We start from the raw sequence: 42358 nt of genomic DNA, 5'->3' as shown, positions 1-42358 counted from the left end.
CCCCACGCCACGAGCCGGGGAAGACCGTGAAACGAATCGAAACCCTCACCGAACACGTCCGCCTAAAACAGCAGCGAGGTTAATGATCAAGCTTAGACGGCGTGGGAGTACCGGGCGGGAAAGGTCAATGAACGCGATCAGGCCAGAGCCACGGGCAGCGACCTGGAGCGAGGCTGAAGCGTTGTGCCGCCTAGGGACAGGTGACCGGCTCGATCCGGGCTTCGGTGGGACGGTCGGGATGACCGAAGGGTCCTCGCCCGGCGGGGTCTCGCGCGCACGCGCTCACACGCGAGCGCCGATGAGGCAGACAGTCTTTCTGAGTCGCCGTCAGCCGCGGTGACGCTGAAGGGCGGAACATGCCGTCGGCCGGCCAGTATGTGCACCGAATCAGCATCGTGATCAGGGCGATATCTCGTCGGGCTGGCACTACGGGCCCGCTGGTGTGACGGTAACTGGCACGCCCTATCGATATCGAGGTCCATCATGCACGGCCTGGTCTTTGCCGCCCCCTGGCTGGTTCTTGCCTCCACGCTCTGGGCGATGCTGCCGCTCGTCTTCCTCAGGCGGCGACGGGCGGGCGTCATCATCGCCCTCTCGCATCTCATCGTGACAGCGGCCATCACGCGGCCCTGGACGGAGGACTGGTACGGGCGCGACGGAGCGTGGCTGCTGCTTGTCTTCGGTCAGGGCACCCTCGTTGCGCTGGGACGGCTGACTTTCGAACTGAGCCCGCTGGCCGCCCGTCGCCGCCGCGCGACGCCCCGCAGCTCCTCGGCCGCCCGCCTCCAATCACCCGTGTGAGCATCACGGAACCGGTCCTCGGTTCGGCGGGGCCTCGCCTCGCGCGGCACCCGCCTCGACACCGCCAGGGCGGCGGCCTGACAGCAACCCCACGGCCACTCGGCGTTCCCCCGGTCACTGGCCTCCAGGCAGCCATACACAACGAACCTGATCCCAGCACCTCCATGACGATGCGGCGTGCAGGACAACGGTGCCGCGCCGGGTTCGTGGGGGAACTGGTGGGGGGAAGGGGGAACCCGGCGGCACGTTTCCGCCGACGCCCGGGGGCTCGGTGCAGGGTGCCGGTTGGGGTGTCCCCCCCGCGGTGGCTACTGGGGCAACGCGGCCGCGCCTGTGGGAAGTGGCTGTCCGGGTTCCTGGGAAGGCCCGCGACCCGGCCGAGGAGAAGGCCGCGCGGAAGTCCGCTTCCCGCCGCCCTCGAACGTCACGATGGCATGGAGCCCGAAGACGACGAGCCCGGCGCCGACGCCGAGGGCGAGCAGCCACAGCAGGAAGGCCGCCCCCGCCAGGACCGGGCCGCCGACGGCCAGCACCACGCCCACGACCACACTCACGACGATGATCAGCGCGTAGGCCACGGTGACCCAGACCCACAAGCCGCTCGCAAACCCGACCGGCACCAGGATCACCGAGAACGCCACACACCAGTACAGCCCATTACGGAGGCTGTCCTGGACCTCTTCCATCACTCCAACCCCCGGTCACCACTGTCGTCCCCCCGCCGCGGGGCGGCGCCAGTCCGGCCCACGCCTTGTCCGCCCCCAGGGGTACCAGTCTCGCGCCGTACTGCACTCCGTCCGAGACGATCGACTGCCGTCTGCTGCTCAACGGCCAGGACGTGGGCGAGGCGAGCGTGGCCGACCAGCGCAGAAGCCTGATCGTCGACTCGCTGCTGCCCATCGGGGGCGGCGTGCTCATCGCCGGCGGTGCGCTGGTCGTCGGGGTTGCGCGTGTGCGTGAGCATTTCCGGCACGTGAGGTACCTGTTTTGGCGTCGGTGAGCGGTGTCGGGGACCGGGCTCCGACGGTCGGATGGGGCGCAGCGGGTGACTGGGTTCGGACGGTCGTTGAGCGAGTCGTCGCTTGTCTCCTGCGTCGGTTCTGATCGCGGTCGTGTGCATGGCTGGGGGACAGGCTGGGGCGACCCTTGACTGGGCGCTCGCCCATTCCTGACAGGGCGCACCCCGCGAGCTCGCTGACGCGCCATGTACGGCCGGCTCCTATGTCGGGTCTGCTTCTGTTTCGGTGGCAGGCGGGTCGCAGCAGCCACTGTCGCAGTCCGCCGTCCATGCTTCATCTGCTCCGCATCACCCCGCGTGACGTGCATGATGTACAGCTCCTGCAGGGCACCGGCCCTGGGCCCCGCGGGCAGATTCGAAGCCGGATGTGCGGAGTGCACCCGGTTCGAGCTGGTGACAACCCCCCACATGCCACGGCGGACCCGGCCGGCTCCGGACCCGGCCTAAAGCAGTTGATCCCCGTGCTGGTCCTCGCGTGATCCTGTTGCGTAAGCGGAGTTGGTTCATGAGGTGCGCCCGCAGCATTCGCTCCCGAGTGTCCCGCCAACGACATGTGGCGACGGTCGCGGTGAGACGGGACGTCGCAGCGTGTCCTGTTTGCCCTGCAGAGTCGCTGATGGATGGTTGACGCATCCTGCCGCATGCGTAATATTGAGTGGACGCTCAAAAAATAGGAGTTCCCCATGAGTCACCCCCTGCAGGGCAAAATCGCGCTTGTCACGGGCGGATCACGCGGCATCGGCGCTGCCATCGCCCGCCACCTCGCGCAGGCCGGCGCGGCCGTCGCATTCACCTACAACTCCTCCCCAGACCGGGCCGAAGCCCTCGTACGGCAGATCGCGGGCGACGGTGGAACCGCTGTCGCCATCCAGGCGGACGCCTCAGACCGCGCTGCCGCGCGAAGTGCGGTCACCGAGACCGTCCAACAGTTCGGTGGCCTGGACATCGTCGTGAACAGTGCAGGCGCCGGCGGGGTAGGGCCCATCGAAGAGATCACGGACGAGACCTACGACCACGCCGTGGCTGTCAACGTAGGCAGCGTCTTCCACACCACCCGGGAAGCACTGCAGCACATGACGTCCGGCAGCCGCGTCATCACCGTAGGCAGCATCAACGCCGACCGGATCCACTTCGCCGGAGGTACCGTCTACGCACTTACCAAGGCCGCCGTCGCCGGTTTCAGCCGCGCCCTCGCCCGCGAGGTCAGCAGCCGCGGCATCACGGTCAACACCGTTCAGCCCGGTCCGGTGGACACCGACATGAACCCCGCCGACAGCGACTTCGCGAAGATCACTCGACCGCTCATCGCAGCGGGCCGCTACGGCACCGCTGACGAAATTGCGAGTGTGGTCACCTTCCTCGCCGGACCTGACGCCTCATTCATCACGGGCGCCACCATCAACGTCGACGGCGGCTTCGCCGCCTGACCCTTCAGCTGAATGACCAGTTGGTCGGGACACTTGGCAACGCAGCGTGATGTGCCCGGCCTGCACCGACGCCCCGGCCCGCCACGCGTCGCACTCCACGTCGCCCGCCCCCACCCCGGCAGCAGAGACAGGTCGGCGGGGAGGTGGCGACCACCGGTTCCAGCGCGTTGACGCCACAGCCCTCACGTCTCCCGCCCCGGTGAGCAGGGGGCAAGGATCTCGCCGAGGACGCCGTGTGCTCGGCGGTGATGTCGGCGACCCTGCCGACGTCCTCGGCGTCCAGACCATAGGCCCTCGGAGCGTCCGCGACGGCCTGCCGGAGACCGCCTGCAACTGTGGCCGCGCGACGACCCCCGCCATGCCTGTGGGGGAAGCCGCCCGCGTCGTCGACCTCGTTTGCGGACCAGTTCTACCAACCGGCCCCCGCCGACCGCTCAGGGTTGCTTCTCGAGGTCGTTCACCGAGGTCGGTCCCAGCTGCTTGGCGGTGGCGTACTCGGGCATTGTCATGGGTTTGTCGAACAGGAAGAACGACTGGTTGGTGCCGACCGTGAACTCCATGTACGCGCCCGTTGTGGCGTCGAAGCCGTAGTAGGCGTTGCAGGTGGAACCCGAGGTGTAGGTGCCGTCCATGCCGGGCTGTGCGAGGACCGCGACGCCGTTGGACGTGGACTCCACCCTCTCCGTCGGAGTCAGCATCTTGCAGCGCGGCACCGGCAGGCCCTTCATGATGAAGTACCCGTACTCGCCGTCGGCGTTCTGGATGTAGACGTACGAGAGTTTGCCCCGCTTCCCCCACGTCTTGACCCACTGGTTGATCGCTTCGCGGGTCGGGGAGTACTCCATCCGGCCCGCCGGTTGCTGGGCCACGAGGTGGTCGTAGTTGTCCTGCTTGGCCTTGTTCTCCTTGTCCTGGCTGGAGTCGGTGCAGGACGTCAGGGCAAGGCCCACAACGATGGCGACGACGGTGGCCGGGACCATGCGTGCGTACTTCTTCATAGTGTGCTGCCCTCTTCCCTGGGTGAGATGGGGATCAGTTGGTGCACGTCGTGCGCTCGGCGGTGGCATCCAGCCGGTAGGGCAGATCCTTGTCACGCAAGGGCGCGCGGTGCTCCTGGGCGGCCTTCGAGTTGTAGGCGTTGACCGACTCGATCCGCGTGGCCTTCAGCGCGGTGATCGACTGGTCGATCTGCGTCGCGCGAGTCCGCGAAGCGGTCTTCCGCTCCTCCTCAAGCGCCTGGATCGTCCCTTCGGCGTTCTGCACGGCCTCGCACAGATCGAAGAACTCCTCGTACGTGGTCTGGCGGAACTCGCCCGAGCCGACGGTGTTCTCGCGCTTGTCCGCCTCACCGCGGAACGGGGCGGTGATCCACCCCGCGCCGCCGAAGGCGAGCACCCCGACCAAGTACAACACCGCGAGGCCGATGACCCCGACGACGGCCCAAGCCCCTAACCGTGCCCCCTCGCGTACCTGCCCCATGGCCATCTCCCTTCACCGGTGGTTCCGCCGCGTGGAATCACCTTCCGCGATGGAGGACACGACGCCTGGTGAAACGGTTCCGACGGCACGAGCGTCAGGAGGGAGTTACCGGCGCGGTTGAGCCACTGCCGCCATACAGTCGCCTAAGCCCACCTGAAGTGGGCGCTCATACCATGATGACCTGCCCGGCAGCTCCTTCCGGTGGTCGTTACGCCGGGTCGATACGGAAGACGCTGCCGCCGATGGCGAGCACGTACAGTTCGCCATTGCCGCCCTGTGCGAAGGAGATGACCTCGCCGCCGTTGGCTCCTAGGTCGTTCACGCCGGTCACCTTGCCGTTCTGCATCTGCAGGGAGCGGATGGTGCCGTCGCAGTAGTCGCTGTACACGTACTGGCCCTTGAGGGACGGGATCGCCTTGCCCCGGTAGACGTAGCCGCCGGTCACCGAGCAGGCGAAGTTGGTGCGGTCGTACTCGAAGACCGGCGGTACGTGGTTCGCGGGTTCCGTGCCGCCGCGGAAGGGATGCGTGCCCTCCATCTGGCCCCAGCCGTAGTTCTGCCCGCCCTTGCTGCTCGCCGGGGCCCAGTCGATCTCCTCCCAGTCGTTCTGGCCGACGTCACCGAGGAACAGGTCGCCCGTGCCCGAGTCGAAGGAGAACCGCCACGGGTTGCGTAGGCCGTAGGCCCAGATCTCGTCCCGCGCGGCGGGGTCGTTCACGAAGGGGTTGTCCCGCGGGATCGCGTACGGCTTGGCGCCCCTCGGGTCGATGCGCAGAAGCTTGCCGAGCAGCGTGTCGAGGTTCTGTCCGTTGCCGTGCGGGTCGCCGCCCGAACCCCCGTCACCGAGCGCGATGTACAGGTAGCCATCGGGGCCGATCTTGATGTCACCGCCGTTGTGGTTCGGATAGGGCTGCGTCTGGGTGAGGACCGTACGCCGTGTGCGCGGCTGGATCTTGCCGTGCAGAACGGCGAACTCGTCCACGGTGCTGGTGCCTTCGAGGTTCGTGAACGAGATGTAGAAGTGCGCGAACTTCTTGTCGAACGCGATGCCCAGCAGGCCGCGTTCGCCGTCGGTGGTGGTCTCGGCGGATATGTCGAGGACGGGCTTGCCGAGCCCCTTGTCGTGCAGGACCCTCACAGTGCCCGCGCGTTCGGCGATCCAGAGCCTCCCACCAGGACCGGCGGTGCCGGCCGTCGGATTCTGGGCCGTGGCCACGTTCTTGAGGGCGACCTTCGCCGCCTGTCGTGGGGTGGAGGGCTCGTCGGCGGACGCCGCCGTCAGGGCGAGGGAAGCGACGAGACAGACGGTGCCGATGATCGCCGAGCTTCTGGTGCGAACTCTCACCGTGTTCCTCCTAGAGGCGGTGAATCGGCAGGTCGCGCGCTGCTGGGGCGCGTCTTGGAGTGCCGCCGGCGCCAGCACGCAACCTGGTGGGGGGTGTGGGGAGAGAGAACGGTGTGCTATTGGCTGGCTACGGATGAGGATACTGGGACAGTACTGCTTGGTATAGACCAGCTACGTCGGAAACCGCGAATCAACCAAGACGGAGCCCCGTCCCCGAAGTGCAGGGCCCCTTGGGCGGCGTTCCGCCGAGCGCTCGGCCAGCCCGACGATCATGCCCTCGGGGCCGCGGACGCGCCAGGGTCGACAGGTGTCCCCGAACTGCGCGACCTCGCCGATGGATTTGTCGTCCTGGGTCAGCAACGGGTCCCGCTTCCGCCCTTCAGCAAGCTGCCGCTCTGGAGAAGCGACGACCACCGTGACGCCTCTTTCCCGCCCCGGAGCAGCCGCTCCCGACTGCAGGAGAGTCTTTCCAACCGGCAGTTACGCGCTCCGACAGAGCCGGTGCACAGTCTGCTCCCCGCCCCCGCGGGCCCGGTGAACGTCGCTCCTCCTGCGACAGATACGACGTTGGCGTAGGAGGAGCCTTGGGTGGCCGCATGACGCTCTCCGGTCCGCGCCGCAGGCCGACGTCGGTCACACCCGTCTGCACTTGGAGCTCCCGCAAGCCGGACAGAGGGAAACGCACGCCATCAGGGTCATCGAACGGCAAGTCGGCGAAGCGCACGGATGCCTCGAGCTGCGCCCCTCAGTGTCGCGAATTTTGACAGAGCCTTGACAAATTGGCCGGTCGCCGCCAGTGTGCAAATATCTCGCAGAGCCGCACAATCTTTCGTACGAACCGCGCAATATCTCTGCAGTACAGCACCGCTGATCCATGCGGCAAGCGCGGCCGGCGCGCGCCTGCCTGACTTCCCCCACCGTCAGGAAGGAAAGCTCTGTCATGTCTCAGCGCCCTCGCGCAGGGCTACGATGGCTCACCGCACTGGCCCTGATCTTGGCCGGAGTCGCGGTCACCGCGCCCCAACAGGCGGCAGCCGCCCCCGCAGACCTCCCGACCGCCGACTACCAGCAGGTACAACTCGCCACGGGAGCTGCCGAGCTGGGTGAACCCATGTCTCTGGCCGTACTGCCCGACCGCTCCGTGCTGCACACGGCGCGCGACGGCACGATCCGCCTCACCGACACCGCGGGCAACACCAAGCAGGCCGGGAAGCTGGACGTCTACACACACGACGAGGAAGGTCTGCAGGGCGTAGCCGTCGACCCCGCCTTCGCCACGAACCGCTATGTCTACCTCTACTACTCCCCGAAGCTGAACACTCCGGCGGGCGACGCCCCGACCACGGGCAGCGCCGCCGACTTCGAGGCCTGGAAGGGCCACCTCAACCTGTCGCGGTTCACGCTGCGCAGCGACGGCACCCTGGACATGGCCGGTGAGAAGGTCATCCTCGAAGTGCCCAACGACCGCGGCCAGTGCTGCCACGTCGGCGGCGACATCGACTTCGATGCGGCCGGGAACCTCTACCTGAGCACCGGCGACGACACCAACCCGTTCGACTCCTCCGGATACGCGCCGATCGACGAACGCGCCAACCGCAACCCGCAGTTCGATGCCCAGCGCAGCTCCGGCAACACCAACGACCTGCGCGGCAAGGTGCTGCGGATCAAGCCGACCGCCGACGGCGGCTACACCATTCCCCCGGGCAACCTCTTCGCCCCCGGTACCGCGAACACCCGGCCCGAGGTCTACGCGATGGGCTTCAGGAACCCCTTCCGGATGTCCGTCGACAGGGCCACGGGCACGGTCTACCTCGGCGACTACGGTCCTGACGCCGGCGCCACCGACCCCAACCGCGGACCAGGCGGCCAGGTCGAGTTCAACCGCATCACCTCGCCCGGCAACTACGGCTGGCCGTATTGCACCGGCACCAACACCTCCAGCGAGGTCTACAACGAATACACGTTCCCGAGCGGTCCGTCCGGCGCGAAGTACAACTGCGCGGGCGGCCCCACGAACAACTCGTTCCGCAACACCGGTCAGGCCCAGCTGCCGGCCGTCAGGTCCAGCTGGATCAAGTACGGACTGGACGGCTCACCGCCCGAGTTCGGGGGCGGCTCCGAGTCCCCGATGGGCGGCGAGGTCTACCGCTACGACCCCAACTCGACCTCCAACGTGAAGTTCCCGCAGTCCCTTGACGGCCGCTTCTTCGCCGCCGAGTACGGCCGCCAGTGGATCAAGGCGATCGAGGTCGAAAGCGACGGTACGTACGGCACCATCGAGGACGTTCCCTGGAACGGCACGCAGGTGATGGACACCGACTTCGGGCCCGACGGCGCGCTGTACGTCCTGGACTACGGCACCGGCAGCAACAACGCGGGCCTGTACCGCATCGAGTACATCGGTGGCAGCAACCGCAACCCGATCGCGCAGGCCTCCGCGGACCGCACCTCCGGTGCCCTGCCGCTGACCGTGCGGTTCTCCTCGCAGGGCAGCTCCGACCCCGAGGGCGGGGCGCTGAGCTACTCCTGGAACTTCGGCGACGGCACGACGTCCACGCAGGCCAGCCCCAGCCACACCTACACCACCGCGGGCACCTATCGCCCTACCCTCACGGTCCGTGATCCACAGGGCCTGACCGGAACCGCCAGCCTGGTGGTCACCGCGGGCAACACCGCGCCGACGGTGACCCTGCAACAGCCACCGGACGGGCAGTTGTTCTCCTTCGGAGACACAGTGCCCTTCAGAGTGCAGGTCAGCGACCCCGAGGACGTCACGATCGACTGCTCCAAGGTGAAGGTCACCTATCTCATCGGCCATGACAGCCACACCCACGCCATCACCTCCACCAACGGCTGCCAGGGCAACCTCACCGTCCCGGCCGACGGCGAACACGACAGTGCCGCGAACCTCTACGGCGTCTTCGACGCCGAGTACACCGACGAGGATGGCCTGACCACGCACTCGGTGCGCACCCTGCAGCCCCGCCATCGCCAGGGCGAGCACTTCGGTGCCCAGTCCGGCGTCCAGACGGCCGACCACGCCAACGCCGAGGGCGGCAGGACCGTCGGCTTCACCGACGACGGCGACTGGATCTCCTTCAAGCCCTATGTCCTCGCGGGCGCCACGAAGTTCACCGCCCGAGTGGCCTCCGCCGGAGCGGGCGGCAGGATCGAGGTGCGCGCGGGTTCCGCCACCGGAAGCCTGCTGGGCACCGCGACCGTGCCGGTGACCGGCAGCTGGGAAACCTTCACCGACGTCTCCGCCAACCTCGCCGGCGCGCCCTCCGGCACCACCGAGCTGTTCCTGGTGTTCCGTGGCCCGACCGGTCAGGGCAATCTGTTCGACGTCGACGCCTTCACCCTCGGCACCGGCTCCACCACGACCACGCCGTGGGAGGCGGAGTCGTACAGCTCCGCCTCGGGCGTCCAGTCCGCCGCGCACGGCGCGGCCAGCGGAGGGCTGACCCTGGGCTACATCGACAACGGCGACTGGGCCGGCTACGCCTCCGTCTCCACCGCGGGAGCCACCTCCGCCTCCGCGAGGGTCTCCTCCGCGGGCGCCGGCGGCACCCTCCAGTTCCGTTCCGGGTCACCGACCGGGCCGCTGCTCGGCTCGGTGACGGTGCCGGTGACCGGCAGCTGGGACACGTTCACCACCGTCAACGCCACGCTCAACGGCACCGGAACGGGCCCGCTGTTCCTCACCTTCACCGGAGGTTCCGGCAGCCTCTTCGACGTCGACACCTTCACGCTTGCCTCCTCGACGAAACGGAAGGGGTGATGACATGACCACCCTCCTACGGCGCCTGCGCCGTGGCGGCGCAGCCCTGATCCTGGCCCTGCTGGGTAGCCTGATCGTCCCTGCGGGCACGGCGCACGCGGCCTCGTTCGAGATCCTGGTGTTCGCCAAGACCGCGGGATTCCGCCACGACGCGATTCCGGCCGGCATCGACGCCCTGCGCACCCTCGGCCAGCAGAACGACTTCACGGTCACGGCCACCGAGGACGCCGGAGCCTTCACAGCCGGCAATCTCGCGAACTACGAGGCGGTGGTGTTCCTCAACACCACCGGTGACGTCCTCAACTCCACCCAGCAGACGGCTCTGCAGTCCTACGTCGACTCCGGCGGCGGCTACCTCGGCGTGCACGCGGCGGCCGACACCGAGTACGACTGGCCGTACTACGGACAGCTCGTCGGCGCCTGGTTCCAGAGCCACCCCGCCATCCAGCGGGCCACGATCAGAAACGAGGACCGAACCCACCCCGCCACCTCGCACCTGGGCGCGACCTGGACCCGTACCGACGAGTGGTACAACTACCGCGCCAACCCGCGTCCCGACGTGCACGTCCTGCAGACCCTGGACGAAAGCAGCTACAGCGGCGGCTCGATGGGCGCCGACCACCCCATCACCTGGTGCCACAGGCAGGGCCAGGGCCGTTCCTTCTACACCGGGCTCGGCCACACCATCGAGTCCTACGCCGACCCGGCCTTCCGTTCCCTGCTGCTGGGCGCGGTGCGGTACGCGGCCGGACAACTCGCTGCGAACTGCTCGGTTCCGGCCGGCACCGTACAGGTCGAGGCCGAGTCGTACACGACCGGCTCCGGCGTCCAGACGGCCGCGCACGCCCCCGCCAGCGGCGGTCAGACCCTCGGCTACATCGACAACGGAGACTGGGCGGGCTACTCCTCCGTCTCCACGGCCGGGGCGAAGACCTTCACGGCGAAGGTGTCGTCCGCGGGCGCGGGCGGCACCATCGAGATCCGCTCCGGATCGGCCACCGGAACCCTGCTCGGCTCGGTGGCCGTGCCGGTGACCGGCGGCTGGGAGACCTTCACCACCGTCACGACGACCCTGACGGGATCCGCCACCGGACCGCTGTTCCTGAGATTCACGGGCGGTGGCGGTGCCCTGTTCGACATCGACACCTTCAGCCTCGGCGCCGAGTCCGTCTCCGCCCCTCTGGCCGACGGCGTACATCTCTTCTACTACCCGTGGTACGGCAGCCCGGCGGTCAACGGCGGCTGGCGGCACTGGCAACAGGGCGGCCGCACCCCGCCCGACGACGTCGGCGCCGACTTCTACCCAGCGCTCGGCCCGTACGACTCGGGTGACTACGAAGGCACCGTGGCTCAGCACATGGAATGGGTCGCCCGCTCGGGCGCCGGCGTGATCGTCTACAGCTGGTGGGGCCGGGGCAGCTACGAGGACCGGCTCGTGCAGGGTGTGCTCGACGCCGCGCACCAGCAGGGCATCCAGGTGGCCTGGCACCTGGAGCCGTACGCGGGCCGCACCGCTACCTCGACGGTCGCCGACATCGAGCACATCAACCGCACCTATGGCAGCCACCCGGCCTTCCACCGCTCGTCGGAGCACGGCGGCAAGAGCGCCTTCTACGTGTTCCAGAGCCTGGACATCACCGACTGGACGGCGCTGGACCAGGTCACGGACACCAGCATCGTCCTCGCCCAGACCACCGACACCAGCAAGATCGCGCACTTCTCCGGCATGTACACCTACGACGGCATCGCGGGGGCGACCGCACCCGGCTGGAAGCACGCGGGCGACTACGCCCGCGCGAACGGACTGATCTGGGCCCCGTCCGTCGCGCCCGGCTACGTCGACGACCGGGCGGTGCCCGGCAACTCCACGCCCACCGTGGAGCGGGCGAACGGCGCGGCCTACGACCGGCAGTGGACCAACGCCCTCGACCCGGCGATCGGCGGTTCACCGTCGTGGGTGTCGGTGACCTCTTTCAACGAGTGGCATGAGGGGAGTTCCATCGAGCCCGCCGACTCGACACCGCCGGGCGGTCATGGCTACCTGACGTACGACGGGGCCTACGGACTGAACGGCCAGGCAGCGGAGACGGCCTACCTGGACCGAACCGCGTACTGGGCGAGCCGCTTCCGGGCGGCAGCTCGGGGCTGATGCGGCAGAGCCCGTGTACCTATGAGGGCGTCCGGCCGGTGTAGGCGGGCCGGACGCCCTTGACACGGAGTGGAAGAAGCGCCCCGCCATCGGGCCGTCGTCCAGGCCTGGTACGAGCTCGGGCCATAGCCGGGTGGGCAGGCACATGATCATGTTCGCCGAGCCATTGATCGCCGTGGGCCGCCTGCAGGCCCTCGTCGAGCCCGAGGCCCTGGCCGCCGGCGAGGTACACCGCAGTCGCCTTCGTGCCAGACCGAATCCGGGCCCCACGCGGCCCGCATCGCCGTGCAGGATTTCTCCGTGTGCGCGCCTTTGCGGCTGCTCGACACGTTCGCCGTTCCGAACTCGTTGTGCTGCCGGCTTTGTCCCAGGCCGGCGATGACCGCGGCGGGACAGCCACGCCGCTAAGACGTTGCCCAGTTCCTCCATGTGCCTGGGAGAGCGATCGCAGCTCGCGTTCGGCGTGATCCCGTGGACGCCGCACCACCAGACTCGCGACCTCGAACGACATCTCCTCGATGCCGTCCTGCGGCGGTGGGTGATAACGCCCCGCACACACGGAGATGTTGACGATGAGATAGGCGCGCCACTGGCTGCCCACCCCTCGCCCGTCGGCGAACGCCCGGGTCCCGTCGACCCACCAGACCACGGAGCGGGCGCCGAAGTCGACACGCAGATCCAGGCACGCCCCGGGCGAGATCGCTTCGCTCCTGTAGGAGTGGCCGGTGTCACGGACGTGGTTGCTGAGTTCCAGCAGATCGGGGTTGTCGGGGTGGTACTCGAAGATGTCGATCTCCTGGTTACCGTCCCGCCAGGTCCAGATGGCCGGCCAGGCCCCGATCTCCCGTGGAAGGCGTACGCGCGCCTCTAGCACGTCGCCCGCTTGGACGAGGAACCCTTCCTGACCTCCCTCGGTGGTGATCAGTCCCGTGTTCCATCTGCCGTCTGACCGGCGTGTGGCCAGGAACCTTCCCTGCCGGCAGTACGAAGGATCGGGCACGAGGTAGTCGAGCTTGTCGTCGGCGGGGTTGATGGGGCCGCCGCCTGGATAGGCCCACGAGCGGCCGGCCACCCACTGCCGGGAACGGTACGACGTCTTGGCCGCCTCAGCCGCCGCTGTGGCGGTGATGGCCGGGAGTTCGACGGTTGCCCGGCTCACTTCTTCTTCACGCCCCCGTTCCAGATCAGTTTGGCGATGTTCGGCTTCACGGCCGTCGCGATGACGCCCATGGCCGTCCGGACGTACCGCCGCTCCTCCAGCTCGCGGCGACCCGGCCACCCTCCCCGGCCGCCTGATCGACGCGGTGACGGGCCTGTGGGAGGACGCCGACTTCCTCCAGTTGACCGCTCAGGGGGACGAGGCCGCCAAGGTGATACGCGAATACCTTGAACGTGAGCTGCTGGACCGGCTCGGTGAATTTCTCGGCGGCCGGGACGCGACTGCCCGCGCCATGGCCGTGGTGACCATCCTCGGCCTCATCTACACCCGCTGTCTCAATCCCCTCCCCACCCCCGCCGCCCTCACCCCGTTCGAGACTCGCCACATCCTCACCCCAGCGCTGCGCGCGGCACTGACCCCGCGTTCGCGCACCGCCGTGACCACCCAGGCAGGCCGTCGGGGCTCGCCGACGTCCGGTGTCGGGGCCGTCCGGTCGTGACCACCTCGACACCGCCGGTGCGGCAAGCGCCGTAGGAGGCGGTGCACGGAGGTCCTCGTGAGGCGGCGGTCATGGCGCTGAACTCCTCCGTCGTGGCAGCCGTCCAGCCTCGCCTCGAGTCGCCCGAAGATGAGCCGTGACCACGGTGTATGGCCTGACGGTTCGGTGCCGTGGAAGAGGCCCTCGACCTCCGCGTCTTCCGGCCTGGGGCTCAGCCGTCGCTCACAGGGCCGCTGCATGAAGGCTGAGCAAGAGCCCGAGTTCCGACTGCGTTCGATCCTGCTGCTCCCGGATTGTGGCGGCCGCCGACGTGGGGCAGGCTGGTTTTTGGGGACCGGCGTGTCACGGATGGGGGCTTTGGCTGATCGTCCACTCCAGGCAGGCTTGCGGAGGTGTGTTCCATGTCAGACGAGAACCCGGCCGACGTCCCCCCTGCCGAGGGGCACGAGGTCTCGCTGCCGCCGGAGGTCCAGTTGCTGCAGGAAGTCACCCCGCCCTTCCTCCCTGAAGGCGGATCGGCCATGACGATCCTCGTCGAGTGGCCTCCTGGTCATCCCGGGCTCCCTCCGCATCGCCACTCGGGGCCGGCCTTCGGCTACGTGATGGAAGGCGCGCTCCGCTTCGAGCTCGAAGGTGAGCCGGAGCGCGTGATCAATGCCGGTGAGACGTTCTGGGAGCCGGGCGGTGACGTGATCCACTACCAGGACGGCAACCCTCAGTCGGACGCACCGAACAGGTTCATCGTGACCATGCTGTGCGCGCCGGGTCAGCCCATGCTCACGTTGGTCGACGACGAGGAGCTGAAGGAACGGGCGCACCTGCGCGCCCCTCGTCCCACCGAAGGCTGAGGATGCGGGCGGGTCGTCCGCCGTTCTCGCGGCCGGCGGCCGAAGGCTGGACCACGACGACGTCGGCGTGCTCGCAGGCGTCGAGTCGACCGGTGACCCGCACGGTCGCGGTGCCGTCGAGTGCTTGACGCATATCGCGGAGCTGGGCGGCGTGATGGAGGCCGGGGGCCTTCGGCGCGCCGCAGCGGCAGCCGCGACAGACCGTGGCAGTGGGCCGTGCCGTCCCGAGGCGGCGGCACGAGGAACGCCGCTTTTGCTCACGCGGGGTCCTTGGCGAGACGAGGCCAGGCAGCCTCGCGCAGCAGACGCAGCCCGTTGAGGCCGACGATGACGGTGGAGCCTTCGTGTCCGGCGACCCCCAGAGGCAGCGGGAGCGTGCCGATCAGGTCCCAGGCGACGAGGAGGGTGATGAAGGTCCCAGCGATGGCGAGGTTCTGGACCACGAGGCGACGGGCGGTACGGGAGAGGGCGACGACGGCAGGGATTGTGGCGAGTTCGTCGCGGACGACGACAGCGTCCGCGGTTTCCAGGGCGAGGTCGGAGCCGGCCTTGCCCATCGCGATCCCGGAGTGAGCGGCGGCCAACGCGGGAGCGTCGTTGACGCCGTCACCGACGACCAGCACCCGGCGTCCCCGCGCTTCCCACTCCCTGACGGCGTCCACCTTCTCCTGGGGCAGCAACCCGGCACGGACCTCGGTGATGCCCACCTCAGCCGCCAGACGCTGGGCGGCGCGCGCGTTGTCGCCCGTCAGCAGCACCGGGGCACGGCCGGTCAGGGCGGTAAGGGCGGCGACGGTAGCGGCCGCGTCCGGACGAAGCCGGTCCGCGATGCCCAGCGCCCCCACGGGTACCCCGTCGCGGAAAACGGCGACAGCGGTGCGTCCAGCTTCCTCCAACTCGGCCACGGACTCGCGGTATGGCTGGTGGGCAGCGGCAGGCAGGAGGCGGGAGGGAGATCCGATCTGGATGTGGTGGCCGTCGATGGTGGCGGTGACGCCCTGGCCGGGGACGGAGGCGAAGTCGACGGCGGCGGCGAGGGGCAGCTCCCGTTCGTGGGCGGCGTCGACGACGGCACGGGCCAGGGGGTGCTCGCTCCGGTGCTCGGCGGAGGCGGCCAGGACCAGGAGGGCGGTCTCGTCCAGCCCACTGCCCGGCAGGGGGCGGATGTCGGTGACGCGGGGGGTGCCTTCGGTAAGGGTGCCGGTCTTGTCGAGGGCGACGGCGTTGATCTGGCCGAGGCGTTCCATGACGACGGCGGACTTGGCCAGCACGCCATGGCGGCCGGCGTTGGCGATCGCGGACAGCAGCGGCGGCATCGTGGACAGGACCACGGCGCATGGGGACGCGACGATCATGAAGGTCATCGCCCGCAACAGGGCTGACTGGAGCTCGCCGCCGAAGGCGAGCGGGACGGCGAAGACGGCAAGGGTCGCCATCACCATGCCGATCGAATACCGCTGCTCGACCTTCTCGATGAAGAGCTGAGTAGGAGCCTTGGTCTCGGACGCTTCCTCGACCATCTTGACGATCCGCGCGATCACCGAGTCTGCCGGGTCACGCTCGACGCGCACCCGCAGGGCGCCGGTGCCGTTGACGGTGCCGGCGAACACCTCGTCCCCGGCCTCCTTGGCCACCGGCAGCGGCTCGCCGGTGATGGTCGCCTGATCGACGTCACTGGCCCCGTCGACGACCTGCCCGTCGGCGCCGACTCTCTCGCCCGGCCGGACCAGGATGGTGTCTCCGACGGCGAGCATCTCCGCGTCGACGGTTTCCTCGGTGCCGTCGGGCAGCAGCCGGGTGGCGGTGGTGGGAGCAAGGTCGAGCAGGCCGCGCACCGAGTCGGCGGTACGAGCGGTGGCGACGGCCTCCAGGGCACCCGAGGTGGCGAAGATGACGATCAGCAGGGCGCCGTCGAGGACCTGCCCGATCGCGGCGGCGCCGAGCGCCGCGACGACCATCAGCAGATCCACATCCAAGGTCTTGTCCTTGAGTGCCTTCAGCCCTTCCCATCCCGGCTCCCACCCGCCCGTGACGTAGGTGGCGGCGAACAGGGTCCCCCACAGCCACGCCGGGGTGCCCAGCAGGTAGAGGGGCAGGGCGAGCAGGAACAGCAGCAGGGCAGTGAGCGCCCACCGGGCTTCCGGCAGCGCCAGAACGCGCGTCCGGCGCCGTGACGCCGATGGCCGCACGCCGACAGCAGGCGGCGCGGGCCGCTGATCCAGGACAGAAGGCATGACAAATCAACCCTTCACGGGTGGGCGGGGCGTACGCACGCACCATACATGAATAGCTGAATAGGTCTTCATGTATGGTCGCTATGATGGACGCATGGGCCACAGCAGCGACGCCACCAGCAGAGCCACCACCCGCGAGCGCCTCGATGCCGTGGGCACCGCGGATGTCGCCGCCACCCTTCAGGCGCTGGCCACACCCTCGCGGCTGCACATCCTGGCTCGACTCCAGGAGGGGCCCTGTTCCGTCAGCGACCTCGCGGAGGCCGTCGGAATGGAGGCGTCGGCCTGCTCCCACCAGCTGCGCCTGCTGCGCAACCTCGGCCTGGTCGCCGGTGAGCGTCATGGCCGGTCGATCATCTACGCCCTCTACGACAACCACGTCGCGGAGCTCCTGGAGCAGGCCCTGTACCACGTCGAACACCTGCGGCTGGGCGTCCGCGACGTCCCGACCGAACACGCTGAGCCGGTCGCTGCGGACTGAGGCGAGATTGCGGCTCCAGGGGTCGTTCCCCTGACAACACGCCCGCTGCTGCGTGCTGTCGCGTGGGGCCCACCATCAGCCCCCCGAGTCGGCGTCCGACCTGGGGGCAACGGCCTGATCCGCGCTTACTGCTCCGCGTTCAACGGCCTCCCGATCCAAGGAAGAAGGCAGCCTGGCCGTCATGCCTAATCCCACCAGAACGACCAGGACGTCCGCCCCACGAGGTCCGTCGCGTACTGGGGGAATGGTGTGGGCGGGTCGTCGACGATGTTGTTCGCGGTCGACAGTACGTGTTCCAGCGCGAGCAGGTTCACGTGCTCGGCTGCGACGGGAGGTCTCGCCACCGAGACGTGCAGCTCGCTCCCGAACACCCCCACGCCACGGTTCGACTCCCTCAGGTGCCGGGGACGGCGTCGGGTCCTGCCACAGAGGCAGCCGCCTGCGGCGGTACTCGACGAAATCTGCGGCCAGCACCTCCTCCAAGCGGACGGCGTCCACCCGGTCCAGAGTGAGCGCTCTGCCCATGGCGCCGGGCCAGCACAGCAGCGGAACCACACCGTGGGCTCGTTGTTCGCGCAGCAGATGAGGCCACAACCGTTGCACGTCATCAGGCAGTTCGTCAGAGACCCATACCCTTACGGAGCCACAAGACAGAAACCGGCCGGGAGGCAGACCATCGGGCAAGGCTGCGCAGTTGACCCGGCCTCGCAGTGCGCGGCCCCTGTCAGGCCGTTACTCCTTTGTAGGCGACCTGGGTTATGGAGATGCCGCCGACGCTCCCGTCGGCTGTTCTGCCCAGACGGTTTTTCGATGGGGCTGGTAGCGGGTGCCCCATTGGTCGGCGAGGGTGGCGACGATGTGCAGGCCTCGGCCTGTCTCGTCGATGGTGCGGGCGTGTTTGACCTGCGGGGCGCTGGCCGCGGTGTCGGTGACTTCGCAGGTCAGCTTCTGCTGGTGGAGCAGGCGGAGTCGTAGGGGCGGGGTGCCGTACCGGACAGCGTTGCTGACGAACTCGCTGACGATGAGTTCGGTGATGAACGCGGTTTCCTCGTCCACCTTCCAGGCGTCCAGTTGGCGGCGGGTGGCGGCGCGGGCGATCGGTGCGGCCTCGGGCCCTGCGGGGAGGTCGCAGGTCAGTACCTGGTTGGCAGGCAGTGCTCTGGGGCGGGCGAGGAGGAGGAGTGTCTCGCCGGTGGGGTGGTGGTGGGTGAGCGCGTCGGCGAGGGTGTCGCGTATGTGCGGCAGGGGCGTCGCGGAGGTGCGGTGCAGGAGCGGCCGCAGGGAGCCGCTGGGTGCCAGGAGCTGGTCGGTGAGGGTGGCTGTGCCGATGGCCAGCGTGGTTCCTTCGGGGATGCTGACAGTGGTGGCGGGGAAGGGGGCGTTGTCCGCTTCGGCGAGCGGGGGGCCCGGCGGGACGGACAGGTCGGCGGGAGTGCCGTCGGGGAAGATCACGACCGGTTCGGGGAGACCGGAGCGGGCGATGGTGCAGGTGAGTTCGACCGGGTCGTGGAGGGCGATGATGCAGCCGGCGACGAGCGGTTCGCCGTGGAGGGGGTCGGAAGGGGGCAGTGCGGCGCGTGCGGCGACGAGACGGGCCGTGGTGTCGCTCAGGCGGGCAAGCAGTTCGTCCGGCTCCAGATCCAGGGCGGCGAGTGTATGGAGCGCTGTGCGCAGCAGTCCCATGGTGACGGCGGCGGCGATGCCCTGCCCTGCCACGTTGCCGACGATCAGCGCGGTCCGCGCGCTCGGCAGGGCGATCGTGTCGAACCACGTGCTGCCGCCCTTCGGGTCGGCGTGGTGCACTGAGGCGATCTCCACCGTGGCCTGCGCGGTGGGCTGCTGGGGCAGGAGCCTGCGCTGGACGGTCGACGCGATCATCCATTCGCGCATGAAGAGGCGGGCGTTGTTGATGCAGAGCGCCGCGTGCGCGCACACCGCGTAGGCCACCGTGATGTCGTCCTGCTCGAAGGGGTCCTGCTGGCGGCCACGGTAGAGGCTGACGACGCCCAGGGTCTGCCCGTGCATCGCCAGTGGCGCGACGATCAGGGAGTGGGCGCCGGACCGCTCGATGATGTCGGCTCGTTCGGGGTCGGCGGCCTGCCATGAGCTGTTCTTCTCGAGAGGGACGAGGCGGGGCCGGAGGTCGGACAGGACGTGCGAGAAGGGGGTGCCGGCCGGCAGGGGGCGCACGACTGCGGTCGGGTGACTCCCGATGTCGCCGCGGAAGGCGGCTCGGCGCAGGGGGAGGTCCGGCTGGACGGGGGCGGGGGGAGGGTCTTCCCCGCGGATGACGTCTTCGATCACCTCGACATCGGCGACGTCGGCGAAGGCGGGCACCACGGCCTCCACCAGTTCCTGGCAGACGTGCATCACGTTCAGCCGGTGCCCCACGCGTGTCCGGACCGCTTCCAGGAGGGCGAGACGGCGCTGTGCGTTCTCCCGTTCGGTGATGTCGACCGTGTACGCCACCACTCCGATGGCATCGCCTCGGGAGTCCGCCAGGCGGAAGTAGGAGACGGATGCGGTGCGGCTTCGAGGCTCGCCCGGTGCTCTCAGGACTCGGACGGTCCGGTTCACTTCCGGCTTGCCGCTGTTCAGGACCCGTCGCGCCACGACGGCTTCTTGCTCGGCGTCCTCAAATGCACACGCCTCGGTGAAGTGCCTGCCCGGCAGGTGCCCCGCATGCCCCGCAGAGGTGTCGCGCAGCCAGCCGACGGCGCTGCTGGTGCGGACCACGCGTAGTTGGTCGTCGAGGACGAGCAGTCCCACCGGGGAATGGGCGAACACGGCTTCCAGGATCGCAAGGTCCTGCCCCGGCACCTCCCTTCCCGACGCTTCGTGCTCGGGTGTGTTCTGTCCCGGTGCGGTGTCCCGCGCCACGCGCACCTGCCAGAGCACGGAGGTGCCGTGCAGCACCGGCTTGACCTGGATCGCGCTGGTGTCCGGGAGTCCTTCCCGTCGCTGTTCGCCGTCGGTGGTGGGCTCACGCAGGAGCGCGGTCACGGACCGGCCGACGGCCTGGTCGACGGACCACCCGAACAGCTCCTCGGCGGGGCGTCTCCACTCGACCACCCGGCCGTCTTCGTCGACGAGCGCGAGCACCTCATCGTTGGGCATTTCGAAGGCACCTCCGCTTCCATCCCTGCCCGCCCCGTGCCGGCGAGGGGAACGCTCGTCCGGCAGCCGAACCGACCGGTTCAGCCCGCCTCCCGCCAGGTCCGTCACGTACTTCAACTGTAGGTCCTGATCTTGAACGTGCCCGGTGTGGCGCGTCGGATGCCCGGACGCCGGGGAGGAGGTCGCCGGTGCTGACGGTCTCCGCCCTGAGCGCTGGGCTGTCGGCCTCCCGCACGGCGGGCGAGCACGATCGGGCCCGGTGCCAGACGGGGTCGACGGTGGCGGCGCGGCTGGCGGAGGCGTCGGTGATGACCGGCTGAGCCCGCTCAGTCCGCGGGTGGTGAGCGAGGGCAGGAGGGCGAGTCGGCCGACCCGATGAGGGAGGCGACCGAGACGAGACCGACGTCGGAGACGGCGGCCGGACGCAGCCCGCGCCGATGACCCGGAGGGCCGGAGGCAGCCGCACCGGCAGCTGCTGCCGGCGCGCGGTGTGACCGAGGGGGCGGCCGTGGCGAGAAAGTCCGCGGCGCAGTCGCGGGCGTGACGGTCGCCGTCCAGGCCGGAATCTGCCGCTCGTTCGCGGTGAAACAGTCCCAGAGGTGGTTCTTGGCTGCCGCGTCCCTCTGTGCGCACTCATGGCGGGGCGGGCACGTCGCCTGGAGGAAACTGCCGGCCACCGGGGTGGGGGATCGCTCCTCGCCCGGGGACGGCCGGGTCGCCCGGCCGCCCGGGGACGGCCGGGTCGCCCGGCGAAGGCCAGGACCGTCCCGCATGCCGGCCGGAGCATTTCTCAGCCGCGGTAGGTCTCCAGCAGCCGCAGCCAGATTTCGCCGAGGGTGGGGAAGGCGGGGACGGCGTGCCAGAGCCGGTCCAGGGGCACCTCGCCGGCGACCGCGATGGTGGCCGAGTGGACGAGTTCCCCGACTCCGGGGCCGGCGAAGGTGACGCCCACAACGGTGTTGAGATCGGTGTCGATCAGCATGCGGGACCGGCCGCGGTAGTCCTCGCCGTACTGGTGGGCGCCGGCGACGCGGGCGAGGTCGTAGTCGACGACCTCGATGCTGCGCCCGCTCTGCTTGGCCTCGCGGCTGGTCATGCCGACGGAGGCGACCTCGGGGGTGGTGAAGACGACCTGGGGGACGGCAGCGTGGTCGGCGGTGGCCACGTGCGCGCCCCAGGGGGCGTCGTCAACGGGCTCTCCCTTGGCACGGGCGGCGATGACGGTGCCGGCGATCCGGGCCTGGTACTTGCCCTGATGCGTCATCAGGGCACGGCGGTTGACGTCGCCGACGGCGTAGAGCCAGCCGCCCTCGACGCCGGTGACCTGGAAGGTGTCGTCGACGGTCAGCCAGTCGCCAGGGGTGAGACCGACGGTCTCCAGGCCGACGTCGCGGGTCTGCGGAGCGCGTCCGGTCGCCAGCAGGATCTCGTCCGCTGCCAGCTGCCCGCCATCGGACAGCGTGATCCGCACCTCGCCCTCCTCGCGGGCCATGGAGGTGACGGTGGTGTCGAAGCGGATGTCGACGCCTGCTTCGCGCAGTCCGTCCGCGACCAGTTCGCCGGCGAACGGCTCCATCCGCTCGAGGAGCCCGTTCTCGAGGACCAGCATGGTCACCTGGGAGCCGAGCGCCTGCCAGGCGGTGGCCATCTCGACGGCCACCACGCCACCGCCGACGACGGCGAGGCGGCCGGGCACCTTGTCGGCGGTGGTGGCCTCGCGGCTGGTCCAGGGACGTACGGTGTCGGATCCGGGGATGGGGGGCAGGGCGGCGCGGGTGCCGGTGGAAACGGCGACGGCGTGCCGGGCGGTCAAGGCGATGCTGTCGCCCTCAGGGGTCTCCACGGCCACCTGCTTGGGGCCGGTGAGGCGGCCGTGGCCGCGTATGAGGTCGACGGAGACCGAGTTCAGCCAGTCGACCTGGTCCTCGTCCTTCCAGTAGGAGGACATCCTGTCTCGGTGTGCGAGGACCGCCTCGACGTCCAGTGGGCCGGCCACCGCCGGGTCGAGTCCTGGTACGCGGCTCGCGTCGGCACGTGCCACCACCGGCCGCAGCAGCGCCTTGCTGGGGTCGCAGGCCCAGAACGAGCACTCACCGCCGAGGAGTTCCCGCTCGACGATCACGGTACTGAGCCCTGCGGCTCGGGCGCGTTCGGCCACGTTCTCGCCGACCGGCCCTGCGCCGATGACGATCACGTCATAGGTGCGGGTTGTCTCGTTCATCACTGCTGCGTTCCTCACTTTTCGGTCCTCACCGTTTCGTTCCTCATTGCTTTTGTGACTTGGTCGACATGCCGATGGCGGCGGCCCATTGCCGGCCGTGTGTCGGCGCTTCCCGCCGCCGGACGGTGCCGGGGCGGCCACACCGCACCGGCTGGAGGGGGTGGCCACCGGTTGGGAAGGCCCTGGCGGCAAAGCCGTCTCTCGCGCCCGCGGCGCCTGCGGCGCCCGGCGCGGCCCCGTGGCGGCGGGACCCGTCGGCGGAGAGCACCGTTGCCCACGCCCGGCGGTCCGGTGCCGACCTTCGGCCCGGACCGCGAGAACCGTTGGGCCGGACCGGCTGCCGTCCGGCCCGTACGCGGCCCTTTGCGGCCCTTGGAAGGTGGCTTGTCGGGGTTGTCAGCGGCCGGGGTGGCGCTGCGTGATCTCCTGGAGCACCCAGCCGTTGCCGTCCGGGTCGCTGAAGGTGAGGAAGGAGGCGTAGGAGGCGCGCTCGGGGTGCGGGCCGGCCCGCCGCTCCTGGCCAGGGCTGCGGTGGGTGACGTCCCCGCTCGCGTGGCCGTGGAAGAGGCCGCCCGCGTCGTGGAAGATCTCGCTGACCTCGATGCCCCGGCCGGTGAGCTCCGCGCGGGCCTCCTCGATGTCGGAGACGACGAGGTACAGGCCCTGGAACGAGCCGGGCGCGATGGGGGTCATCCCCTCACCGAAGATGATCGAGCACTCGGAGCCGGGCGGCGTGAAGTGCACCACCCGGACGTCCTCGCTGGCCGTGTAGTCGACGTCCAGGCGGAATCCGACCTTCTCGTAGAAGGCCTTGGCCCGGTCGATGTCGGAGACGGGCAGCACGATCATTTCGAGCTTCAGATTCATGGGGATGTCCTTGTTTTCTTGACGTCGGTGAAATCCGCATCCAATGCGTCACCGGTTCAACAGGTAGTGGTCGCAGCAGGGGCGCCTGCTTGTCCGCGGCCGCTGCGGCGGACGGCGATGACGGCCGGGGAGGGGTGGCTCGTTCGCCACGGTCCGACTGAACCATTGGCCCCACTTGAACCATTAGTCCCTTTTCCCGGATCACTGATCCGAATATATGGACCACTGATCCGGAAGTCAAGAAGGGGCAAGATGCGAACCGACGCGGGGAAGACCCGCGAGCCACCGCTCGCAATAGCGGGCCCCGCCATCACGGCAGAGCGACGATGCGGCTCAGCGACATGGCGCGCAAAGCCGAGGGCGGACTCGCGACGCCGCTCGCCGGTACGCGAGGTGCTGCTCGATGCCCTGCTCCAGGCGAGCTCCGACGAACTGACGGTAAAGGCGGGTGAGGTCGAGACGCCGAGAGCGCCTGATGTGGCTGTCGCTTCGTCGCTACGCGGCTGCGTCGTGTGGACAACCGAGTACCGGGGCGTGATCTCGCTGATGGCGGCCGGCATCGAGGAGACCGCATCCGCACTCCAGGCTTCGTGCGTCACTCGCGCGGGCAGCAGGTGCGCGGCGCCGTAGTTCAGTTCCGCTTAGATCATCTGGGCCTTGCTCACGGGCCCTAACCTTGCCAGCGTGTTCGGCCCGGTCACCGGCACCGCGAAGACTCACCCGCTCCAGTCCGAACGCCGGTGAGCTGCATCGCACGGGCCATCGCCGTGCCTGTCGACTTCGCCGGCGGCATCCGCAGCCGCTCAACTCAGGACCCGCCCGCCCTCCAGCAGTGCCGATGCCGGCGTCCGTGGAGCGCCGCTCGGCCCCCGTGCGGTCCTCCGACAACTGCCGGGCAAGCACCAAACACCTGCGGAACACCTGATGCCGGCGCGGCCATGTCACCGAGTGGTACGCGGAGCGGCGGATGACGCCGTCCAACCATGTGCGATTGATGTCCTATCGATGCTCGCGCTGCGGGACGCCCTGGGCCTCGAACTGTCCGTACGCGCTGCCTTCGTCAGCCGGTCGGGGCGGCCGCGGCCCTCTCCCGCAGGCACGCGGCTCGGTGCCGGTGACCCTCGGCGCCCTGACGAACTCGGCGTCGATCCCGCCCTTGCCGGGCGCGCGGCCGAGTTCGCCGGTCCGCGTGCGCGACGATCTCAGTTACGGGCGCGAGGGCGGTCTTCTTCGTGGGTGTCGCTGCTCGCTGTGCTGGTCAGGATCGCGCTTGTGACAACGTCGAAGAGGCGATCGGCGCGTGGCGCGAGCGAGCGCTGATCGCCGAGCCAGGCGAGCGCCTCCACCAGCGCGAACAAATCGGCGCCATCGATGTCCGTCCGCGCCATGCCCGCAGCCTGGGCGCGGGTGAGGAGCCGCGCACCGGCCGCGCGCACAGTGACGCACGAAGCGTGGAGTGCGGACTCGGGGTCCTCGATGGCGGCTGCCATCAATACGACCGCGCCCCGGTATTCAGTTGTCCACCCGACGCAGTCGCGCAGCCATGAAACGAGAGCATCGCCCGGCGAGCTGGACGTTTCGAGGGCGCCTGCCTTGGCGGTCAGCGCGTCGAAGCTCGTGTGGAGCAGGGCGTCGAGCAGCGCCTCGCGAGTCGGAAAGTGCCGCAGCAGCGTCGCGAGCCCGACATTGGCCCGGCGCGCGATGTCGCGCAGTGATACGTCGACGCCCTGCTCGCCGATGGCGGCGCCCGCCACTGCGAGCAGGTGGTCGCGGTTCTTCCTGGCGTCGGCTCGCATCTGTCCCTCTTGACTTCCGGATCAGTGGTCCATATATTCGGATCAATGGTCCGGAAAAACGGACCATTGGTTCACTTAGTTTACCCCGCGAGACACGCAGGAGAGCGCGCTGTGCCGAAACAGACTATGAAGGCGATCCGGTTGCGCGAGTTCGGCGGTCCTGAAGTGCTGCGTCACGAGGACGTGCCGGTTCCGGAGCCAGGGCCGGGTGAGGTGCTCGTGCGCGTGCACGCGGTCGGCGTCAACCCACCTGACCGGTACGCGCGTGAGGGGATGCCCGACATACCCCCCGAGCTCAGGCCTCAGTTCCATCTGCCCCTCATTCCGGGGACCGACGTCTCAGGCGTCGTGGAAGCCGTCGCCGCCGACGTCAACGGCTTCGCGGTCGGAGACGAGGTGGTCGGCCTTCTGCGCTTCCCCACCGTTCTCCAGAGCGGCGCGTACGCCGAGTTCGTCACCGCGCCGTCGTCCGACCTCGCCCGCAAGCTGGCCGGCATCGACCACGTGCACGCCGCCGCCCTGGCCATGTCGGGGCTGACGGCGTGGCAGTTCTTGATCGAGCTCGGGCACGATCACCCCTCGCCGTTCCAAGAAGCCCAGCACCGCCCGATGGCACTCGACAGCGGGAGCACGGTGCTCATCAACGGCGCTGCCGGTGGCGTGGGGCACCTCGCGCTCCAGCTGGCCAAGTGGAAGGGGGCCCGCGTCATCGCCGTGGCCTCCGGCACCCACGAGACGTTCTTGCGCGAGCTCGGCGCCGACGAGTTCATCGACTACACCAAGGAGCGGCCTGAGGAGGTCGTCCGGGACGTCGACCTGGTCCTGGACGCCGTCGGGGGTCCCGACAGCAGGCGCTTCCTGCGCACCCTCAAGCGCGGCGGGTCCCTCTACCCGGTGTACTTCGGCCAGTTCGACGACGAGGAGAACGCGAAGCTGGGTGTCACGGTCACGGCCGTGACGGTCCGCTCGAGCGGCGCGCAGCTCGCCGAACTGGAGAGCTTGGTCGACGCGGGGAAGATTCGCGTCGCGATCGACAGCACGTTCCCGCTCGCGGAGGCCCGGGCGGCACACGAGCGCATCGCCCGGGGACACATCCAGGGCAAGATCGTGCTCACTGTCGCTCAGGACTCCTGACAAAAGTGGTGGGCATGACCTGGTCAGAGGTCGGTCGTGCACGAGGCCGCTGAGTAGGGGGACGCGGTCAGCGGCGTGATCACACGCGAAAACCCGGCGACGTCGGCGATCGTCCCCGGGATACTGGTCGCCCATGGATGAGGTCGAAGTCGTCGCGGCCCACTCCGAGCGTGCGACTCTGCGCGTCGGCGACGTCTTCCTGAAGGTGGACGCCGATCAGGCGCGCATCGACGTCGAGGTCGAGGCGATGTCCCTCGCGCCGGTCCCGACCCCGGAGGTCCTGTGGCGCAAGCCGCCCGTGCTCGCGACCGTCGCACTCCCGGGGACGACGCTTGGGAGCCTCGGCGGGCCGTCGACCGGGTCGCCGGCGGCGTGGGCCGCGGCGGGCACCGCCATCCGGAAGCTGCACGACGCGCCGCTGCCGTCCCGGCCGGGACGGGCCGGCCGGAGCATCGTCGCGCTGGCGGCGGAACTCGACGACGAGTGCGAGTTGCTCGTGACGAACGGCGTCCTGCCCGCTGACCTGGTCACGCGCAACCGCCAGGTCGCCGAGGCCGCGCTCCGGCCGTGGACTCCGGCGTTCACGCACGGCGACCTGCAGATCGCGCACGTCTTCGGCGACGGCGACGAGGTCACGGGCATCATCGACTGGTCCGAGGCCGGCCAGGGTGATGCCCTGTACGACCTCGCCACCTTCACGCTCGGACACGAGGAGCACCTCGACGACGTCATCGCCGGCTATGGCATCGACATCGACCTCGACGTGGTCCACGCGTGGTGGTCGTTGCGAAGCCTGCTGGGGGTTCGCTGGCTGATCGAGCACGGCTTCGACCCCTCCGCGCCGGGCTGTGAGGTCGACGTGCTCACATCCCGGATGTGAGGCCGCGCGGGCCTGAAGGCCACGCATGCGGTCTGACGTATCGAGCAGGCCATCCCCTGGGGGGCATCGCCTGCCCCTACTCTCAGCAAAGTGCGGTGCGCAGTCGTCGCCAGCAGATGACGGCGAAACCGAGGGTGACGAACGCTTGGTGGAGGTCGTCGCGGATCTCACAACGGATGCGCAGGCGGCGGGACCAGTGCGGCAGCGCGCTCGTTCCTTCCACGACGCAGCGGTACATGCCCAGGCCGGAGCCGTGCCCGGTGCCGCGCCGGGCGACACGGCATTCACCGGCCCGTTGTGCCCGGCGTCCTCCACGCTTCACCGTCTGCGCCGGCACCGCCAGCGTCGGCACCAACGCGAGAACGCGCCCCGTCGCCACAAGCCGCTCAGGCCCTGTCTGAATTGTGATCAACTACTGGGTTTCGTCCCCGCCCGGTGGAGGGTTCCGGTAGAACGCTGAGTGTGACTCGCGGCCGGTGCGGCCTGCATCCTCGGAGTGTGCACGGTCGTGCGGACACCGACGAGGATGTGCACTCGGCCGAGGCACTGTGCCAGGCATGCACGCACCGGCCGACGGAGGGTCGTCATGAGCGAGTCCGAGCTGAAGCGGGCCCTGCACCCCTATCTGCGTAAAGAGACACTGAAGGTGGCCCTGTCGGGGTACCTCGGTGCCGGTTTCCGGCGCGCCGTCCTCGGGGGTGACCGACCGCCGGGTGCTCCTGGTCAAGAGCGCCTACTGGTCGGTCCGCGACAAAGGGCTCCTGTGGGCGGATCCGCTCGACGAGGTGGCACTGGGCGGCAGGCCCAATGAGCTCTACGTCAGCGGCACCTACACCGGCAACACGTACGTTCGCGTACGTCGCGCTGACGGCAGTACGTTCCGTCTGAACCCCCGTACGAACTTCACGGGGGGAGCGACGGCACCCGGCGCAGCGTGGAAACCCTGTACTCATCGGTCAAGGGCCGCTTCTGATCGCATCGTGACCGGCTGCCTGACGGTGGGGGTCCTCTCGATCGGTGCGGGCTCCGTTGATTTGCGTGGATCGGCGGTGCTTACGCCGCAGGTCTATCGGGGTGTGGTGAAGCGGGCCTGCCACAGGTCGCGGAGCAATGCGATCTCGGCCATGTGATGGATGAATTCGAGGTTGGCTCCCCACAGTACGGAGATGAAGGGTTCCTCGGGGTTGGAGCCGTAGGGGTACTGCGAGAGGCCGACCGTGTCGAGCTGGTCCTCGGTGAGGGCGCCGATGTCGGCGCGCCAGCGGTCGATCACCGGCCAGAAGCGCTCCAGGGTCAGGGCCGCCGAGGGGGAGAAGTCGATCATCTGCTTCGGATCCTGGCGTCGTTCGCCGAAGGTCCACTCCCAGTTGCCCGCGAACTCATGGTGGAGGTGTCCCAGTCGCCACGCGATGGTCGTGACCGGCGTCTTGTCCGGTTCCGGTTCGCCGGTGTGGGCCAGGATCTGCTCGACCCGCTCGACGGTCACGCTCCAGTCCTCGGCGATCTTCTCCACCGGCATGCCGCCGGCCGCCTGCCGAGCGACCTCCGCGTACTCGCTCGCCGGGATGTCTGCGGCGCCCAGGTCCATCACCCACTCGCCGGGCCCGAACGCCCGCGGCGTCGTCGCCTCGTCACGCCGCCGCAGCGACCAGCAGCCGGGCACCGGCTCCCACAGATACTCCTCGTCGCCGAGCCCCGCCAGCCGCACCCCGGCCATCTCCCTGGCCTTGTCGAACTGGTCGAGCAGCAGGCCCAGACGGTCGGTCCGTACGCCCTCGATCTCCATGCACGGTTTTCCCTTCTCGGTCGCGTGCCGTACCTCATTCCGCTCCGGCGGAGGTTAACGGCCCACCTCCCGGGGCGCGACCGACTTCCTCGCCCACGAAGCGGAGCAGCACCTCCCGCGTCACCGCGCTCGTCCAGGCCGTCCTCACCCCACGTGACTTGCCCCGGATGAGGCCGGAACAAGCTCCCTGCCGGGAGCGGTTGGCTGCTGCGCTGGCAAGGTCCTGTGGACCGGCAGACGTCCGGAGAGGAGAAGTCAGTGCTCTCCACGCCGGCTGGGAGTTAGGGGACAGCAGCCCTTCAGCTGAGGGCGCTGTCGGCATGGTTTGTAGAAGGGCTCACACCTGCCTGCCCATCGACGGTCCTCGGCGCTGAGTACGGTCACTCGCCAACTCGTCATGACACCGCCGGGGGAGCGGCGGGGGCAGCGCGGGACAGCCGGAGTGTGGTCCTGTGTGGGAGCGGTGGCTCCGTCCGGGGCTGAGGTGTCGCTGATGTGACACCGGCGGCAGCCCTGGGGCGGGCAGTTCCCGCTGGGGCGGCCCGGCACGGCCATTGGCTATGACGTGGAGCGGGTGCGCGGCGGCGGGGTGCCGGGCAGCGCGTCCTTGCGGCGTGGGGTGAGAGCTTGTTCGGAAAGGTGTCGGGTGATGACCTGAGCCAGGACGTGCAACGCGGCCTGCACCTCCAGGTGGTCGAGAGAGTCCGCGTCGTCGCGGATCAGGGCGCTGTCGCTGGAGAGGGTGGTCCAGCCTGTCTCGTCGGTGGCCAGGCTCACGGTGACCGTCTCACCTGTCGGCACGGTCACCGTGAGTGTCGCGGCGTCAGTGACGGCGTTTCGGCCGGTATGCAGGAGCGAGCGGCGCCGGAGGTCGGCGCAAGCCGCGAGTTCTGCGCGTTGAGCGGACTGGGCCAGCGCCCGGTGGGCGTGGTGGGTGACGGCCTGTCCCTGCCCCGCCAGGTCCGGCAGGGTCTCCTTCGGCTCCCAGCCCGGTCCCTGGTCCACCGGTGGGTCCAGCACGTCGGCGACAGTTCGCAGGGCCCCGGAAGCGGCGAGACCGGCACGCGTGAGGGGGTCGGCCGGATCGTGGACGTAGGCGGGGCGGGTGACGGCATCCGCGATCCGCGCGATCGCGCGAACGGATTCCGCGTCCAGGGGCTCGCCCCGGCCGGTGAGTGGTCCTGCGACGGGCTCGCCCCGCTTGCTCACCTCGATGCCGCGCTCGGCGAGATCGGCATAGACGGTGTCGCGTGAGACGCGGGCCAGTCTGGCCAGCTCGGCGACGCTCCGGGTGCCGGTGCGCCAGGCGTCGGCCACGCGGTCGGCCCGGTCGGAGGCCAGGCGTTCTCTGCGCTCGGCCCAGCCGATGAGTGCGGACAGCGCCGTGACGCGATCGGCTTCGGTTTGCTGGCTCATGCGTCCGACAATATGTCGACTGACTCGACATGTCGAGTCAGTCGACATCGGGGGCTGTGTCGACGTCGTTCACAAGAAGCTCGCCGACGCTCTGCTGCTATGGGTCGATATCAGCGATCTGGAGACCGCACCCGGCGTCGCAGCCACCGGCGTCACGCTCAGCCACGAGAACAACCGCTGATCACCGAGCGTGGCCACACCACGCGACCGGAGCCAGACCCTGTCGGGGAGGAGCGTTTCTACGGCAGTTCGGGGCGCTCCGGGTGGCCGGCGCCAAGGCGTTGTGTATGGCGGTGGACTGGCCGCGGCGCTGGGTCAGGGGTCCGGTCGTGTCCCGGTGGTGTGGCGGGCGAGGGCTGCGTGCAGTTCCCCGCACACTACGTGGGGGAGCGCGGCGCCCTGGGCGTGTTTGGGGACTTCCGCGGCGACCGGGGTGAGTTTGATGTCGGTGTGCTGGGAGATCTCCCTGAGCACGGTGAAGCTGTCTTGGGGTGCGGAGGAAGCCATGAGCTGATCCATGGTGCATCGGATTGTTCCGTTCCCTCTCGGTGGTGATGAGCCGTCTCCGTGGTGGTGAGCCGTCCACCGGCTGGACGGTTCGTCCGGCCCGGTGACAACACGGGGCCAGGGCGCCGCAGAACTTCTGGCGCCCCAGCTGCCGTTCGCTGTCAGGTGGTCGTTCAGCAGCCGGAGGCCGACGTGTAGGAGGCGCTCCGCCAGGCTCCGTTGAGGTAGAAGTGGTAGACGCCGTTGATGCGACGGAAGTCCACCGAGCCCATGCCCTCCCAGGCGAGGTACCTGATGTCGCGCTGATTGCCGAGATCCTGCAGGGAGTTGTCCGCCACGCTCAGCGTGTTGGGTCCCGCGCTGCCGTCGGCCGTGAGCCCGTACCACCTCTGGAAGTCCCTGGTGGCCTCGGTGGTGGCGGGGCCGAAGTCGCAGTCGATGGCTCCGGTGTAGAAGCCCTCCGCTCGCAGGACCAGCTGCCACAGCGCCACGGCCCTGCTGTAGTCGTGTGAGTTGTAGTCCAAGGGCCCCTCGTCGCCCCAGTCGTTCCTCACACCGGCGTTGCCCCAGTCGGCGCCGCTGATGGAGCCGCTGGCGACCGACGCGCCGGCCGTCGGTGCCGACATGACTCCACCGCAGACAATGGCCGCGGTGATGAGAGCGCCGGTGATGCGCTTGGAGAGTCTCAACTCGTGTCCTTTCACTTGACGGCCGGGCGTGCGGCCGTCGACGTCGTGTGTGGGTTGCGCGCGTGCGGCACACCGGTCGGCGTGGCTCGTGACGCGCCGGGCACGCTTCGGGAGCGGGACCGGCGCGTCACGGGCCACGCGTTCTCCCTCCGGCCGATGTGCACGTCGCCGAGTGTCGGGGGTGACGGGCGGCATGTCGTTGGAGATGCGTGCCAAGCCGTTGACGATGGACGCCAGGGGGCCGGACGGCCGGCTACTGGTGCAGCCGGCGGTACGCCTGCGGGCTGTGCCCGTAGGCCGCCCTGAAGGCACGGCTGAAGTGAGCGGGGTCGGTGAACCCCCAGCGGGCGGCGACGGCGCGGATCGGGCGCGCGTGCAGCAGGGGGTCGGCCAGGTCACGGCGGCAACGCTCCAGGCGCCGTGCTCGGATCCAACCGGCCACCGTGACGCCCTGGTCGCGGAAGAGCCGGTGCAGGGAGCGTACGGAGAGGTTGTGGGCGGCCGCGATCGCCCCCGGGGCCAGCTCGGGGTCCCCGAGGTGCCGGTGGATGAAGGCGCGGATCTCCAGCATCTGGACGTTCGAGCGGGTGTGGGGCGGCACCTGGTCGGCGGCCTCCAGATGCCGAGCCAGGAATGCGGTCATCAGGTCGAGGGTGACTCCGGCCAGCCGGGCACCGTCCGCCGCGGTGTACGCGCCGGCGCCGGCGGTGAGCTGTGTGAGGTACGCGGACAGCAGGGCACCCACCCCGCCCTGACCCGGCATGGGCTCGCCGACGAGACGACGGACCTTGTCGGCGGGGAGGGGCAGCAGCGCCCTCGGGAACTGCACCATCACCCCCTCCACGGTGCCGCGGCCGGCACTGGCCCAGCCGTGCCAGGGACGCGAGGTGTCGTAGAGCAGCACCTCACCCGGCCCGCTCGTGGCGTCGAGGCCGGACTGGAGGATCCGGTGACTGCCCCGCAGGGTGATCATCAGTTGCAGGGACTCGGGGTCCGACCTGCGGACCATGCTGGCCGGCCGGCGCGTTTCCAGTGCGGGGTAGGTGAGCGAGGACACCCGTACCCCGTCCAACTCCAGCACCCGCGCGCTCGCCAGGAAGTCCGCGTCGTGGTCGCTGCGGATCACGTTGGGGATGAGTGCGCTGGAGGTCATGTCGTGCCACGACGTGAACCGGTCCCTCACGGGCAGATCCACCGTCCGGAAATCCGTTACCAGCACCATGCCGTCCCCCTCACAGCGCCAATTCGTTTGTTCCCGGCCATCCGTACCCCCCCGCCGGGCCGGCAATGGCAGCTGCCGAGAGCGAAGCGTTTCCAGTGTCGCAGGGCGCGGGGGGACGGATGCCACTGCAGCGGGGCAGGCCCGGGATTGCCCTCGCAGGCCTGCCTTCCCCTGTCTCCGAGCCGACCTCCACCAGAACCGGCTCGACCTCGCCTGGGGCGTCATCTACCTCTGACGCCTGTGACGATCGCACGAAAGGATCAGCCGGTTGCCGGTGGTCGCACCACGGCAGCGTCAGCCGCGCTTGGGATCCGCGCTGACGGGTGCCCGGCGCACCAGGCGTACCGGAAGCGTTCCTACGCTGTTGCCGACGAAGCCCGCGTGCCGCGGCAATTCACTCTCGGCCACAGCGAGATCGAGGTCCGGGAAGCGGGTGAACAACTGCTCCAACGCTATCGTCGCCTCCAAGCGGGCCAAGGGCGCGCCGAGACAGAAGTGGGCTCCGTGCCCCAGGGAGAGGTGCCGGGGGCCTGTACTTCCGCGTGCGCGGTAGACGTCGAAACGGTCGGCGTCCCGTCCGTGGGCTCTCTGGTCCGGCCCGCCGCGGAATAGCCGGCGAGGACGGGCGTGCCCTGCGGGATCAGCGTCCCGTCGACGGCCAGGTCACGAACCGGGTAGCGAAACGGGAAGTAGCTGACGGGCGAGTCCCAGCGCAGGGTCTCCTCCACGACATCAGACCAGCTCGCCGCGCCCGTGCCGACCTTCGCGCGCTCGTCAGGGTGAGCACACAGGGCACGTACAGCGTTGGTGATGAGGTTCAGCGTGGTCTCGTGCCCAGCGATGATCATGATGAGCAGAGTGCCGACAAGTTCCTGCTCGGAGAGCCGGGAGCCGGCTTCATCGCGGGCGGCGATGAGGGCGCTGGTGAGATCGTCGCCGGGCCGCTCGGCGCGGGCCGCGGCCACGGAAGCCAGGATCGCGACGAGTTCACGGTTGGCTGCGAGGGCCTGTTCGGGCTGGAGATCGGTGGCCACCACCAGATTGGACAAGTCGTGCAGCCGATCGCGATGCTCCGGGCCGACTCCTAGGAGTTCGCTGATGACGCCCATCGGCAGCGGCATGGCGAAGTGCCTGCGCAGGTCGGAGACACCCCCTTCCTTCGCAGCAGCGGCCGCGAGGTCGTCCAAGAGAGCGTCCGTCAGTTCCTCGATCCACTGCCGCATCCCCTCGACACGCCGGGCGGTGAACGCCTGGCTCACCAGCGACCGCAGCCGTCGGTGGTCATCCCCGTCCGCGGTCGTCATGCCCGCCACCGTCGCGAAAGTCATCAACGGCCAGCCCTTGGCTATCCGGCCCTCGCGCAGTGCAGTGAAATGCCGGGCGTTCTTCGCTACGTCCGGGTGCGCGAGGAACTCCTTGAGCGCGGCATGGCCGAGGACAGCCATGCCGTCGACACCGCCGGGCAACACCACCGGCACGACCGTTCGCTGCGCCAAGAGCCGGGCATTGGCTGCGTGTGGGCAGCCGCCGGCAGGGTCCATGTGGTGCGGCGTGATGGGGGAGGCGTCCACCATAGTCTCCTGACCGCCGTCGACCGCGCCCTCGGGGACGGTCACGCGCGAAGGTCCGCACACCTAACGACAGCCGACCGGGATTGCGTCGCCAGCGTGGGACGAACGACAAGTAGGTGGATCGTACGATCTCACCAACTCATGGTCCAGCGACTGGGATTGAGGCATCCACCTGGCTGGCGTGCCGGCCTCGGAATCTTCGTTACGCAGGGTTGGGCAGCCAATTCGTCTGCCCAAAGGGCGGATCAGCGCGGCCCACCACCCCCGTAGGACTCCGTTAGGTCTTCTGATCAACGGGATGTTGCGTGTGTTGCCTCAGGACGGCAATGAGCAGAAGCCTGCAGCAGACGGTGAACCAGTCCACCTGGGATGCGTTCCGGTGCAGCGGCGGATCAACGAACGTCGTCTGCCGCTGATCGGCCCGGCGGCCTAGGCGATCGATGATGTCTGGGTGCCCAAGGACGGCAAGATGTCGGTGGCCGTGGCTCCGCAGCACTCGGCTCTGCATCGCGAGACCGGCCACCGACTCGGCGAGGCCCGCACGCTTATGGCACTCGCCCGCGCCTACCGGAAGACCGACGTGCCGCCACCCAACTGATGAGGCGGCGGACACGGGCCTCCCGGACGGTCGGCGTGCCCGAAACGGAGTTCGACGATCTCGAGCGGTGACGTCTCCTCAGTTTGAGCCCGGCAGTCCCGTTCCCTAGTCAGCCAGGACATGTGCTCCGGCCCTCAAAGCTGGCGCGAAACGATGCGTTGGGGCGCGACGCGGAGGTTTCACGCCGACGGCCGCGCCGCAGTGGGGCACCCTCGGCGAGGAGAGCCTCGACAGGGGCCCGTCCAGGTTACTTCGCAGTTGTACGGGGCCAGTGGCCGTTGGGGGAGGACGGCTGCACGGCCCCGCGGTCTGCGCCATGACAGCCTTGCAGGCGACGGCCGGATCCTCGACCGTGCTCTTCGTCGCGGCCGTGAGGGTGCCAGCACGGCAGATGCTTCCCCCCGAGCGCTGCGTCAACGTCGACGGGCGGCGCCGCACGGTGCGGGTACACGCGACGAGCTTCTCCGCGAGTGTCTCGGCCCTGGTGGTCGCGTCTGCGAAGGCACTGAAGTCGCCCTACGCCGAGCGTCGATCGGCCTTCGGCAAGCAGCGCTACGGTGCACTCGGCATTCCACGTGAGGATCTGGAAGCTACGGTGCACTCGGCATTCCACGTGAGGATCTGGAAGCTACGGTGCACTCGGCATTCCACGTGAGGATCTGGAAGCGCGTCAGAGAGCCGCATCCGCGAATTGGGACTGCTTCGGTGCTCCCGCGGCCCTGTTCTGCTACATCGACCGCACTCCCGGGCAGCCACAGTGGTCCGACGTTGGCATGTTCCTGCAGAGCGTCATGTTGTTGCTGCGCGACGAGGGGCTGCACAGCTGCACGCAGATGGCGTGGGCCAAGTTCCACAGGACCGTCGCGGAGATCGTGTCCCCACCGGACGACCTGATGCTCTTCTGTGGCATGTCGATCGGATACGAGGACCCAACGGCACGCGATCCCCGTATGGGCCGCGCGCCACTCACGGAGACGGTCACCCTCATCGACTGCCTCTGACGGCTTGAGGAGGCGTCAGGTGGTCCGGGACGACGACACCTTGCCTCGGTGGCGTCCTGAGTCGTCACACTCAAAGTGAAATCCACAATCCGGGCACGCGCCGACGGCGTCGATGCGTGCCCGGACTTTCGCAGCAAGCGAAGGCCATCCTCGTACTGACCGCCGTCGCACCTCGACAGACCTTCACCTGCCTGACCTGCACGGCCGCGGGCGATCTTCACCGGCCCCCGCGCGCTCGTCATCCGGGTCCACGCTGCCGCCGCCGCGTCCGTGCTCGCGGTGTCTCTCGGAACCGGAGCGAGCATCTGGCACTTCTATGCCGCTGTCGATGGTGCCCTGCGAGTCAGCCCAGCGGATGGTGCCGCAGGACAGTCCGTGGGCATGGCGGTGCTGTACGGACCAGCCGACGGCGTTGCCGGCCTCGTCGCGGGTACCACGGCAGCAGCCGCGCTGCCCAGGATCGCCATCGCCCCACCATGCCGCATGCCCACTCCACCCGCCTCCACTGCTTCTACAGCCGAGAGGGAAGATCCAACGCCGTGTCGCCGGTGCTCGGCGGACGGTCCCTGACGGGATTCGTCGACGTCTCGGCCCAACGAGCCTGCGGGGAGATGGTGTCGAGCAGCGCCGCGCGCAGCTCCGGCGGTTCCGCTGCTCCCCGCGGCCCTCACGTCACCTTCGCCAGAACAGGTGGTGCGTCACGCCGCTCGGGCTGGGCACGACCTCCAGCCGGAATCGGTCGCGCAGCTCATCGGGGGACTCCCACAGTCGTAGTCCGGCCCCGAGCTTCACCGGCGAGACCGCCACATGCATGGTGTCCACGAGGTCAGCTTCAAGGAACTGCCGGATGGTGGTGACCCCGCCGCCGAGTCGGACGTCCTTGCCCTGCGCAGCCTCCCGCGCCTGTTCGAGGACCGCGGCCGGCTCGCCGTCGACGAAGTGGAACGTGGTGTCGGAGAGGGTGAACGACGGACGCTTGTGGTGGGTCATGACGAACACCGGCGTGCGGAACGGGGGCTCCTCCCCCCACCAGCCGCGCCACTCGTGGTCTGGCCAGGGCCCGCGCTGGGGCCCGAACTTATTGCGGCCCATGATCTCGGCACCGACGTCGCGTGCGAAGTCTCGCGTGAAGTAGTCGTCGAGGCCCCGGCTCCCCCCGGGATCCTTCCGCATGGGCCAGCTCGCTGTGGCTCCGGCCCAGGCGAACAGCCTCTCGGGATGGTCGTGGCCGAACGGCCGGTCGAGACTCTGGTGCTCACCGGCACCGATTCCGTCACTCGAGACGTTGAAGTTCATGACTCTGAGCAGTTGATCCACGTGTTTCCTCGTCAGGTCCGGTCGCGTCATCGTGTGGCGAGGCGCCGCACATCATGACGTCGAACGGGACGTGGCCGGATCGACAGCCGCCCGACCTTTTTTCCAAGGCTCGTCAGGAAGCGGCCCGGTCGGCGGTGTGGCCGTGGCGGACGCGGACGGCATGAGGTGGCCGCGGTGGCCGCTGCGACCACTCACATGCGTCGCAACAGGGGTCGTCGCCCAACCGCCCGTTCCAACCTCCAAGCCGGCGGACCTACCCGGTCAGAGCACTGGGATCGGGCGGACCGCGGAGGTCCTGGGCGGTGCCGAGCGGCTGATCTCGACCGGGCTGCACGGTGTCTACCGGCCCCTCAGGACCCCGGGACCGCGGCCCCGGTGAACAATTTGCACCTGATGCGCGGCATGCTCGGCCGCCCGGGATGCGGCCTGCTGCGGATGAACGGCCGGCCCAGCGCGCAGAACACCGGGCGCGCGGCACCGACGGCGAGCGGCCGGGCTTCGAGCGCTGGCTGAACGCCCGCATGTCGCCGAACTGGCCGACGTGTGGAACCTGACCTGGACCGCACTGACTACGCCATGTGGGTAGCCCGTCCGCGAGGCGACCGCAGAGCGGGCTCGTACCGCGTCCGCCTGTCTTCATGGGCCGGAACCGCGACCGGGACTCAGGCGCTGTGCTGTTCGGTGACCCGGATCGTTCGGAGCTCGGCGTCGGCGGCGTCGGGTAGGTTCATACCTGCGGCGTGTCCGGTTGCCAGGTACCGCAGGACGGGTTCGGTGAGGCGTTCGCCGGGCAGAATGGCGGGGATGCCCGGCGGGTACGGGGTGATCATTTCTGCCGCGATGCGGCCCGCGGCCTTGGCCACGGGAACCTCTTCGGCCGGCCCGAAGAACGCGTCCCGCGGCAGGAGCGCCTGTTCCATCCGCAGCTCGCTCGGCGACGGGACGTCTACGCCTGGCGCGTCCGGCAGGTCCGGTGCCGCGTGGGTGAGGTCCTTGAGAGCGGTCAGCAGTTGCTGGACGGTCTCCTCGTCATCGCCGTGCGTGAGCTGGGCGCCGATACGCCGGTGGTCCGTCAGGTGGGCGTCGATGACGCGGTGCTCACGCAGCCAGTCGGCCGCCTGATAGCCCGTGATTCCCAGCTGGGCGATGTCGATGATGACGGGCAGCGGATCGAAGTCGTCCGCAAGTCCCGGGGCGCAGAAGTCGGCTCGGTCGTTGACGTGCAGGCCGTCCATCTCCTCGATCGCGGAGCGGACCTCGCCCGCCAGCCGCAGGGCGTCGCCCACGAGGTCGTGGCCGTGCAGGGCCATCTGCCGCCGCCAGCCGTCCAGCCCTGCGTAGATCAGAACCGAGGGGCTGGTCGTGCCGAGAAGGTCCGCGCGCATCTTCAGCAGGTGCGGCGGCACGAGATCCCCCTGCAGGTGGAAGACGGAGCCCTGCTCAAGGCCGCTGCCCATCTTGTGGATGCTCGTCACGCAGATGTCCGCGCCGGCATCCATCGCCCAGGTCGGCAGGTCGGCGTGGAAAGGCAGATGCGCGCCCCAGGCCTCGTCCACGACGAGCGGCACCCCCCGCCGGTGGCAGACATCCGCCACGGACCGCAGGTCCGCGCTCGCGCCGTACGGGGTGGGGCTGGTGATCAGCGCTCCCTGGGCGTCCGGATGGGCACGGAAGGCCTTGTCGAAATCCTCGGCCGACGGAGGGTGGGCGATGCCCCGCTGCGCATCCCAGCGGGGCTCGACCCAGACCGGCTCGATGCCGGACAGGACAAGACCCGCCACGACCGACTTGTGGGCGTCTCGTCCGATCAGCAGCTTCTCGTGCGGACCGGCCACCGCCAGCATCGCCGCCTTCACCGACAGCGAACTCCCGCAGGTGGTGAAGAACGTGTGCTCGGCGTGCACGGCGTCCGCCATCAGCTCCTCGGCACGCTGCAGGACCCGCCTCCGCATCAGCCGGTCATCGAGCCCACCGGAAGCCAGGACGTCACCCATGAACACCGCATCGCCCAGAACCTCCCGCACGGCGGGATCCGCACCCCGGGCCTGCTTGTGCCCGGGCGGCGTGAACGAGAGCTGACCCGCACGACGGTACTCGACGAGCGCTTCCAGGACCGGTGCACGCGTGTGGTCGACAGTCATGCCACCACGAGTGCCCCGCCATGACGCCTGCCATCCACCGTTTCGACGACGTCTGCAGCCAGTGACGTGATCTGACACGCAGCGAAACACCAGGTAGCCCGGGGCTGCTCGAATATCTGGCAGAACGATCTCGGCCAGCCGGTCCCTGTCCTCCTGCCGCTCCTTGGACTGGGCGAGCTGGGCGTGGGCGACTTGTGCGCACTTCAGCGTGCCCTACGCGGTCACAGCACGACCTGCAGCAGCGACGACGGCGGCCAGCACAGTCGTGTGCTTCGCCCATTCGACGCCGTCGAGCGCGTCCGACTGGAGATGGCCGCCGAAGTCCCAGAACACGCGGCTGACAGGATCGCGGCCCCCGGGGCGACCCCGGCACAACTGCGCTTCCTGCTCGCACGCGTGCGTGAGGCGCTCACCGAGGTGCACCAGATCGCAGGGAGCCCGGCTACCAGATGGCCCCGACCCACTCCGGATGGTCGATGAACGGGTTGCGGTTGCGCTGATACGAGTTGTAGATCACGTCGTTGCGGCGCTCCTCGAACGCGCTCGGCGGGTCCTGCTCGTGCCACTGCTTCAGCACCGACAGTCGGCCGTGATAGGGGACGCTGCCGTTGGTGGTGGAGTCGTTGGGCTCCAGGTCGGGCCAGCTGTCGCCGCCCTCGTAACGGACGGCCATGTAGAGGAGCATGCGGGCAACGTCGCCCTTTACGGCGTCGCGGGGCTCGAAAGAGTTGGCGTCGGTGAGGCTGCCGCCGCCGCCCGCGACCGCGCTGCCGCCGTTGTCGAAGTCCTTGTTGCCGCGGATGGAGTTGACCTGGACATCCTCCGGGCGCAGGTGATGCAGGTCGGTGCCGGGACCGGTGGACGTCCCGAAGTCGCCGTGCGACTGGGCCCAGACGTGCTCGCGGTTCCAGTTGCCCGTGTTGCCGCCGTTGAGGGACTTGCTGCGGGAGACACCCGAGTACAGCAGGATCACGTTGTTGCTGTTGTTCGGGTCTTGATCGGTGACCTTCAGGGCATCCCAGACAGCGGAGTAGGAGAGCTTCGTCTGGCTGCTGACGATGGTGTGCAGCGAGGACTTGAGGCTCGGACCCGTCTTACCGATCGCGTTCTTGTAGTACGTCGAGTCGTACGCCGTCGTCGTGGCCGCCGCCGGGGTCGCGGTCAGCGTTGGCGCGGTGAGGCCGGCCAGCACGGCGGAGGTAGCGAGCGCCACAGCCTTCCAGCGGCGGCGAATCTGCGTCGCGGGCATGGGGTGTCCGATCTACGCGGATTGAACGAGCGGGACATCCGGGAGGGTGGCATGAACATGCGATCATTGGCGTGAATGGGGCGTGAAAGTTGGGTGTTGATACTGTCGGCGCGGCTTCCGACGGTGCTCGTCGGGGGCTCACCCGCCGCTCTTGGCCGGGGTGTCCCTCGGTTCACCGAGGAGTCATCGGTGGTCGGTGTGAAGAAGCTGCTCGCGTGACCCTCCTTCGCAGCCGCCGTACCTTCTCCGGCACGCGAGCCGTCCCCTCCGTGCTGAGGCCGGAGCCACCACCCGTACCGCGGGTGTGTTACTTCAGCGCATCCCCGAACCGCTCCTCGTGGTCGGCGCACCTTGTGCGGTAGCCGTCGGCGAAGGCGCTCTCCTGTGCAGGGCTCATGGTGTTGTCCGGCAGTCTCCCGCTCGCGGGAAGGAGGTCGGCGAGCTCACGGAAGACGGTGACCGCCGCGTCCGCGCGGGTGTTTCCCCTGGCTTTGGCCTGGCAGAGGTGGTCGAACACGGCCGTGGTGTTGTCCTTCAGGAGTTCCGAGGCCTGGTGCTTCTCGACGTACTGCTCCGGGTCCGGCGGTGTCTGCCTGGGCAGGGCGAGACGCCGTAGCGTCCACAGGGCAGCATGGAGTTGGCCGCACGCGAAGTACTCGGGATGTCTCTGGTTCTGCATGCTCCATGCATGCCCAGAACGCGTTACCGTCATGAACAGGCCTTCACAGACCCGCACTTCATCGAGGGCGCCGCCCTCCCGTTACCAGGCCACCGCCACCGGTGACGCCCATGCGCCCGAGAACCGTACGTACCGCCCTCACGCGGGATACCTGCCGGATCGTCGCCGGTCCCCGCCCAGTCCGGCTCCAACTCCTCCGTGAATAGCGCCCGTTCCGTTCCGTCCTCGTCGGTAACCTCTCCCCTCCCGGCCACCACCGACCGCTGTGGCGAATTCGCTGCCCAGTCCGCCCGTTCCTCGCTGTTCGCGCTGAACACTTCACCCCTCGGCCAAAAGTGCACCACGCAGTTCGTCGACGAGCGCGGTGGCCCCTGGTCTCCGAGACGCTGGTCATGGACCTGGACGGCACGTCCTTCGTCTCCTTGGAGACCTGACCCCGCCCCGCCCCGCCCTACGCCGCGACGGCCGCGAGGGCACGATCCTCGGCCCCCTTGCCGCGCCGGACACCATCGAGTCGTGCCAGTTGCCACAATCTTCTTCTGCGGTGCCCGGGAGCTTCCGCGGCTGAGCCTGCTTGTCTCTCGGACGTGCGCGGTCGACCGGCAAAGGCCCGGTGTCTGCCCCCTCGGAGAGCTCGGAGACGCAGGCGGTCCAATGCCGCGTGACCCATGGCCAGCAGACCGGCTGTCCGGCGTACGGTCAGAAGGACGAACCGCCGCCAGGTGCAGGTGCAGGTGCAGGTGACGGGGCGCCAGGTCTTGCAGTCGTGGCACAGCGCGTCGGGAACTGCCTGTACGTCGAGGCCGTGTGAGGCCCCGGAACACGGCCGAGCCCCTCCGCTGCACTCCATGATAAATGTTTCATAGACGGTCCAAGATCCGTTCTCTAATTGATATAAAAGGTGGAAGCGATCCACTGTTTCTTCATGGTCAATCTTTCTCAGCTT

Annotated in this window: 32 protein-coding genes and 4 pseudogenes; 13 read left to right on the top strand and 23 right to left on the bottom strand. The window is 69.1% G+C overall.

Features of this window, described 5'->3' with window-relative positions; genetic code table 11:
* Positions 1 to 483 precede the first annotated feature (483 nt).
* Positions 484 to 801, top strand: coding sequence for a hypothetical protein (locus AB0O67_RS19110; RefSeq protein ID WP_365451483.1), 318 nt, complete (start codon positions 484 to 486; stop codon positions 799 to 801).
* A 308-nt stretch (positions 802 to 1109) separates the two neighbouring features.
* Here AB0O67_RS19110 and AB0O67_RS19105 read toward each other — a convergent pair whose 3' ends face one another.
* The gene (locus AB0O67_RS19105) at positions 1110 to 1487 is read right to left on the bottom strand and encodes a hypothetical protein (RefSeq protein WP_365451481.1); all 378 of its coding nucleotides are present in this window, start codon (positions 1485 to 1487) and stop codon (positions 1110 to 1112) included.
* Positions 1488 to 1552: 65 nt separating this feature from the next.
* On the opposite strand from AB0O67_RS19105, the gene AB0O67_RS19100 reads away from it, so the two are divergent.
* Together AB0O67_RS19100 and AB0O67_RS19095 are read left to right on the top strand one after the other, a co-directional pair.
* Positions 1553 to 1801 (top strand): hypothetical protein, encoded by a 249-nt coding sequence (locus AB0O67_RS19100; protein ID WP_365451479.1) that lies wholly within the window; start codon positions 1553 to 1555, stop codon positions 1799 to 1801.
* 701 nt (positions 1802 to 2502) lie between these two features.
* Entirely contained in the window at positions 2503 to 3246 is a 744-nt protein-coding gene (locus tag AB0O67_RS19095) for a 3-oxoacyl-ACP reductase family protein (RefSeq protein ID WP_365451477.1), read from the top strand.
* Between the two features lie 434 nt (positions 3247 to 3680).
* Here AB0O67_RS19095 and AB0O67_RS19090 read toward each other — a convergent pair whose 3' ends face one another.
* The 3 genes from AB0O67_RS19090 to AB0O67_RS19080 all read right to left on the bottom strand — a co-directional run bounded on the left by AB0O67_RS19090 (position 3681) and on the right by AB0O67_RS19080 (position 6070).
* The gene (locus tag AB0O67_RS19090) at positions 3681 to 4244 is read right to left on the bottom strand and encodes a hypothetical protein (protein WP_365451475.1); all 564 of its coding nucleotides are present in this window, start codon (positions 4242 to 4244) and stop codon (positions 3681 to 3683) included.
* 34 nt (positions 4245 to 4278) lie between these two features.
* The gene (locus tag AB0O67_RS19085) at positions 4279 to 4725 is read right to left on the bottom strand and encodes a hypothetical protein (RefSeq protein WP_365451473.1); all 447 of its coding nucleotides are present in this window, start codon (positions 4723 to 4725) and stop codon (positions 4279 to 4281) included.
* A gap of 208 nt (positions 4726 to 4933) precedes the next feature.
* Positions 4934 to 6070 carry a PQQ-dependent sugar dehydrogenase gene (locus tag AB0O67_RS19080; protein ID WP_365451471.1) on the bottom strand — a complete coding sequence of 379 codons (1137 nt, stop codon included), beginning with the start codon at positions 6068 to 6070 and terminating at the stop codon, positions 4934 to 4936.
* 940 nt (positions 6071 to 7010) lie between these two features.
* On the opposite strand from AB0O67_RS19080, the gene AB0O67_RS19075 reads away from it, so the two are divergent.
* Both AB0O67_RS19075 and AB0O67_RS19070 read left to right on the top strand, forming a co-directional pair.
* Positions 7011 to 9851 (top strand): carbohydrate-binding protein, encoded by a 2841-nt coding sequence (locus tag AB0O67_RS19075; protein ID WP_365451469.1) that lies wholly within the window; start codon positions 7011 to 7013, stop codon positions 9849 to 9851.
* 4 nt (positions 9852 to 9855) lie between these two features.
* Entirely contained in the window at positions 9856 to 12000 is a 2145-nt protein-coding gene (locus tag AB0O67_RS19070; RefSeq protein ID WP_365451467.1) for a ThuA domain-containing protein, read from the top strand.
* Between the two features lie 472 nt (positions 12001 to 12472).
* Here AB0O67_RS19070 and AB0O67_RS19065 read toward each other — a convergent pair.
* Positions 12473 to 13129 (bottom strand): annotated as a pseudogene (locus tag AB0O67_RS19065) (beta-glucanase); the annotation flags it as partial.
* Positions 13130 to 13292: 163 nt separating this feature from the next.
* On the opposite strand from AB0O67_RS19065, the gene AB0O67_RS19060 reads away from it, so the two are divergent.
* Entirely contained in the window at positions 13293 to 13658 is a 366-nt protein-coding gene (locus tag AB0O67_RS19060; RefSeq protein WP_365451485.1) for a hypothetical protein, read from the top strand.
* 401 nt (positions 13659 to 14059) lie between these two features.
* Complete coding sequence (locus AB0O67_RS19055; RefSeq protein WP_365451465.1) at positions 14060 to 14506, top strand: cupin domain-containing protein; 447 nt, start codon at positions 14060 to 14062, stop codon at positions 14504 to 14506.
* Positions 14507 to 14516: 10 nt separating this feature from the next.
* On the opposite strand, the pseudogene AB0O67_RS19050 reads toward AB0O67_RS19055, so the two are convergent.
* Both AB0O67_RS19050 and AB0O67_RS19045 read right to left on the bottom strand, forming a co-directional pair.
* Positions 14517 to 14723, bottom strand: a pseudogene (locus AB0O67_RS19050) ((2Fe-2S) ferredoxin domain-containing protein); the annotation flags it as partial.
* Between the two features lie 40 nt (positions 14724 to 14763).
* Positions 14764 to 16740 carry a heavy metal translocating P-type ATPase gene (locus AB0O67_RS19045; RefSeq protein WP_365451463.1) on the bottom strand — a complete coding sequence of 659 codons (1977 nt, stop codon included), beginning with the start codon at positions 16738 to 16740 and terminating at the stop codon, positions 14764 to 14766.
* A 94-nt stretch (positions 16741 to 16834) separates the two neighbouring features.
* Between AB0O67_RS19045 and AB0O67_RS19040 the strand changes: the two genes are divergently transcribed.
* On the top strand, positions 16835 to 17221 hold the full coding sequence (locus AB0O67_RS19040) for a metalloregulator ArsR/SmtB family transcription factor (protein ID WP_365451461.1): 387 nt from the start codon (positions 16835 to 16837) through the stop codon (positions 17219 to 17221).
* Positions 17222 to 17406: 185 nt separating this feature from the next.
* Here AB0O67_RS19040 and AB0O67_RS19035 read toward each other — a convergent pair whose 3' ends face one another.
* Entirely contained in the window at positions 17407 to 17598 is a 192-nt protein-coding gene (locus tag AB0O67_RS19035) for a DUF4253 domain-containing protein (protein WP_365451459.1), read from the bottom strand.
* 379 nt (positions 17599 to 17977) lie between these two features.
* Positions 17978 to 20338, bottom strand: a complete 2361-nt coding sequence (locus AB0O67_RS19030) for a SpoIIE family protein phosphatase (RefSeq protein WP_365451457.1) — start codon at positions 20336 to 20338, stop codon at positions 17978 to 17980.
* A 188-nt stretch (positions 20339 to 20526) separates the two neighbouring features.
* Between AB0O67_RS19030 and AB0O67_RS19025 the strand changes: the two genes are divergently transcribed.
* Positions 20527 to 20658: a hypothetical protein gene (locus AB0O67_RS19025; RefSeq protein ID WP_365451455.1), complete on the top strand. Its 132-nt coding sequence runs from the start codon at positions 20527 to 20529 to the stop codon at positions 20656 to 20658.
* Positions 20659 to 21128: 470 nt separating this feature from the next.
* Here the strand turns inward: AB0O67_RS19025 and AB0O67_RS19020 are convergent, their stop codons facing one another.
* The 3 genes from AB0O67_RS19020 to AB0O67_RS19010 all read right to left on the bottom strand — a co-directional run bounded on the left by AB0O67_RS19020 (position 21129) and on the right by AB0O67_RS19010 (position 25222).
* Positions 21129 to 22559: an NAD(P)/FAD-dependent oxidoreductase gene (locus AB0O67_RS19020; RefSeq protein ID WP_365451453.1), complete on the bottom strand. Its 1431-nt coding sequence runs from the start codon at positions 22557 to 22559 to the stop codon at positions 21129 to 21131.
* Between the two features lie 396 nt (positions 22560 to 22955).
* Positions 22956 to 23426: a VOC family protein gene (locus tag AB0O67_RS19015; RefSeq protein ID WP_365451451.1), complete on the bottom strand. Its 471-nt coding sequence runs from the start codon at positions 23424 to 23426 to the stop codon at positions 22956 to 22958.
* A 1202-nt stretch (positions 23427 to 24628) separates the two neighbouring features.
* Positions 24629 to 25222 carry a helix-turn-helix domain-containing protein gene (locus AB0O67_RS19010; protein ID WP_365451449.1) on the bottom strand — a complete coding sequence of 198 codons (594 nt, stop codon included), beginning with the start codon at positions 25220 to 25222 and terminating at the stop codon, positions 24629 to 24631.
* A 111-nt stretch (positions 25223 to 25333) separates the two neighbouring features.
* On the opposite strand from AB0O67_RS19010, the gene AB0O67_RS19005 reads away from it, so the two are divergent.
* Positions 25334 to 26356, top strand: a complete 1023-nt coding sequence (locus tag AB0O67_RS19005) for an NADP-dependent oxidoreductase (protein ID WP_365451447.1) — start codon at positions 25334 to 25336, stop codon at positions 26354 to 26356.
* 133 nt (positions 26357 to 26489) lie between these two features.
* Positions 26490 to 27236: a phosphotransferase gene (locus tag AB0O67_RS19000; protein WP_365451445.1), complete on the top strand. Its 747-nt coding sequence runs from the start codon at positions 26490 to 26492 to the stop codon at positions 27234 to 27236.
* A gap of 82 nt (positions 27237 to 27318) precedes the next feature.
* On the opposite strand, the gene AB0O67_RS18995 is transcribed toward AB0O67_RS19000, so the two are convergent.
* The 7 genes and pseudogenes from AB0O67_RS18995 to AB0O67_RS18965 all read right to left on the bottom strand — a co-directional run bounded on the left by AB0O67_RS18995 (position 27319) and on the right by AB0O67_RS18965 (position 34430).
* Positions 27319 to 27588, bottom strand: coding sequence for a hypothetical protein (locus AB0O67_RS18995; RefSeq protein ID WP_365451443.1), 270 nt, complete (start codon positions 27586 to 27588; stop codon positions 27319 to 27321).
* Positions 27589 to 28302: 714 nt separating this feature from the next.
* A complete protein-coding gene (locus AB0O67_RS18990) occupies positions 28303 to 29022 on the bottom strand; it encodes a DinB family protein (protein WP_365451441.1) in 720 nt (239 codons plus the stop codon).
* A 558-nt stretch (positions 29023 to 29580) separates the two neighbouring features.
* A complete protein-coding gene (locus AB0O67_RS18985) occupies positions 29581 to 30438 on the bottom strand; it encodes a hypothetical protein (protein ID WP_365451439.1) in 858 nt (285 codons plus the stop codon).
* Positions 30439 to 30753: 315 nt separating this feature from the next.
* Positions 30754 to 30945, bottom strand: a complete 192-nt coding sequence (locus tag AB0O67_RS18980; RefSeq protein ID WP_365451437.1) for a hypothetical protein — start codon at positions 30943 to 30945, stop codon at positions 30754 to 30756.
* 173 nt (positions 30946 to 31118) lie between these two features.
* The gene (locus tag AB0O67_RS18975) at positions 31119 to 31634 is read right to left on the bottom strand and encodes a peptidoglycan-binding domain-containing protein (RefSeq protein WP_365451435.1); all 516 of its coding nucleotides are present in this window, start codon (positions 31632 to 31634) and stop codon (positions 31119 to 31121) included.
* Between the two features lie 253 nt (positions 31635 to 31887).
* On the bottom strand, positions 31888 to 32856 hold the full coding sequence (locus AB0O67_RS18970; protein ID WP_365451433.1) for a helix-turn-helix domain-containing protein: 969 nt from the start codon (positions 32854 to 32856) through the stop codon (positions 31888 to 31890).
* Positions 32857 to 33150: 294 nt separating this feature from the next.
* Positions 33151 to 34430: pseudogene (locus tag AB0O67_RS18965) on the bottom strand (cytochrome P450).
* A 448-nt stretch (positions 34431 to 34878) separates the two neighbouring features.
* Between AB0O67_RS18965 and AB0O67_RS18960 the strand changes: the two are divergent.
* Positions 34879 to 35025, top strand: coding sequence for a hypothetical protein (locus tag AB0O67_RS18960; protein ID WP_365451431.1), 147 nt, complete (start codon positions 34879 to 34881; stop codon positions 35023 to 35025).
* A gap of 505 nt (positions 35026 to 35530) precedes the next feature.
* Positions 35531 to 36026 (top strand): annotated as a pseudogene (locus AB0O67_RS18955) (nitroreductase family protein); the annotation flags it as partial.
* A 672-nt stretch (positions 36027 to 36698) separates the two neighbouring features.
* Here the strand turns inward: AB0O67_RS18955 and AB0O67_RS18950 are convergent.
* The 4 genes from AB0O67_RS18950 to AB0O67_RS18935 all read right to left on the bottom strand — a co-directional run bounded on the left by AB0O67_RS18950 (position 36699) and on the right by AB0O67_RS18935 (position 41412).
* Positions 36699 to 37343 (bottom strand): dihydrofolate reductase family protein, encoded by a 645-nt coding sequence (locus tag AB0O67_RS18950; protein WP_365451429.1) that lies wholly within the window; start codon positions 37341 to 37343, stop codon positions 36699 to 36701.
* Positions 37344 to 38005: 662 nt separating this feature from the next.
* Positions 38006 to 39484 (bottom strand): aminotransferase class I/II-fold pyridoxal phosphate-dependent enzyme, encoded by a 1479-nt coding sequence (locus AB0O67_RS18945; protein WP_365451427.1) that lies wholly within the window; start codon positions 39482 to 39484, stop codon positions 38006 to 38008.
* 442 nt (positions 39485 to 39926) lie between these two features.
* Positions 39927 to 40733 carry an endonuclease gene (locus AB0O67_RS18940; RefSeq protein WP_365451425.1) on the bottom strand — a complete coding sequence of 269 codons (807 nt, stop codon included), beginning with the start codon at positions 40731 to 40733 and terminating at the stop codon, positions 39927 to 39929.
* Between the two features lie 307 nt (positions 40734 to 41040).
* A complete protein-coding gene (locus AB0O67_RS18935; protein ID WP_365451423.1) occupies positions 41041 to 41412 on the bottom strand; it encodes a hypothetical protein in 372 nt (123 codons plus the stop codon).
* Between the last annotated feature and the right edge of the window lie 946 nt (positions 41413 to 42358).

Source organism: Streptomyces sp. NPDC086077, assembly GCF_040686175.1.
In the GTDB taxonomy this organism is placed as follows: Bacteria; Actinomycetota; Actinomycetes; order Streptomycetales; family Streptomycetaceae; genus Streptomyces.
Note: the sequence above shows the minus strand (reverse complement) of the source record. Positions and strands in the feature narration are given on the sequence as shown.

Excerpts from the sequence above, each read along its gene's own strand:
- AB0O67_RS19110 (WP_365451483.1), top strand. The coding sequence starts at position 484 with ATGCACGGCCTGGTCTTTGCCGCCCCCTGGCTGGTTCTTGCCTCCACG.
- AB0O67_RS19105 (WP_365451481.1), bottom strand. The coding sequence starts at position 1,487 with ATGGAAGAGGTCCAGGACAGCCTCCGTAATGGGCTGTACTGGTGTGTG.
- AB0O67_RS19095 (WP_365451477.1), top strand. The coding sequence starts at position 2,503 with ATGAGTCACCCCCTGCAGGGCAAAATCGCGCTTGTCACGGGCGGATCA.
- AB0O67_RS19090 (WP_365451475.1), bottom strand. The coding sequence starts at position 4,244 with ATGAAGAAGTACGCACGCATGGTCCCGGCCACCGTCGTCGCCATCGTT.
- AB0O67_RS19085 (WP_365451473.1), bottom strand. The coding sequence starts at position 4,725 with ATGGGGCAGGTACGCGAGGGGGCACGGTTAGGGGCTTGGGCCGTCGTC.
- AB0O67_RS19075 (WP_365451469.1), top strand. The coding sequence starts at position 7,011 with ATGTCTCAGCGCCCTCGCGCAGGGCTACGATGGCTCACCGCACTGGCC.
- AB0O67_RS19070 (WP_365451467.1), top strand. The coding sequence starts at position 9,856 with ATGACCACCCTCCTACGGCGCCTGCGCCGTGGCGGCGCAGCCCTGATC.
- AB0O67_RS19055 (WP_365451465.1), top strand. The coding sequence starts at position 14,060 with ATGTCAGACGAGAACCCGGCCGACGTCCCCCCTGCCGAGGGGCACGAG.
- AB0O67_RS19045 (WP_365451463.1), bottom strand. The coding sequence starts at position 16,740 with ATGCCTTCTGTCCTGGATCAGCGGCCCGCGCCGCCTGCTGTCGGCGTG.
- AB0O67_RS19040 (WP_365451461.1), top strand. The coding sequence starts at position 16,835 with ATGGGCCACAGCAGCGACGCCACCAGCAGAGCCACCACCCGCGAGCGC.
- AB0O67_RS19030 (WP_365451457.1), bottom strand. The coding sequence starts at position 20,338 with ATGCCCAACGATGAGGTGCTCGCGCTCGTCGACGAAGACGGCCGGGTG.
- AB0O67_RS19020 (WP_365451453.1), bottom strand. The coding sequence starts at position 22,559 with ATGAACGAGACAACCCGCACCTATGACGTGATCGTCATCGGCGCAGGG.
- AB0O67_RS19015 (WP_365451451.1), bottom strand. The coding sequence starts at position 23,426 with ATGAATCTGAAGCTCGAAATGATCGTGCTGCCCGTCTCCGACATCGAC.
- AB0O67_RS19010 (WP_365451449.1), bottom strand. The coding sequence starts at position 25,222 with ATGCGAGCCGACGCCAGGAAGAACCGCGACCACCTGCTCGCAGTGGCG.
- AB0O67_RS19000 (WP_365451445.1), top strand. The coding sequence starts at position 26,490 with ATGGATGAGGTCGAAGTCGTCGCGGCCCACTCCGAGCGTGCGACTCTG.
- AB0O67_RS18990 (WP_365451441.1), bottom strand. The coding sequence starts at position 29,022 with ATGGAGATCGAGGGCGTACGGACCGACCGTCTGGGCCTGCTGCTCGAC.
- AB0O67_RS18985 (WP_365451439.1), bottom strand. The coding sequence starts at position 30,438 with ATGAGCCAGCAAACCGAAGCCGATCGCGTCACGGCGCTGTCCGCACTC.
- AB0O67_RS18980 (WP_365451437.1), bottom strand. The coding sequence starts at position 30,945 with ATGGCTTCCTCCGCACCCCAAGACAGCTTCACCGTGCTCAGGGAGATC.
- AB0O67_RS18970 (WP_365451433.1), bottom strand. The coding sequence starts at position 32,856 with ATGGTGCTGGTAACGGATTTCCGGACGGTGGATCTGCCCGTGAGGGAC.
- AB0O67_RS18945 (WP_365451427.1), bottom strand. The coding sequence starts at position 39,484 with ATGACTGTCGACCACACGCGTGCACCGGTCCTGGAAGCGCTCGTCGAG.
- AB0O67_RS18940 (WP_365451425.1), bottom strand. The coding sequence starts at position 40,733 with ATGCCCGCGACGCAGATTCGCCGCCGCTGGAAGGCTGTGGCGCTCGCT.
- AB0O67_RS18935 (WP_365451423.1), bottom strand. The coding sequence starts at position 41,412 with ATGCAGAACCAGAGACATCCCGAGTACTTCGCGTGCGGCCAACTCCAT.